The organism is Cytobacillus oceanisediminis, assembly GCF_004366035.1.
Classification (GTDB): Bacteria; Bacillota; Bacilli; order Bacillales; family Cytobacillaceae; genus Cytobacillus; species Cytobacillus oceanisediminis_C.
Map to the genome: position 1 here is coordinate 57672 of NZ_SOEE01000009.1, position 57126 is coordinate 114797.

At 39.0% G+C, this 57126-nt stretch carries 63 protein-coding genes, 3 pseudogenes, 1 riboswitch and 3 other annotated features (1 of these 70 cut by a window edge); of the genes and pseudogenes, 15 read left to right on the plus strand and 51 right to left on the minus strand.

What is annotated here, in order from left to right; all coding sequences use genetic code 11:
* Positions 1–109: 109 nt before the first annotated feature.
* A complete protein-coding gene (locus tag DFO72_RS21355; protein WP_113884305.1) occupies positions 110–493 on the minus strand; it encodes a VOC family protein in 384 nt (127 codons plus the stop codon).
* 111 nt (positions 494–604) lie between these two features.
* On the minus strand, positions 605–883 hold the full coding sequence (locus DFO72_RS21360; RefSeq protein WP_113884306.1) for an ArsR/SmtB family transcription factor: 279 nt from the start codon (positions 881–883) through the stop codon (positions 605–607).
* 186 nt (positions 884–1069) lie between these two features.
* Between DFO72_RS21360 and DFO72_RS21365 the strand changes: the two genes are divergently transcribed.
* The gene (locus DFO72_RS21365) at positions 1070–2074 is read left to right on the plus strand and encodes a DUF3231 family protein (protein ID WP_113884139.1); all 1005 of its coding nucleotides are present in this window, start codon (positions 1070–1072) and stop codon (positions 2072–2074) included.
* 97 nt (positions 2075–2171) lie between these two features.
* Here the strand turns inward: DFO72_RS21365 and DFO72_RS21370 are convergent, their stop codons facing one another.
* From DFO72_RS21370 to DFO72_RS21395, 6 genes are all read right to left on the minus strand, one after another.
* Positions 2172–3047, minus strand: a complete 876-nt coding sequence (locus DFO72_RS21370; RefSeq protein WP_113884140.1) for a hypothetical protein — start codon at positions 3045–3047, stop codon at positions 2172–2174.
* Positions 3048–3182: 135 nt separating this feature from the next.
* On the minus strand, positions 3183–3563 hold the full coding sequence (locus DFO72_RS21375) for an FAS1-like dehydratase domain-containing protein (protein WP_113884141.1): 381 nt from the start codon (positions 3561–3563) through the stop codon (positions 3183–3185).
* A 101-nt stretch (positions 3564–3664) separates the two neighbouring features.
* Positions 3665–4441 (minus strand): helix-turn-helix domain-containing protein, encoded by a 777-nt coding sequence (locus DFO72_RS21380; protein WP_113884142.1) that lies wholly within the window; start codon positions 4439–4441, stop codon positions 3665–3667.
* Between the two features lie 24 nt (positions 4442–4465).
* Positions 4466–5041 carry a LysE family translocator gene (locus DFO72_RS21385; protein ID WP_113884143.1) on the minus strand — a complete coding sequence of 192 codons (576 nt, stop codon included), beginning with the start codon at positions 5039–5041 and terminating at the stop codon, positions 4466–4468.
* Positions 5042–5170: 129 nt separating this feature from the next.
* The gene (locus DFO72_RS21390) at positions 5171–5752 is read right to left on the minus strand and encodes a sugar O-acetyltransferase (protein WP_113884144.1); all 582 of its coding nucleotides are present in this window, start codon (positions 5750–5752) and stop codon (positions 5171–5173) included.
* Between the two features lie 92 nt (positions 5753–5844).
* Positions 5845–6885, minus strand: a complete 1041-nt coding sequence (locus DFO72_RS21395) for an NAD(P)-dependent alcohol dehydrogenase (RefSeq protein ID WP_113884145.1) — start codon at positions 6883–6885, stop codon at positions 5845–5847.
* Between the two features lie 240 nt (positions 6886–7125).
* Between DFO72_RS21395 and DFO72_RS21400 the strand changes: the two genes are divergently transcribed.
* Positions 7126–7536: a MerR family transcriptional regulator gene (locus tag DFO72_RS21400; RefSeq protein WP_113884146.1), complete on the plus strand. Its 411-nt coding sequence runs from the start codon at positions 7126–7128 to the stop codon at positions 7534–7536.
* Positions 7537–7741: 205 nt separating this feature from the next.
* Here the strand turns inward: DFO72_RS21400 and DFO72_RS21405 are convergent, their stop codons facing one another.
* Together DFO72_RS21405 and DFO72_RS21410 are read right to left on the minus strand one after the other, a co-directional pair.
* The gene (locus DFO72_RS21405) at positions 7742–8275 is read right to left on the minus strand and encodes a GNAT family N-acetyltransferase (protein ID WP_113884147.1); all 534 of its coding nucleotides are present in this window, start codon (positions 8273–8275) and stop codon (positions 7742–7744) included.
* A gap of 32 nt (positions 8276–8307) precedes the next feature.
* A complete protein-coding gene (locus DFO72_RS21410; protein ID WP_113884148.1) occupies positions 8308–8967 on the minus strand; it encodes an RNA polymerase sigma factor in 660 nt (219 codons plus the stop codon).
* Between the two features lie 90 nt (positions 8968–9057).
* On the opposite strand from DFO72_RS21410, the gene DFO72_RS21415 reads away from it, so the two are divergent.
* On the plus strand, positions 9058–9468 hold the full coding sequence (locus DFO72_RS21415; protein WP_113884149.1) for a VOC family protein: 411 nt from the start codon (positions 9058–9060) through the stop codon (positions 9466–9468).
* A 76-nt stretch (positions 9469–9544) separates the two neighbouring features.
* Here DFO72_RS21415 and DFO72_RS21420 read toward each other — a convergent pair whose 3' ends face one another.
* Positions 9545–10075 carry an SF0329 family protein gene (locus DFO72_RS21420; RefSeq protein ID WP_113884150.1) on the minus strand — a complete coding sequence of 177 codons (531 nt, stop codon included), beginning with the start codon at positions 10073–10075 and terminating at the stop codon, positions 9545–9547.
* A 192-nt stretch (positions 10076–10267) separates the two neighbouring features.
* Between DFO72_RS21420 and DFO72_RS21425 the strand changes: the two genes are divergently transcribed.
* Together DFO72_RS21425 and DFO72_RS21430 are read left to right on the plus strand one after the other, a co-directional pair.
* Entirely contained in the window at positions 10268–11047 is a 780-nt protein-coding gene (locus tag DFO72_RS21425) for an ABC transporter ATP-binding protein (RefSeq protein ID WP_113884151.1), read from the plus strand.
* Positions 11048–11049: 2 nt separating this feature from the next.
* Positions 11050–12693, plus strand: coding sequence for a hypothetical protein (locus DFO72_RS21430; protein ID WP_113884152.1), 1644 nt, complete (start codon positions 11050–11052; stop codon positions 12691–12693).
* Between the two features lie 193 nt (positions 12694–12886).
* On the opposite strand, the pseudogene DFO72_RS30080 reads toward DFO72_RS21430, so the two are convergent.
* Positions 12887–13057: pseudogene (locus tag DFO72_RS30080) on the minus strand (molybdate ABC transporter permease subunit); the annotation flags it as partial.
* Between the two features lie 32 nt (positions 13058–13089).
* Positions 13090–13899, minus strand: coding sequence for a molybdate ABC transporter substrate-binding protein (modA, locus tag DFO72_RS21440; protein ID WP_113884153.1), 810 nt, complete (start codon positions 13897–13899; stop codon positions 13090–13092).
* 550 nt (positions 13900–14449) lie between these two features.
* Between modA and DFO72_RS21445 the strand changes: the two genes are divergently transcribed.
* On the plus strand, positions 14450–14872 hold the full coding sequence (locus DFO72_RS21445; protein ID WP_113884155.1) for a hypothetical protein: 423 nt from the start codon (positions 14450–14452) through the stop codon (positions 14870–14872).
* Positions 14873–15329: 457 nt separating this feature from the next.
* Here DFO72_RS21445 and DFO72_RS21455 read toward each other — a convergent pair whose 3' ends face one another.
* From DFO72_RS21455 to DFO72_RS21500, 9 genes are all read right to left on the minus strand, one after another.
* Entirely contained in the window at positions 15330–16094 is a 765-nt protein-coding gene (locus DFO72_RS21455) for an SDR family oxidoreductase (RefSeq protein ID WP_113884157.1), read from the minus strand.
* Positions 16095–16274: 180 nt separating this feature from the next.
* Positions 16275–16835 (minus strand): DUF4256 domain-containing protein, encoded by a 561-nt coding sequence (locus DFO72_RS21460; protein WP_113884307.1) that lies wholly within the window; start codon positions 16833–16835, stop codon positions 16275–16277.
* A gap of 235 nt (positions 16836–17070) precedes the next feature.
* Positions 17071–18330, minus strand: coding sequence for a cation:dicarboxylate symporter family transporter (locus DFO72_RS21465; RefSeq protein ID WP_113884308.1), 1260 nt, complete (start codon positions 18328–18330; stop codon positions 17071–17073).
* Between the two features lie 127 nt (positions 18331–18457).
* Positions 18458–18607, minus strand: a riboswitch (cyclic di-AMP (ydaO/yuaA leader).
* A gap of 121 nt (positions 18608–18728) precedes the next feature.
* A complete protein-coding gene (locus DFO72_RS29775; RefSeq protein WP_181782370.1) occupies positions 18729–19130 on the minus strand; it encodes a hypothetical protein in 402 nt (133 codons plus the stop codon).
* 231 nt (positions 19131–19361) lie between these two features.
* Positions 19362–19958 (minus strand): dienelactone hydrolase family protein, encoded by a 597-nt coding sequence (locus DFO72_RS21475; protein ID WP_395858197.1) that lies wholly within the window; start codon positions 19956–19958, stop codon positions 19362–19364.
* Positions 19958–20356: a hypothetical protein gene (locus DFO72_RS21480; RefSeq protein ID WP_113884159.1), complete on the minus strand. Its 399-nt coding sequence runs from the start codon at positions 20354–20356 to the stop codon at positions 19958–19960. Before DFO72_RS21480 ends, DFO72_RS21475 begins: the two co-directional genes overlap by 1 nt.
* Before the next feature lie 236 nt (positions 20357–20592).
* Complete coding sequence (locus DFO72_RS21485) at positions 20593–21564, minus strand: NAD(P)H-dependent flavin oxidoreductase (protein ID WP_181782371.1); 972 nt, start codon at positions 21562–21564, stop codon at positions 20593–20595.
* 172 nt (positions 21565–21736) lie between these two features.
* Positions 21737–21946, minus strand: a complete 210-nt coding sequence (locus DFO72_RS21490; RefSeq protein ID WP_113884160.1) for a hypothetical protein — start codon at positions 21944–21946, stop codon at positions 21737–21739.
* Positions 21947–22254: 308 nt separating this feature from the next.
* On the minus strand, positions 22255–22854 hold the full coding sequence (locus DFO72_RS21500; protein ID WP_113884162.1) for a hypothetical protein: 600 nt from the start codon (positions 22852–22854) through the stop codon (positions 22255–22257).
* 104 nt (positions 22855–22958) lie between these two features.
* On the opposite strand from DFO72_RS21500, the pseudogene DFO72_RS21505 reads away from it, so the two are divergent.
* Positions 22959–23489, plus strand: a pseudogene (locus tag DFO72_RS21505) (GNAT family N-acetyltransferase).
* A gap of 78 nt (positions 23490–23567) precedes the next feature.
* Here the strand turns inward: DFO72_RS21505 and DFO72_RS21510 are convergent.
* From DFO72_RS21510 to proS, 13 genes are all read right to left on the minus strand, one after another.
* Positions 23568–23990: a VOC family protein gene (locus DFO72_RS21510; RefSeq protein ID WP_113884163.1), complete on the minus strand. Its 423-nt coding sequence runs from the start codon at positions 23988–23990 to the stop codon at positions 23568–23570.
* 72 nt (positions 23991–24062) lie between these two features.
* Positions 24063–25085 (minus strand): hypothetical protein, encoded by a 1023-nt coding sequence (locus DFO72_RS21515; protein WP_113884164.1) that lies wholly within the window; start codon positions 25083–25085, stop codon positions 24063–24065.
* Entirely contained in the window at positions 25069–25623 is a 555-nt protein-coding gene (locus DFO72_RS21520) for a sigma-70 family RNA polymerase sigma factor (RefSeq protein ID WP_113884165.1), read from the minus strand. Before DFO72_RS21520 ends, DFO72_RS21515 begins: the two co-directional genes overlap by 17 nt.
* 220 nt (positions 25624–25843) lie before the next feature.
* A complete protein-coding gene (locus DFO72_RS21525; RefSeq protein WP_113884166.1) occupies positions 25844–26281 on the minus strand; it encodes an NUDIX hydrolase in 438 nt (145 codons plus the stop codon).
* 187 nt (positions 26282–26468) lie between these two features.
* Positions 26469–26702 carry a hypothetical protein gene (locus tag DFO72_RS21530; RefSeq protein WP_113884167.1) on the minus strand — a complete coding sequence of 78 codons (234 nt, stop codon included), beginning with the start codon at positions 26700–26702 and terminating at the stop codon, positions 26469–26471.
* A gap of 77 nt (positions 26703–26779) precedes the next feature.
* Positions 26780–26953 (minus strand): hypothetical protein, encoded by a 174-nt coding sequence (locus tag DFO72_RS29640; RefSeq protein WP_166672535.1) that lies wholly within the window; start codon positions 26951–26953, stop codon positions 26780–26782.
* A 46-nt stretch (positions 26954–26999) separates the two neighbouring features.
* Entirely contained in the window at positions 27000–27296 is a 297-nt protein-coding gene (locus tag DFO72_RS21535; RefSeq protein WP_113884168.1) for a DUF5316 family protein, read from the minus strand.
* A 326-nt stretch (positions 27297–27622) separates the two neighbouring features.
* A complete protein-coding gene (locus tag DFO72_RS21540) occupies positions 27623–27922 on the minus strand; it encodes a hypothetical protein (protein ID WP_243856233.1) in 300 nt (99 codons plus the stop codon).
* A 284-nt stretch (positions 27923–28206) separates the two neighbouring features.
* Positions 28207–28863, minus strand: a complete 657-nt coding sequence (locus DFO72_RS21545) for a lysozyme inhibitor LprI family protein (RefSeq protein ID WP_113884169.1) — start codon at positions 28861–28863, stop codon at positions 28207–28209.
* 227 nt (positions 28864–29090) lie between these two features.
* On the minus strand, positions 29091–29540 hold the full coding sequence (locus tag DFO72_RS21550) for an NUDIX hydrolase (RefSeq protein ID WP_113884170.1): 450 nt from the start codon (positions 29538–29540) through the stop codon (positions 29091–29093).
* A 393-nt stretch (positions 29541–29933) separates the two neighbouring features.
* Entirely contained in the window at positions 29934–30464 is a 531-nt protein-coding gene (locus DFO72_RS21555) for a GrpB family protein (RefSeq protein WP_113884171.1), read from the minus strand.
* 353 nt (positions 30465–30817) lie between these two features.
* The gene (locus DFO72_RS21560; protein ID WP_113884172.1) at positions 30818–31375 is read right to left on the minus strand and encodes a cysteine hydrolase family protein; all 558 of its coding nucleotides are present in this window, start codon (positions 31373–31375) and stop codon (positions 30818–30820) included.
* A 304-nt stretch (positions 31376–31679) separates the two neighbouring features.
* Positions 31680–33119 carry a proline--tRNA ligase gene (proS, locus tag DFO72_RS21565; RefSeq protein ID WP_113884173.1) on the minus strand — a complete coding sequence of 480 codons (1440 nt, stop codon included), beginning with the start codon at positions 33117–33119 and terminating at the stop codon, positions 31680–31682.
* Positions 33120–33180: 61 nt separating this feature from the next.
* Positions 33181–33394 (minus strand) — a binding site (T-box leader).
* Between the two features lie 216 nt (positions 33395–33610).
* Here proS and DFO72_RS21570 point away from each other — a divergent pair.
* On the plus strand, positions 33611–34027 hold the full coding sequence (locus DFO72_RS21570; RefSeq protein ID WP_113884174.1) for a DUF1284 domain-containing protein: 417 nt from the start codon (positions 33611–33613) through the stop codon (positions 34025–34027).
* A 146-nt stretch (positions 34028–34173) separates the two neighbouring features.
* A complete protein-coding gene (locus DFO72_RS21575; protein ID WP_113884175.1) occupies positions 34174–34641 on the plus strand; it encodes a DUF3291 domain-containing protein in 468 nt (155 codons plus the stop codon).
* Between the two features lie 42 nt (positions 34642–34683).
* Here DFO72_RS21575 and DFO72_RS21580 read toward each other — a convergent pair whose 3' ends face one another.
* Positions 34684–35238, minus strand: a complete 555-nt coding sequence (locus DFO72_RS21580) for a TetR/AcrR family transcriptional regulator (protein WP_113884176.1) — start codon at positions 35236–35238, stop codon at positions 34684–34686.
* A gap of 172 nt (positions 35239–35410) precedes the next feature.
* Here DFO72_RS21580 and DFO72_RS21585 point away from each other — a divergent pair, with 172 nt between their 5' ends.
* On the plus strand, positions 35411–36868 hold the full coding sequence (locus tag DFO72_RS21585) for a DHA2 family efflux MFS transporter permease subunit (RefSeq protein WP_113884177.1): 1458 nt from the start codon (positions 35411–35413) through the stop codon (positions 36866–36868).
* A gap of 86 nt (positions 36869–36954) precedes the next feature.
* On the opposite strand, the gene DFO72_RS21590 is transcribed toward DFO72_RS21585, so the two are convergent.
* The 7 genes from DFO72_RS21590 to DFO72_RS21620 all read right to left on the minus strand — a co-directional run bounded on the left by DFO72_RS21590 (position 36955) and on the right by DFO72_RS21620 (position 42879).
* The gene (locus DFO72_RS21590) at positions 36955–37437 is read right to left on the minus strand and encodes a DUF523 domain-containing protein (protein WP_113884178.1); all 483 of its coding nucleotides are present in this window, start codon (positions 37435–37437) and stop codon (positions 36955–36957) included.
* Between the two features lie 181 nt (positions 37438–37618).
* Positions 37619–37819, minus strand: a complete 201-nt coding sequence (locus DFO72_RS21595) for a hypothetical protein (protein WP_113884179.1) — start codon at positions 37817–37819, stop codon at positions 37619–37621.
* Positions 37820–38028: 209 nt separating this feature from the next.
* A complete protein-coding gene (locus DFO72_RS21600; protein WP_113884180.1) occupies positions 38029–38994 on the minus strand; it encodes a DUF4822 domain-containing protein in 966 nt (321 codons plus the stop codon).
* Positions 38995–39044: 50 nt separating this feature from the next.
* A complete protein-coding gene (locus DFO72_RS21605; RefSeq protein WP_113884311.1) occupies positions 39045–39752 on the minus strand; it encodes an ankyrin repeat domain-containing protein in 708 nt (235 codons plus the stop codon).
* Positions 39753–39943: 191 nt separating this feature from the next.
* Positions 39944–40630 carry a response regulator transcription factor gene (locus DFO72_RS21610; protein WP_113884181.1) on the minus strand — a complete coding sequence of 229 codons (687 nt, stop codon included), beginning with the start codon at positions 40628–40630 and terminating at the stop codon, positions 39944–39946.
* Positions 40627–42075, minus strand: a complete 1449-nt coding sequence (locus tag DFO72_RS21615; protein ID WP_113884182.1) for a sensor histidine kinase — start codon at positions 42073–42075, stop codon at positions 40627–40629. The genes DFO72_RS21610 and DFO72_RS21615 overlap by 4 nt, the downstream gene beginning before the upstream one ends.
* Before the next feature lie 189 nt (positions 42076–42264).
* Positions 42265–42879: a flavin reductase family protein gene (locus DFO72_RS21620; protein WP_113884183.1), complete on the minus strand. Its 615-nt coding sequence runs from the start codon at positions 42877–42879 to the stop codon at positions 42265–42267.
* A 93-nt stretch (positions 42880–42972) separates the two neighbouring features.
* On the opposite strand from DFO72_RS21620, the gene DFO72_RS21625 reads away from it, so the two are divergent.
* Complete coding sequence (locus DFO72_RS21625; RefSeq protein WP_113884184.1) at positions 42973–43692, plus strand: ArsR/SmtB family transcription factor; 720 nt, start codon at positions 42973–42975, stop codon at positions 43690–43692.
* A 314-nt stretch (positions 43693–44006) separates the two neighbouring features.
* Here DFO72_RS21625 and DFO72_RS21630 read toward each other — a convergent pair whose 3' ends face one another.
* Together DFO72_RS21630 and DFO72_RS21635 are read right to left on the minus strand one after the other, a co-directional pair.
* Positions 44007–44324: a hypothetical protein gene (locus tag DFO72_RS21630; RefSeq protein ID WP_181782373.1), complete on the minus strand. Its 318-nt coding sequence runs from the start codon at positions 44322–44324 to the stop codon at positions 44007–44009.
* A 97-nt stretch (positions 44325–44421) separates the two neighbouring features.
* A complete protein-coding gene (locus DFO72_RS21635) occupies positions 44422–44820 on the minus strand; it encodes a cytidine deaminase (RefSeq protein WP_113884185.1) in 399 nt (132 codons plus the stop codon).
* A 733-nt stretch (positions 44821–45553) separates the two neighbouring features.
* On the opposite strand from DFO72_RS21635, the gene DFO72_RS21640 reads away from it, so the two are divergent.
* The 4 genes and pseudogenes from DFO72_RS21640 (at position 45554) to DFO72_RS21655 (ending at position 50986) form a co-directional block, all read left to right on the plus strand.
* A complete protein-coding gene (locus DFO72_RS21640) occupies positions 45554–47713 on the plus strand; it encodes a YhgE/Pip domain-containing protein (RefSeq protein ID WP_113884186.1) in 2160 nt (719 codons plus the stop codon).
* A 67-nt stretch (positions 47714–47780) separates the two neighbouring features.
* Positions 47781–48013: a binding site (T-box leader), on the plus strand.
* A 311-nt stretch (positions 48014–48324) separates the two neighbouring features.
* Positions 48325–48556: a binding site (T-box leader), on the plus strand.
* Between the two features lie 51 nt (positions 48557–48607).
* Positions 48608–49808, plus strand: a pseudogene (thrS, locus tag DFO72_RS21645) (threonine--tRNA ligase).
* A 156-nt stretch (positions 49809–49964) separates the two neighbouring features.
* Positions 49965–50453, plus strand: coding sequence for an SRPBCC family protein (locus DFO72_RS21650; RefSeq protein ID WP_113884187.1), 489 nt, complete (start codon positions 49965–49967; stop codon positions 50451–50453).
* A 173-nt stretch (positions 50454–50626) separates the two neighbouring features.
* The gene (locus DFO72_RS21655; protein ID WP_113884188.1) at positions 50627–50986 is read left to right on the plus strand and encodes a cyclic-phosphate processing receiver domain-containing protein; all 360 of its coding nucleotides are present in this window, start codon (positions 50627–50629) and stop codon (positions 50984–50986) included.
* A gap of 187 nt (positions 50987–51173) precedes the next feature.
* Here DFO72_RS21655 and DFO72_RS21660 read toward each other — a convergent pair whose 3' ends face one another.
* The 6 genes from DFO72_RS21660 to bla all read right to left on the minus strand — a co-directional run.
* On the minus strand, positions 51174–52349 hold the full coding sequence (locus tag DFO72_RS21660) for a M20 family metallopeptidase (protein WP_113884189.1): 1176 nt from the start codon (positions 52347–52349) through the stop codon (positions 51174–51176).
* Positions 52339–53616: a Zn-dependent hydrolase gene (locus tag DFO72_RS21665; protein WP_113884190.1), complete on the minus strand. Its 1278-nt coding sequence runs from the start codon at positions 53614–53616 to the stop codon at positions 52339–52341. Before DFO72_RS21665 ends, DFO72_RS21660 begins: the two co-directional genes overlap by 11 nt.
* 18 nt (positions 53617–53634) lie before the next feature.
* Positions 53635–54837, minus strand: coding sequence for a hypothetical protein (locus DFO72_RS21670; RefSeq protein WP_113884191.1), 1203 nt, complete (start codon positions 54835–54837; stop codon positions 53635–53637).
* A 243-nt stretch (positions 54838–55080) separates the two neighbouring features.
* Complete coding sequence (locus DFO72_RS21675; RefSeq protein WP_113884312.1) at positions 55081–55602, minus strand: GNAT family N-acetyltransferase; 522 nt, start codon at positions 55600–55602, stop codon at positions 55081–55083.
* A gap of 119 nt (positions 55603–55721) precedes the next feature.
* On the minus strand, positions 55722–56552 hold the full coding sequence (locus tag DFO72_RS21680) for a glycerophosphodiester phosphodiesterase (protein ID WP_113884192.1): 831 nt from the start codon (positions 56550–56552) through the stop codon (positions 55722–55724).
* Positions 56553–56761: 209 nt separating this feature from the next.
* Positions 56762–57126 carry the 3' portion of a class A beta-lactamase gene (bla, locus tag DFO72_RS21685; protein WP_181782375.1) on the minus strand. The gene runs 532 nt beyond the window's last position, so 365 of the gene's 897 nt are visible here — the last part of the coding sequence; its start codon lies off the right edge, out of view; it ends in the stop codon at positions 56762–56764.

Consider the following 57126-nt stretch of genomic DNA (forward strand, 5'->3'; position numbering starts at 1 on the left):
TCGGCCCTGTATAATCCATTAATTTGAAATAATGGGTTCTATTTTGTCTGAGTATATATTACGCAGCACAATGAGAAAATAGGACCTCCATAAAGGCCCTTATTTCAGGCTAGTTCTGCACTATTTGAATAAGATTGCCGCATGTATCATTGAATACAGCCAGTGTGACATCACCCATTACGGTCGGCTCAATAGTAAATATCACTCCATGTTTTATTAATCGGTTATATTCTTCGTGTACATCAGCAACGCCAAACATGGTTGCCGGAATTCCTTCTGCAAATATCTTCTTTTGGTATTCTTTGGCGGCCGGATGTACGTTCGGTTCCAGCAATAGCTCCGTACCGTCTTGATCTTCGGGAGAAACAAGGGCGATCCACCTGTGTTCTCCGACTGGAATGTCATGCTTTTTTGCAAACCCCAGCGTTTCTGTATAAAATTTCAATGCCTTATCTTGATCCTGGACGAAGATACTGGTGACAATTACTTTCATCATGTTTTTGCCTCCTTTGATATATATAGCGCATGATTCTGTACTAACAATCTGGGTGCCAGCAAAACCAGCCCGCATATTTGTTAGAATTCCTATTCTGCTTTTAGTAAATTACTCTAGCCATCCTTTCAGCAAATTTTTAAGTGGCTGGTTATTGAAAATAATTACACGATATTTTCCCTTTCGTTCGGATTTTATGAGCTCTGCTTCTTCCAAAACAGAAAGGTGTTTAGCTATTGCCTGCCTCGAAATGGAAAGACCGTGCTTCATAATGAGACGAGCCGTTAATTCATATAGCGTCATCTCTTTACGTTCAGACAGTTCGTCCAATATAAGCCGCCGAGTCGAATCACCAAGTGCTTTGAATATAGCGTCTTTGTCCCAATTCATATTATGATTATAAGCAACCATATGGTTACTTGTCAACACAAGCAACTTAAAGGTTGCATATTTGCAGTGCCGTATCAATGTCGACGGTAAGTACCAGAAGCTGCACAATTAATCTTAAAGGTTTAAGGCCGATGGAATGCATACCTCATGCTGTATGAGTAAAAAATACAGAAGAGGTGAGAACAATTGGAAAATGATAATTTAAAGCTTACAGCTTCCGAAATAGGAACACTATGGGGGGAGTATGTAAACGGAACAATGACCGAGATCGTAAATAGGTATATGATTTCTATTATAGAAGACGAAGAAACAAAACAAGTCTTTGAAATCGCCATTAAGACAGGGGAAAAGCAAAAGAAGCAGCTTGTTTCCTTCATTGAGAGGGATGGATTTCCAGTGCCCATTGGGTTTACAGAGTCCGACCTCAATAAAAGTGCAGAGAGATTGTTTTCAGACACATTCTGCTTAAATTATTTACATATTATGACTATACATGGTTTGTTGGGTCATACTACCGCTTTAAGTGTTTCGGTCAGAAAGGATATAAGGGAGTTTTATAATTCATGTGTTGATGATGCAAAAAGCATGTACGATTTAACCATTGAGCTGCTGCTGAAAAAAGGAGTTTTTCAGAGAGATCCCTATTTTTACCCTGCCGAAAGCCCTGAACTTATTACTGCAAAAGATTTTACTGATGGATTTTTCGGAAAAGGGAGAGTTTTATCTTCTACAGAAATAATCAGTATATCTCTTAACATAAAAAAGGGGATTATGGCAAAAGCCCTTTCCATCGGATTCAGTCAAGTCACAGAATCGAAAGATATAAGGAAGTTTTTTGAGGAATTAGAAAAAGCCGCTGATGAAAACCTGCAAGCCCTTTCAAAAATTATGTATAAAGATAATTTGCCAGTCCCAATGTCGCTGGAATCGGAGATTACCACATCAAAAGACTCTCCTTTCTCAGATAAATTAATGTTGTACCATATGGGTTTTCTGGCTCAAACTGCTCAAGTATATTACGGGACAGGCCTAGCCGGATCCATGCGGACAGACCTGGCCGTTGCTTATGAAAAAGCCATTCTAAAAACATTAGGAATCACCAGGAAATGGTTCAGTATTATGGTGAAAAACAAGTGGTTTGAACAGCCGCCGCTTGCTCCCAATAGAAAAGAGCTTGCTCAAGATAAATAAGTTATCCCCCTCATTTGTGTGAGGGGTGTTCCCCCAATCAATGTTTACCGGCAGCTGAGCCGGTCTTAGCCTTTCGACCAGCTCGGCTCTCTTTTTATTAATCTCCGCCCCCGCCGCAGCTTGAACAGGAACTGCATGATGAGCAGGAACTGCAGGAACTGCAGGAGCTTGTACAGCTTGATGAAAGCTTGCTGCTGATTTTCATGTAACTGGAAAAATCATCATAATGATAATAGGAAACAGAGATGAAAGGAACGAGCATTGCGTTATAGTTTTGCTTATTTTTTCTCATCATTTCTTGTACAGTGCCTTTTTCGTAATTTTTTACTTTCTTTGCTGTTTTTTTCATGGCAGATATAAGTGAGAGCACAGTAGCCATATATTTGCTATCACTCTTAAAATAAAGCTCTACTAGTTCATTTTCCGGCAAACGTTTAAATTCATCAATTATATTTGGAGGTACAGGGAATCTGTAAAATCCCTTATAAAGATGGATATTTTCATTTCTTATGAAAAAGAGCTCACCATACACCCAATCAAAAAATCCGCGCAAATCAGGTTCAGGCGACTTTTTTAAATTCGGACTATGATGGAGAGTGCTTCCTAAGTATTCTTTTGAAAAATCATCATACTCACGGGTAAACATGAGCATCTGATGCCACAGATCATCTACTTTTCCACTGAACATCGGGGACTCTTTTAAAAGAGAAGTCAAAATAAAGTAGCTTTTTAAATCCAGCAGACGCCAGCTGTACTCATTTTCTTTTAGCTTAATTTCTTTCATTACCCTCTCTTCTACGTTTCCCATATAACTTTTACTAAGAGACCTCTCCAGGTGATCACTTAGCTTTTTTAATCCTTTAATCGGTTTTATGTCTAATGATTTTGGAGATAATCCAAATTTAAATGAGAGCTTTTTGCGCAAAAATAAAATAATCCAGCTAACCACTGCAAGCAGGAGTAACCAGATCATGTAAATCCCCCTTGTACCTTTCTTTATTACTATTACGGATTTCATTGCCGGAGGTTCCATATTTTTCGATTTTTATATTCTTTAGTCCAAAAAGAAAAAGCCGCCTTGCTGGCAGCTGCTTAATATAAGTACTATTTAAGATAATATTACACCCGCAAAATTCCCTCTTAGTACTTGTTTCTCATTCTGATTCGTACAAAGGAAAGTGGCCGCAATAGCCATTCTATTACGATCTTGCTCTTCATATTTATCGATGGTCACTTCACAGCTGATAGTATCTCCTGTAAAAACAGGTCTCAAAAACTCAAAATTCATCGTACGGGCCAACACGTTTGCGTCTCCGCCCACTTTGGTTGGAAGAGTGGCCGTTAATAACCCTTGAACCACAAGCCTCCCCTGTTCATCCGGGGTTATATGATGAATTCCTTCATCACCTGATATCTCTGTAAATAATTCAACATCCCTTTTTGTAAAAGTCCGTTCAAATGTAATTATGTCCCCTACTTTTAATGGCATACCAATCTCCCTCCCGAAGGTATCAATTAACAACTGAATATTACAATGGTTATGGATAGTATTCAACTAATATCCAAAGCTGCCCCTTACATTTCAGCCTCTCAGTTTAAATGTGACATATATTCAAATGCTGTAGTCCCATATACGCTTTTAAAATGCTTATTTAAGTGAGTTAAATCAACAAAACCACATTCACTAACAGCGGCATAGATGTCTTTATTTTTTTCTATTACTTGCTTGGCTCGTTCAATCTTGCAGTTGAGAAAATACTGATATGGTGAAATTCCGGTATGAGCTTTAAATAATCTGATAAACTGGTATTTTGATAGATTCAGCTCCTTACATATGTCGTCAAGTTTAAGCACATTCTCCAAGCTCCCATGAACCATATCCTTCGCTTTTCTAATTAGAGCATTATCTTTCTTATCGTATGATGAAAGTTTGGTTTGATTGAGATAATCTGTGAGGGATATTAGTAATTCACTGCAAAAGGCTTCATCTTTTTCGCTTAAAACGGCATGAGAAAGACTCAATATTTTTTGTTCAAGCCGTTCATCATACACCACGGGATTTGAAAAACGGACGATATCCTTTGTCCCGCTAACCTCTGAAATCAACTGGGGGTCAATATATAACATTACATAGTCAAGGCCAGTCTCATCATGCGCCATTCCGTCATGTGCCTGTTCCGGATTAAAGAGCATAACGCCATTTGGATAGGATAATTGGAGACCGCCATCCAGGGTATAGTGCTGAATGCCGCGCAGGGTCACACCTATTGCATATTCCGCGTGAGCATGCCTTTTATACGCAAATTCAGAAATACTTGCTGACAACGCAGTAATGCCTGCCGATTTTTTATAGATAAATTTGTCCATTGGATTCACCCCTTAACAGCATACCTACATCCAGATCATCACACCGGAATAAGCTAAAAATATGGCCATTACTATATTTACAATCTTATCATGCTTCAGTAAAAACGCCTTGAAAATGGTACCGCAAAGAACCCATGTAATGAATGCTAAAAATCCAATAAACGTAATGACGAGAACACTCATTGCCACAGCAGGCACTTCCGTATAATACGGCATGATGAAGCTGGGAATGACAGTCATTGTAAATAAAACAACCTTTGGATTTAAAAACTGCATCAGGAAGCCTGACATAAAGGTCCCATTTTGGTTTTCAGCTGGCTTTGAAGTATCCGCTTTGAATATTTGATAAGCCAGATAGAATATATAAAAGCTTCCGATTAACTGCATAACCATTAAAATCATTGGTATGACCTCCATAAGGATCGTATTCAGCATAGCTGAAATCATAAGCAGCAGACCAAATGCAATGGTAGCACCGTAGGTATATTCCATCGCCTTCTTTGTCCCAATACTATGGACAGTGGATAATATGACGATATTCGTTGGACCTGGCGTAAACGTAACGATAAAACAATATAATAAAAAAGATGTAATATTCATGAATGAAACTCCTTTCAGGGTATTCTCACATAAATATACATCTTAGGATTAAGCGGCTTATAGTATATTATTGCAGAGGAAGCAGAACAAGAGCTGTATCTATGGGAGAAAGTTTTAATAACACTATAATCACTCTAAACCAGCATTAATCCTCTTCACAACTTTCGCAGGAACTCCTGCAGCAACAGTATTTTCAGGAACATCCTTAGTGACAACGGCTCCTGCCGCAACCACCGAGTTTTCACCAATCGTCACACCAGGCAGGATGGTTGCGTTTGAACCAATCCAGACGTTTTTGCCAATGATAACTGGTGACGGGTATGTTGTGTTTCTTGTTTCTAAGGATAACCCATGATTCAGTGTAGCAATCGTGACATTCATACCGATCATGGCTCCGTCTCCGATCCGAATTCCGCCCCTGTCCTGGAAGGAACATCCTGTGTTAAAAAACACGTTCTTGCCAATCGTGATATTCTTGCCGAAGTCTGTATAAAATGGCGGAAAACACATAAAGGAAGAATCAACTTGGCTTCCTGTCAGTTCACTGAATATCTCTGCTATTTCCTCTTTTGAATGAAACGAGGTATTCAATTCCATAGTGATCCTTTGAGCTTCATAACTGCATTGAATTAGTAGCCCATGCAATTCTTTGTCCTCACCTGAAATGGGATTTCCCTTTCGGCAGAAATCTATAAAATCTTCCATGTTCATTTTTTTAACCACCTTTCTTTGTATGCCCATAAAAAATCTAAGTTAAAAATAGAATGTCCCAAAAGCCAGGCTTTCAGGACATTTTTGACCATTTACATAGTGCTGATATCAATCACAAATCGATACTTCACATCTGATGCTAATACTCGTTCGTAAGCATCATCTATTTGATCAGCTGTAATGACTTCAATCTTTGGAACGATATTATGTTTTGCACAGAAATCCAGCATTTCCTGAGTCTCACGTATGCCTCCAATCATTGAACCCGCAAAGGAACGGCGATGGCCGATGAGTGAGAACACATTGACAGACAATGGCTCTGCAGGAGCACCAACGTTAACCAATGTTCCATCAAGCGTGAGCAGTGAGAAGTAAGCATCTATGTCGATTTTCGCACTTACCGTGTTAATAATTAAGTCAAACGTTCCGGCAAGTTTTTTGAAAGTTTCCGGGTCGCTTGTGGCAAAGTAATGGTCTGCTCCGAATCGCAGGCCATCTTCTTTTTTATTCAATGTTTGCGAAAGGACTGTCACTTCTGCACCCATGGCATGTGCAATTTTGACAGCCATATGGCCAAGGCCGCCCATACCGACAACCGCTACTTTCTTGCCCGGCCCAGCTTCCCAATGATTTAGCGGCGAATAAGTGGTAATTCCCGCACAAAGCAGCGGGGCTGCCGCGTCAAGCTCAATGCTATCAGGGATTCTGAGTACGAACTCTTCCTGTACTACAATGTGCGTAGAATAGCCGCCTTGAGTAGGCTCGCCGTATTTGTCTACACCCGCATAGGTTTGGATATTTCCTTTGAGGCAGTATTGTTCTTCTCCTTTACGGCAGTTTTCACACTCACCGCAGGAGTCAACCATACATCCGACTCCTACCCGGTCTCCAGCCTTGTACTTTGTCACCTCAGCTCCTACTTCCGAAACAATTCCTGCAATCTCATGCCCGGGTACGAGCGGATAGTTCACAGGCCCCCACTCCCCATGAGCAGTATGAATGTCAGAATGGCAAATGCCGGCATATTTAATTTCAATCAGAACATCATGCAAATCCAGATCTCGCCGTTTAATTTCAGCCGCTCTAAACGGCTTGTCCGGACCGTCAACGGCCCTCGCTTTAGCAGTTATCATGAATAAAACCTCCTGAATTTTTTTAAGAGAATGATAGATTTTAAAAGAACTCATTTAAATTTTCATCATTTTCTCTTTTCACAACCATGTTAAGGCTTATAGTTAACTCTAGGTCAAGTGATAAATTCAATTTTTTTCATGCTCAATAAAGTGACTTTGACATTTACAAAATACCATGGTAATCTCACGTCATACCTTATAGTTAACTCTAGGTCTATACCTAAGATTAGGAGATAAATAATGAAGACATACACGATCAGTGAAGTTGCAAAGGAATTGAATCTGACAGTGTACACCCTCCGCTACTACGATAAGGAAGGTCTGATGCCTTTTGTAGAACGGACTCCCAGCGGAAACCGCTTATTTAAAGAATCCGACCTTAGCGCTCTAAAAGTAATAGAATGCCTGAAAGCCACCGGGATGCCTATTAAGGAAATTAAAAATTTCATAGACTGGTGTTCTGAAGGGGATGCCACACTGCAGCAAAGATATGACATGTTTCTGGAGCGAAAAGCAAATGTAGAAGCACAAATGGAAGAACTAAGAAAAACAATGGAAGTCATCGAGCATAAATGCTTATACTACAAGACTGCACTGGAAGCCGGAACGGAAGATATTCATAAAGAAGATAAAATAGAGATTAATAGCTGACAGAAAGCCGCCTGTATTTAATACAGATGGCTTTCTTCTTAACTAAAAAGGTCTAATAAAAATCACAGTACACAATCCAGTCGTGTTTATCTTGATTGTAGAAAAAATAGAAACTGCCGCTATCTACAATGTTGAAATGGGCTTTACCCATAAAAAGCCGCCTGCAGGCAGCAAATCTTACACTTTAAATTCTCCTGGATACACCCTATCTTTTACCTTTAAGAATTGAATATACATAGGTATCGTATGCTTCTCCATTTTGCTGCATATACTCTCTTAGAATACCCTCTTTTTGAAACCCGGCTTTAGTTAGCAATTTATTAGATGCCTCATTAACCATAAATACAACTGCCCCAATACGAGTAAGATCCAATTCTTCAAATCCATATTGAATAACTTTCGACACAGCTTCGAAAGTATACCCTTTTCTCCAATGTCCAGGATGTATTTCATATCCTATTTCTGCACGCTTATGTTTATGAGACAATGCATTGAAGCCAACAGTCCCGATTATTCCACTCTTTCCTTTTAATTCAATTCCCCAGCGCATTCCTTTTTTCTCCCTGTAGCTATTTGCAAAAAAGTCAACAAATGCTTCAGCTTGTTCCATCTTTTCTATTTTTTCCTGCCCATAGTAACGTGTCACATTGTCATTAGAAAAACAAGCGTATATACTCTCAGCATCTTCTTTTAAGATTTCTCTCAGCTTCAATCTTTTAGTCTCTAATTTCGGTATCACTTTTCTCTCCCCTTACCTTCTATAGCTATACACTATCTTGAAAATATCTGAAGAATATTCCCATCAGGATCTGTTATAAAAATGGCATGGAAACCCTTCTTCCTATTGGTCATCACCTTGAAATTTTCTGTTTGCAGCAGTCGATAATAATAAAATATCTTTAAAGGCTGCTGGTTTTTAACTGCTGATGAAAATTCATTTATTAAATTGTCATTGCATGGCTGTTTATTAGTATCTGGAGAATTATTTTTCTTTAATGAAGTTCTTGCTCGGTGAAGGGCTGTTTTAATGGATTCATTACTGACTCTCAGCATTGCGGCGATTTCTTCAGAAGTATATTGGAACACATCTTTTAACGTTATTAGCATAGCCTGACGGAGTGGAAGTGTACTATTTAAGATTTCTAATAAACTGTCCCACTCCGTAAAATCCCAACTTTTCTCAAATAACTTATGAGGATCCATCAGCATTTCACTTTTCTTGCGCTTTCCATCAATAAAAATATTTTTGGCAATGGTGTACAAAAAGGGTATGTTAATCACCCGGTCTGGCTCTTTTTCTTTTATTTTGATAAATTTAATCAGTGTCTCCTGGGTTAAATCCTCGGCCAGCCATTCTGAGGATGTTAAGGATAAACAATATTTATATAGTCTCAAAGAAATCTCCTCAATCGTTAAAGATTCTGTAATCATTATACCCTCCAGAAAATTTTCATTATTTTGTAACTTTTGTTTCATTATAATCGTTTGTATAGGAACAAAAAATAAGGAGTGTGATTTTGCATGTTTAAGGTAGGCAGTATTTTTATCCCGGTTACGGATTTGGAAAGATCTAAAAAATGGTATGAAGAGAACCTTGGTCTAACAAAGGTAGATGAGTGGCAGGAAAATGGGGCTGATCATGGTGTGGGTTATGTTTTTAAGAATGACACCACAGGTCTTGCTTTAATAAAAACAGAAAAACCCCAGCCAACAGAATTTACTGTCAAAGGAAAAAATAAAAACGTCTATTATAATTTCGAAGTAGATGACATCCAGCAAGCTTACGATCGGTTGAAGCAAAATGGAGTGGAAACAACAGACATTCATGATTATGGGATCATGAAAGGGTTTGATTTCTTTGACCCTGAGGGGAATGCCTTCAGTGCAGTAAGCGAAGAAATGAATTCGCCCTATCATAAAGATAATTTGTAAGCTTAATTAGTGGAAGCAGCAAACGATGTGCTTCCACTAACCTGACTATTAGCTTACCAGGCTGCCTCCTGCTCCATTAACCATGAATTCTTATCCCTTCAGCTTTACATCGCAATTGATAAAAGAACTGGACAATTTCTTTCTCGCAAAGAATAGATTGTTTCATTTTTTCTAAAGTCCTTTTCCCCGCCCGCCTATCTATCAAGGCAAATATTTTAATCAGCATGTTGTTGGATTCTAATGATTCTTCAATAGAATTCTGAAAATATTCCTCTACTGCATCAAAAAAGTCGTACTGGGCAAAAACCCCTTCGTCTAATACCCATTCATGTGCTTCATTCCAAACTACTGATTCCTGGCTCCAATCGGTATAAGGAATTTGTTTCTTTCTTTTTATTTCATATGTTCTTTTGTTTAGAGCGGCCTCAGAAGTAATGGTACACATATTGAGGACTTCCTTTTTATCAACAGTAATAAAAGCTCTCCCCAATTGATCGTGAGCCCTTCTGTAATTGGTTACTGTAAACTGTACTCTTTCTTTCAGAGACTCACATGTAAAACTATCTAACCTTTTCTTTACCTTGCTCCATTGCTGATTCTGCAACATTTAATCCCCCTAAATATTTCCCATTACCAAAGTCCCTTCAGATTAATTATCTTTAAAGGTCATTCACTTAACAACCTTTCTATTCCTTATCCACTAAGCAGGAAAAAAAGAATTCGCAAATCCCCTTTAGTCATCAACAAATCTAATGTTACACTAGAATTAATGGAATAATTTTGAAATGGGGTCTAGGTGATGGAGGAAGTTATATTAGAGATTAGTAATTTGAGAAAGAACTATGGTCCGAAGTCCGTGCTGAATGGTGTATCCTTTCAGGTGAAAAGCGGGGAAATCATCGGGTATATCGGCCCGAACGGCGCTGGGAAAAGCACTACTGTTAAAATCATGCTTGGCATTGAAGATGACTATTCAGGACAAGTCAAAATCTTTGGCCAGGATATTTCAGATGGAAATAATGAATATAAAAGGAAAATCGGATATGTGCCGGAAATTGCTGAAGTATATGATAATTTGACCGGCCAGGAATACTTAACCTTTGTTGGCGAATTGTATGGCCTCGATTCGGAACTCGCCAGTGATAAGGCAAAAAGCCTGATGGAACTATTCGGCATAGGAGAAGTCTACCATTCCAGGATAGCTTCTTATTCAAAAGGAATGCGTCAAAAGCTCCTCATTATCTCGAGCTTACTGCATAATCCGGAACTTCTGTTTTTTGATGAACCCATCAATGGTCTGGATGCAAATAGTGTCATGATATTCAAAGAAATCATGGCGCAGCTTGCCGAACAGGGAAAAACGATCTTCTATTCTTCTCATATTATGGATGTGGTTGAAAAAATAAGCAGCCGCATTATTCTTCTCCATGATGGCAGAATTGCTGCAGATGGCACCTTTGAAGAGTTAAGGCAGCAAAATACGGAAGGTTCACTCGAACAGATTTTCAACCAGCTTACGGGATTCAGTGAACATAAGGAACTGGGTGCCAGATTTGTTTCAGTAGTAAAGGAGATGTAGGGATGCAGGACTATCGCACTCTTAAACTATTGGATCGTTTTGAGCGGATTTTCAGAAGCTTTGGCGTAGATTACAAGATAATGAGAAGACTCCTGCAAGTAAAGCTAACGATGGATGGACGGCGTGTACCCACCATTTTCTCGCAGAATGCAAAAAAAGAAAACAAAGAAAAGAACAATCAGTACATAAAATCTTTATGGATTTACGTATTGTTTGGGCTGTTTTTGATTCCATTTGTGCTTATGGGGGACAATTACCTTTTCCAGATGAGCCTCTTTTATGGGATTTTCACCTTTTTCGTTATGACCTCCATGATTTCCGATTTCTCTTCGGTGTTACTGGATATTCGTGATCGTAACATCCTGTTCCCAAAGCCAGTCGACCGAAAAACGATCAGCACGGCAAAAATGGTGCATGTTACGATTTATCTTTCTTTCCTTACCATTGCGCTTGCGGGAATCCCCTTGATAGTAGGACTTATCAAAAATGGGCTCTTATTTTTCCTTATTGCTGCCGTAAACATCACCCTGATTGACCTATTGGTTGTTGGTTTAACCGCACTGATCTATTTATCGATTTTGCGATTTTTTGATGGGGAAAAATTAAAAGATATCATCAACTATGTCCAAATTGGGCTGTCCCTTATGATCATGGTTGGCTATCAATTGCTTATTCGCTCTTTTGAGTTAATTGACTTAACGGTCTCGCTTCAGCCAAAGTGGTGGCAGGTGTTCATCATTCCAATGTGGTTTGGGGCAAATATCGAAATGTTAATGAAGGGCACCTTCCAGCCGTTTTATCTCATCTTTTCAGCATTAGGACTCATTGTTCCGATCCTATCCATCTGGATTTATATGAAATTTACCAGCACCTTCGAGCAAAACCTGCAAAAGCTTGCTAATCATGGAAAAGCCAAAGAAACGAAACAGAGTAAAGTGGGACAATTCCTTCTCAGTATCATTTGCCGCTCACCTGAAGAAAGAGCAGTTTTCAGATTTGCCGGCAGCATGATGAGAAATGAACGGGATTTTAAGCTGAAAGCCTATCCGTCTCTGGGTTTTTCCATCGTGATTCCGTTTATTTTTATCATGAATACTCTTCATGAAGATTTTGCACAGCTATCTGACAGCAAGTCCTATTTAACGATTTACTTTAGCTTGATCATCATTCCGACCATCATGATTCTTCTAAAGTACTCAGGGAAATATAAGGGTGCCTTTATTTACCGGGTTGCCCCCCTCAAACAGCTAAAGCCAGTGTTCAGCGGTACCATCAAGGCATTTATCTTTAAGTTATATTTGCCAGTTTTCTTGCTTCTAAGTGCACTATTTCTTTTCCTGTTCGGGGCAAAAATCCTGCCTGATCTTGTCGCAGTATTTATCAGTGCCTGTCTATATGCGGTCATTTGTTTTATGGTTCTTAAAAAAGCCCTGCCCTTTTCGGAGTCTTTTGATGAGTACAATCAAAACGGCAATAGTGCCATTATATTCGGATTGATGCTGATTGTAGCCTTATTTGCCGGCCTTCATTTCGCCAGCACATTATTGCCATATGGAATCTATCTGTATTTGGGGATTGCGATTATTTGCTTGAGTATTTTTTGGAAGCTGGCTTTCAATATTACTTGGGAACAGATTGTTGAGTAACCCGATGGGTGTTTATCAAAGGAGAGTCATTTGATATCGGGATAACCACGATTTTAATGTGCTTATGTTTTAAACTTTAGCTGCCAATATAGGCAGTTCTTTTTTTGCCTCTTTTTGTACAGTACCTGATGTTTTATGCAAATCCCAGCCTTTGCAATAAAAATAGACATCCCGCAAAAGGATGCCTGCTAATTTAAAAGAATTTTAAGATTTTATTCTCTCGACAAACTAACTTAATAAACGATATCCCAATGATGCTCGCCTCCCATAACCAGGCCATCTCCATATTGACTGAGTCAATAGCTGCATAAATAGCTGTTGGAATCTTTAGGGTTTTTCCTGGGATATTTCCGGCAAACACTAAAACTGGTGAACAACAATCAGCAGCCATTTCATTTATTTAAGGCCTTTAAACCCATACTCTTCAAAAATACTCATTGATTTTTCATTTTGAAGATAATCATAGAATAACTTGGCTTCCTTTGGATGACTTGTATCCTTAACCACTCCTAAAGGATAAATAATGGCATCGTGAGTGTTTTCATCTGCCGTGTCCACAATATTAACTTTTTCAGATATTAACGCATCTGTTTTATAAACAATTCCAGCATCCACATTATTCGTCTCTACATATGTAAGCACTTGCCGAACATCTTTGGCATACACCACTTTTTCTTCTATGTTTTTCCAAATACCTATATTTTCTAAAGACGCCTTCGCATATTTCCCTGCAGGAACAGACTCAGGGGTTCCGATTGACAATTTATCAGCTTCAGCAAGATCATTAAATGATTTAATTCCCAGTGCCGAATCTTTCGGCACCACTAGTACAAGTTCATTCCCAACTAAATCGATCCCATTCTTTTCCTCGATAAGCCCGTCCTGTACTAATTCATCAAATTTATCCTCTGCTGCTGAAAAGAAAAGATCAGCAGGTGCTCCCTGTGAAATTTGCTGCTGAAGTGAGCCTGATGCTCCAAAGTTAAAGTTTACTAGCACTTTCGGATGTTCCTTTTCGAAGCTTGCTTCAATATCAGTTAAGGCATCCCGCAGGCTTGCTGCTGCCGAAATAGTCAATTCCACTCTCTCTTCGGTTACTTCTTTCATCTCCTCTCCTGGATTTTTAGTTTGGTCATTATTTGAACATCCAGCCAATGAGAAAAAAAGGACCATTACCGAAAAAAATAACAGGCATTGCTTTTTCATTATGAATCTCCCTTCCCAATTTGTTATATCTGATTATAACTAATTATACCTGCTAACGCCCTGATTATCGCGGTCAGGACATTGTGTCAGATACTTTGGACAAACGCGCATTGGATTGGATAAATTCAGCCTGCAAAGCGTTAATATCTTTTACTGAGAGCTTGAACAGCATCATTCTAAAAACAGCTGAAACAAAGCAGTTAATATCCATTATGAAAGAAATTCTACCTTCTGCAGTTTCAGTCAGAAGTAAAGTCATTAGGGGATTATGGTACATCCCAGACAGGAAAAGTAATGTATGAAACATACTAAAAAGGAAGGATCAAATGCCTTCCTTTTAATATGTTTGAACCAGCAGTGCTTGCTTAAATAAAACTGTCCCCTGCAGCTCCTATCGCCTCAGATATTTCCTTTAATGAATGATATTTATAGAATCGGAATCCAATCCCCTTTAGCTGAATAAGGAAAAGCTGCCTCTTTCAACCAAGGTTTATTAAGTTCATACATAACTTAATAATTGATGGTGATAATAACAACCGAGGTGAAAATTGTGATTCATAAAATATTGCTTTCATTCATTCACATTTTTTTGCTAATGAATCTATTCATAGTAAATGCACAAAGCAGTTCGAATGTTGAACTTCTTGATATTGAAAAAAATGAGATAACAAAAACAGTCACAACCAATCCTAAGATACAATTAGAAGCTGAAATAATAATTAAAGAAATTGATAATGTTGTTAAAAAGTTAAAACCAATTCCAGACAAAGGCTATATGATTAAAATACCCTTAGAGCCGTCTCATCGAGTAGAAAACAAATGGATTTATGCTTTGATTGATGAAGTAATTATAATCATTCCCAAAAATGAAAAGCCATATTTACTCTTATTCGATGATGAAAATAAATCTTATTTTTTCACCTTCGATTCAAAAATTGACCCGTTACTTAACACTTTAGATTTTTCTCTTTAAAAAACCTCTTAAAAGAGAAAGCAGCCATATTGGCAGCTGATTTCTAGAAGAACAACTGCTCAAGAAACCCTACACATAGGACTGATATAATAAAAATAGGTATTGAAATGAATATTTTATTTTGCAATCTAATAACCTCGAATCGTCTATATATCTTACTTACAGCGATAAAAAGAATGATTAGGATAGGCACACTTATACATATGGCGATTAAATCAACACGAGTAAATGGTTTACTGATATATTTATCAAGGTTGATGTTAATAAAAAAGAATATGGAAAATAAAAAGAATTGATAAAAACAAAATCTAAAATAAATCATAGGTGATTACCTCTATTATGCAATTTTCAAACTGGATTCCTTATCTAGTTCCACAAAAATAGCGTTAAATCCCTTCCTGGATCAACGCCTCAATCAGTATGGATGCACCCCTGCACTTTTTTTTGCAACCTGATCCTAACAATCAATCTTTTTACTTAGATATTCCCCGAATGTGATTTCCCCCATTTTTCGAGCAGGATTGGTATTTTTCCCATCAGAAAAGGATTTATATAGTTTTCCAGTTAGAGATAAGCTTAAAACTTTATTTGGCTCATTATTTAGTTTGATTTTCAGTTCAGCCATTTCACTTAATGTCATAACATCTGGTCCGCCAAAATCCTCTGCTCTTCCTTGTGGTTCTTTATCCACTAAACCTATTAGATGATCAGCAAATTCACCCGCATCTACACTTTGACACTTAAATTTTCCCGGGACAATATATCTTTTAAGAAAGGGTTTGGATAGAAATAAATTATCTATAAAATGGTGGAACTGAGTGGCGCGTACGATTGTATGAGGGATAGAGCTCTTTTTCAGCAATTCTTCTGCTTCTAATTTTAGCTTATAATAGTTAAATGGTATTTCATCAATCCCAACAATTGACGGATAAATAAAATGTTTCACGTGCTGCGCTTTTTTTAATAACTCCTTAAAGCCTGAAACCTCTACACTTTTAGAATTTTTAATTGGGCTTGTTGCTGCATGAAGGATTACATCTGCATCTTTTACTGCTTCTTCTACTCCTTCACTTGACGATAAATCGCTATAAATCCACTCGAAATGTCCTATTCCATCAGGTTTTCTCCTAGAAGTTAATTTAACTTTATAGCCAGAATCCTTTAGTTGATTAAGCAAAGCTGAACCTAGTTGGCCTGTGGAACCAGTGACCAATATTTTCAAGTACGACACTCCCATTCTTATGGGTTTCCTTTATATTGTATTATTCAGATATTTGGTGCTATATTCGACTATACTGCCCGTTTTTACAAAAAGAGCCGCCGTAATGGCAGCGAAATACAGAATATGTTCGTTAAAGTGCAGTCTTCAGGAAGTCATCTCCCTAAAATTGCTGCAATGAATCTAAACCCTCAGCGAGCCGCGGAAACCCCTTGCCCCATAATAGGAATCGGCTCCATTGTGATATATAAAAACAGTGTCGTAGCGGCGGTCACAAAAGATAGCCCCTCCAAGTTTTCTGATATTCTCAGGTGTTTGTACCCAGCTCGAGGTTTTCTTATCGACATGTTCAAGCTCCTGAAGCTCCCGGTATTCCTCTTCTGTTAAAAGTTCAATGCCCATGGCCGCTGCCATATCCATAGCGCTGTTTTCCGGCTTGTGTTTTTTCCGTGCCTCCAGCGCTGCACGGTCGTAACAAACACTTCTCCTGCCTTTAGGACTTTCAGCTGAAAAATCATAAAATATGTATTCGTCCGTCTCTTTATCATGGCGGACAACATCCGGTTCACCTTCAGTTGCTTCCATTTCACTGAGCGACCACAGTTTTTCAGGATTAGCCTCGAGCTTCGCTTGTACATCAGCCCACTCCACACCTTCATGGCGGTGCATGTTTTTCTCAAAACGTACTTTCAGAGATTCCAGCAGTTCCTCACGCTGTTCTTGTGACAGCTCCATATTTCCCATTGCCAAGTTAACTCCTCCTAGTTTTTACTCCATTATAATATAATTATGACCTTAAGGGCTATTTGATAAAAGTGGAGCATCATTAACTATTCATAAGCCACCTTTGGACTCTCTCACGTTGGTTTCCCGCTATTCTGTCCGAACCTGCTCCATCTTCCTCTCTTTTTGGAATGGCACAAAGAAACAAAAAAAACACTAACAAATACGTTTCCATTTGTTAGTGTTTTCCAATATATTATGAAGCTTGTTCAAATCTTTCTTCTGCTGGAGGGTTAAATTGACCTTCCCACTTAGCAATAACAATAGCCGCAAGTGAGTTCCCCACCACGTTAACGGCTGTTCGGCCCATATCAAGGATACGGTCGATGCCGGCAATAAAGGCAAGGCCTTCTGCAGGCAATCCAATTGTGCTGAATGTAGCCAGCAGCACGACAAAGGATACGCCGGGCACGCCCGCCATTCCTTTCGATGTAACCATCAGAACTAACATTAATGTAACTTGCTGTCCTATGCTTAATTCTATCCCAAACATCTGTGCAATAAATAAAGAGGCAATGGCCTGATATAAAACGGATCCGTCCAGGTTAAAAGAATAGCCTGTTGGAATAACGAAGGACGAAATATGTTTCGGGCTTCCCGCTTTCTCCATTTTGTCCATGATTCTCGGAAGCACCGTTTCAGAACTTGCAGTTGAAAATGCCAAAATCAATTCTTCTTTAATCATCTTCAATAATTTAAAGATGCTGAACCCGACAACTTTGGCCATTATCCCTAACACAACAAGAACAAAGAAGATCATGGCTCCATATACAGTAAGTGCAAGCTTGCCCAAAGGAATTAATGAGGCAAAACCATACTTGGAAATCGTTACACCTATTAAGGCAAATACTCCAATTGGTGCATACTTCATAAATAGGTTTGTCACATAGAACATGGCCTTTGCCGTGCCTTCGAAAAATCTCAGTACCGGTTTTCCTTTATCCCCAATTGCTGCAATTCCAAGGCCAAATACAACGGCAAAGAAGATAATTGCCAGCATATCGCCTTCAACCATGGCTTGTACAGGATTAGTAGGTACGATATGCAAAAATGTATCTGCTATCGACTTGCCTTCCTGCTCTTTATTGGTTTCGACATAGCTTGAAATGTCACTTTGCTGCAGGCTGTCCATATTCAAGCCGGCACCAGGCTGAATAACATTACCTGCAATGAGGCCAACCACAATAGCAACCAAAGTCATGCCAATAAAGTAAGTCAATGATTTACCGCCAAGCTTCCCGACAGATTTCAAATCACCAACACCAGCAATAGCAACAATAATTGTTGATAGTACTATGGGAACAACAATCATTTTAATTAAGCGGATAAAAAGATCGCCAAATGGCTGCAGGACACTTTGCGCCGTTTCACTTCCATAGAAAATACCGCCAACAGCGATCCCTAAAATAAGACCGATGAAAATTTGAGTGGCTAAACTTAGTTTAATTTTTTTCATCAATTACCCTACCTTCTTGTTAGTTTGATACGTGCTGCGCAGGCAAGGGAAACAAAGATGAGATCCTGATAAAAAAGAAAATCGACAAAAATGAGGGTTTTGTCAATTCACACTATTTCATATTCTCTTATGTTTCCTTAAACGCTGACGAGGTTAGCTTTCGGGTTAGGACTGCGGAAACAGTAAGCCCTTCCATAGTAGGATTCACCCCAAGCGGAAACTCCGCTGTAAATATTGGGTCCCCCGTTCTTAAAATAAGATTAAGCATAGATCACTAGATCATTATATTATTTCGAGATAATTTTTGTAAATAGTTAAGTTTTCCCGGCAAAATTAAATGGCCTCTTTAACACGCCAAAAAGAGCTGGAATTCAATGTTTTTTCTGCTCTTGCACTTGTTATTGGAAATCAATATTAATAGCAATGATAAATATAAGCACGATCACGGATAATGCTGTATTTACTGACCACCACCTTATTTCTGCCTTTGTCAGTACACGGTCAATGATGAAAAAAGAGACAGCAGAAACAAGACTAAGTTCTTTTAACACTGAACCAAATAGACAATGGAATAAAAAAGAGGCAATTTCACGATTTGTGCTAGCATTGAAAATCTTCTTGCTCAACCAGTCACTGAATATCGAAGTAATTACTCCATAGGTAACGACAAACAAAAAATTCAAATAATATAAATTAAGAAAAGCATTCATATCAAAGCCTGTTAGCACTGAAAAAATCAGTGCAAATAACACACTGCTAAGAATGGATGTTAAAATTTTTCTCTTTAAAATATTAGACATTTCCCACTTCATCCTTTATGGAGGCTGCATAATAAAAAGTAAATTTTATAAGTTGAAAATAAGCAAAACAAAAAAGGCATATGGCTCCGCCTGCGCCAAATACAATGATAGCCACACATGCTATCCCCGCTAAATCTAAATTAGCATTTTTGCATGAAGAATATTGAACGTGCTTGTAAACTTTTATTAAAATTCCCTGGTGATAACACTCAAGGTTAGCTTCATAATTCCTCAATCAATATACAATAAAAAATCCATCGCTTTGCTAAATGCTTCTTGTTCTGATTTTGCATCATATCTGGAAGAATACGGATCACTGAATCCATGTTTACCTGTGAATTTATGTACTTTAATATTCTTTTTTTCTAAATCTAATAGTAACTCATCAACATTAAAAGACTGCTCTTCTTGCGGAAAGAATAGCATTATAGGACACTGGGGCGTTAACTCTAAATAATCCCTAATCCTTGAACCGTAGTATCCAACTATTCCATCAACACAATCTTCCTCACTGCACAGCCAGGCAACAGTTGCCCCTATACTAAAACCAATGATATATATTTTTTCGTATTCATCTTTAACTTCTAATAATAAATCTTTAATTTTTTGGGCAGCTCTGTCGAAACCTGTTTGTTCCATAAAATGGCGATAAGCAGCTTCCTCCTGAAAGTATTCAAAAGGTTTCTCCCGCTCTAATAAATGGGGGCAGGTCACATCAAAACCCTGCTTTGATAATAATTCGCAAAAACTCTTTATATGTTGATTAATTCCATAGATTTCGTGGATTACGAGGATTAAAGAATTAGAATTACTCTGTCTTTCCATGATTATGACCCTTCTTCTCCATATTTCTTCTCCCATTCATCGATCCATTTTTCAAGATCATTATCTTGCACTTCTTCTGCTGTTTTGCCATTTAATGAATAACCCCATCCGCCCATAGTATCATCTGCTGGATATGAAATGCCGCCAATTACCTGCCCATCAAAAATGAAAACCCTAAGCTCAGCCTCTATTCCGTAAATTTTGCTTAATGGGTGATTTTTTACAATAAAAATTTCCTGAATAATATCTTCCTCAATGTATGGATCTGGTTGAACAGTCTGCCTGGCCCATATAGAAACGTGAGGCATATCAGTAAGTTCCTGCCTTGAAAATGAATATATCTGGCTTCCTTCATAAGATTTTATTGAGTAACCTTTATCCAAAAGATACTGCTTTGCCAATTCACCATTCGACCCTTCTGCAAAATTAGGTTCACATCCAACCAGAATGAGTAAAATAATGCTAACGAAGATTTTATTAATGTAAATTCCCCCGTATTTAGTTTAAAAATTACACTTTTTTCCTTCAAAAAGGTATTCTATATTTAATGTTTTATTCCTTCAATATCTAAACACACCTATAAATCAGAAAAGCTGCCTATACGGCAGCTTGACTAAAAAAATGCACCATTATGAAATTAATCAAATGCTTCATATTCTGCTTTAAGGTTATTGATGATTGTCTGAACAGGCAGGATTTCTTTAATTTCATGGACTCTTGCCCCCGCAAATACGAGACCATTCTCGCAGTCCCCATCCATGGAAGTTATCAGGGAATCCATTGTACAAAAGCGGTAAGAGCAGTTTTTCAGGCAATCGATACAGTTCTTTATTTTCACCTTTTTATTGTCTGATATCTGCTCTGTAAAGTGGTTCTTAATGGCACGGCCTTCCAGCCCTACGGTGGTTTTCACCATAACGATATCTTCCTGTTTGGCATGGACATACTTATCTTTAAAGGATAATGGTGCATCACATTCGTGGCTGGCTACAAATCTTGTTCCCATCTGAACACCCGAAGCACCGATGCGAATGGCATGAGCGATATCTCTTCCTGTCATGATTCCTCCAGCAGCAATGACTGGAATCTTAACTGCTTCCACGACTTCCTGTAAAATATCGAATAGCGGTCTTTCGGTCCCTAAATGTCCTCCCGCTTCATTGCCCTCTACAACCACGGCAGAAGCACCAAGCCGTTCTGACATTTTGGCCAGCCTGGCAGATGACACAATCGAGATGACCGGTATTCCAGATTCTTTACCCCAGCTGTACATATCTCTTGATATTCCAGCACCTGAAATAATAAAATCAACCTTTTCCTCAATGGCTGCTTTCATTTTTTCAGCAAAATCATTCATGGCAAAAAGAACATTCACCCCAATATAGCCCTCACCCTTGATAGATGCTTTAGCCTTTCTTATATGAAACCTTAAATCTTCGATGTTAATCCCTGTTCCAGAAATAGTCCCAATCCCCCCGGCATTCGCAACAGCTGACGACAGACCACTTAAAGAAATACCTACGCCCATACCACCTTGCATGATTGGAAATCTAGGCTTCATATGCCCAATTCTTAATTGCGGAAATCTCAAAAGAATACCCCATTTCATCGTCGAATTAATTCTTCTCCATTATTATTCGAATGGGGTTAATTGAATAGTGATAAATATAATACCTGATACTAAAATCAGGTGGTAATTTAGCGATCGTCACACAATGTTCAAGAAAAAATCAAAGATGAAGGCCTAATTCTTTTTATCGTGTCCGATATACCGGAATTCGTCACTGCTCATCCTTTTCTTTTGCAGTTACTATACTATAAGAAATATTGAGTTTATCCCAAATCCAAGCATGGAAGATTTCGTCTAATTCTTTTTCTAAGGCCTTATCATCCATATTCTCGTCAATGTCTAATTTTTCAAAAGTAAATGTCTCTGTCGCCTCAGCATCATACTTGGCACTGCTAAATGAGAAAGTAACTGTTCTGCCCATCGTTTTTCCCCCTATATTAAATCAGCAAGTATTCGTCTTATCAGGACTTACTCGCAGGAAAAGCTCTTAGCTGCCTTTTTGAAGATGCAATAGGTAAGCTAATACAAAAAAAGTAATGATGAAAAATACTTTATTTATAGAAATTTGCTCTACTAGATGGGTGTGCGTTGAACGATCCGATGAAAAGATAGACCACCAACTTGGTTCGGGAAATAGAAAAGATACTATAACCCAGGTGCAAAAGAAAAATAAGACTAGAAACCAATGGAATTTCATAAGTTCTCCCTCTTACACAGTTAATCCAAAAACTAATTCAAAATCCTTACACCATTAGGATCCACTAATGGTTTTGATGAGAAATCCTTTATAACAGCTTCCCTGATTGTAACTGTCTCACCAATTACTGATTTAATTGAGCTAACGGGCATTCCAAACAAAATGGAAAGGTCATCTTCTAACCCGTTTTTCTTTGATTCTAATTTTAATTCTTCTATTTTTATATTATCAGTCATCGAATCTACTATATCTTTGTTTGTTTGAAGTTCTATCCTAAAAGAATAAGGGGTTGTAATAAACGTTCTTCGTTCCCCCCTATCAACATTCCAATTCATATTAACGGCATTTTGACATATAAGCTTTTGTTCTTTTTCATTTACCAAAAAGCCTATATGGTCAAATATACTCTTTTTTCCATATCCAAAAGTGACATTTATGCTCCCTTTTCTTGCTTCAATTATCCGAAAAAGGATATCTTTTTCCCTAAAGTCATCCCATACTAAGGGAGGATCAAAGCTTTGGAAATCCCCCTGGTATTTACCGATACGCTGAAAAACACGAAAGCCGTTATTTACGTAAAACCTTTCTGTTTCTTCCACATGCGGGGTCCAAAAATGATAATGAAAAAGCACAGACAACACCCTCTTTAATAAGCTCATTAAATACATATTCAATACAAAAGTAATTTCCCCTTTATAGGCAATTCCTGACTTTTTATGAGGTGCTGATACTATAAATGGATATTTTAATTCGGAAAGAACTCCCTGCAGACTACCATTCCTCGGAAGAAATGATCAAAAAAGCTTTTTTAAATGAGGAATACAGCGGCAAGACAGAACATTTCCTTGTTAAAAGAATCAGTAATTCAGACTCATTTATTCCGGAGCTTTCTTTAGTAGCGTTAACTCAGGCAAAGGGGGTTGCGGGTGTTATACTTCTATCTAAAATTACCATAGGCGATGGTGGGAAAGATGCAGATTCTCTGGCACTTGCCCCCGTTTCTGTTGCTCCCGGTTATCAAGGAAAAGGCATCTGCAGACAATTGATTCGTACTACACTTAACAAGGCAAAAATGGCCGGATTTCAATCCGTAATCGTTCTGGGCCAAACAGTTTACTATCCAAAGTTCGGCATTAAGCCAGCCTTTGGAATATCCAGGCCCCGTTTGAAGTGCCTGACGAAGTGTTCATGGCTCTGGAATTAACGGAGAATGCTCTTAAAAAATGCTGCCTGTGCTTTCCATTATTCAAAAGCTTTTCCAGAATAAGAGCTGGATAAAAAAAGAGCTGCCGATCAGCATGCTTGATCTTCAGCTCTTTTACCTATTTGTTTACAAATTATGGACTTATTCTGTAAGTTCCCAAGCAGGATTCCAAACCACTTCCCACAGGTGCCCATCTGGATCTTGGAAGTATCCAGAATACCCACCCCAAAAGGTTTCGTGAGCTTGAACCGTAATAACTGCACCTGCACTCTCTGCCTGTTTCATTATCATATCTACCTCTGCTTTACTCCCAACATTATGCCCAATCGTAAATTCCGTTGGACTTTTTCCTGTCTGCTTCATGCTTGTGTCATGAGCGATATCTTTGCGATTCCAAAGTGCCAGTTTTAATCCTGATTGCAGATCAAAGAACGCAACAGCACCATGCTCGAATTCTCTTCCTATTATGCCCTGTGTCGGGAGCCCAAGACCATTCTGATAAAAATGCAAGGACCTTACCAAATCATCTACACCTAATGTGATAACTGAAATTCGCGGTTTCATATAAGACCTCCCAATAAACTCGTATAAATAAAACTTTCAAACCTTTGCGAAGAAGACCATAATAAAGCATAATCATTCATTTATATCATAAATCAATTGGTCGAATAACTCCCCATCCACATAAAGCAAAATAGCCCATTCTCCCTTTTTAGGAATTTTAACAGATGATGGTGTATGCGCATCTGCCCCGTTGTTTGGACCATAAGCACGAATGGTCCATCCCATTCCATTCGTTAAAATTTGATGGACAGTTTGCGATTCTTTATGAAATCCAACAATCGTCAGATCTGCATCTTCAACTCCCCAAAGATGCCACATCCACTTTTGGCCGTTTAGACTCGGCATGCCAGCGCCTATCACACCGGACTTGTTTTCATTTCCGATAATGCCCCTGTCACCGAACTCCACAGCTTTTCTCTCCCAATCAATAGTGTCAAAATCACTCTCCTGAACAAAATCTGGTATGTCCTCTGGCAAAGTAATAGGGGCGTCTTTTGCTTTTTCAGCCACACTGACAACTACATCCCCATAGGCTTTGCCATCCAGATACACCTCATACTTCCACAGGCCTTCGTAAGGAACTGTGAATGTGGTTGTAAAACGCTGCAAACTTGGATATCCGGATGATGGTTCTGTTATTTCTTGATGAGGCAAAACTTGTATTCTTTCACCAGTTTCTTTATGAAGGGCAGAAATAGAAAGTTCTTTTCCTTTATAAGTGTCAAAAGGCTCTGCGAAACTAAAAATATAGCCATAAGGCGTTCCTGCTTTCAGATAAGGATCAGGTAATATGCTAAATTTTATATTTTGATTCACCTTATATTCATGCCGTATTTCCCATTCATTATTCAAGCTGCCATTTATCTTTTCGGGATCGTGACTGACAAAAATCTCAGTTGAAACGAAGAAGGCCAAGAGACAGTAGGCAAAAGTGGAAATAGCGAATATAACGAATTTATTGGGTTTGTTTGGCTTCACCCTTCTATCTGTATGGACAGCTTTTCTAATATTCATTTTTTGAAATTCCGTAAAGTGGTCACCTTTGTGAGTGGTCGAGTCCATCACCCTTCGCAGCTGCTTAAGCTTGCTCTCCATTATATCCCCGCCTCTCCATCATTTTTTTCAGCTTCATCCTGCCTCTGCTCAATCTCGTTTTAATCGTATTGTGGTTCACGCCTAATATTCCTTGGATCTCCTCAATTGAGCATTCTTCATAGTAATAAAGCGTAATGACTTCCCGGTATTTCACAGGCAAAGACAATACACAAAAGGAAAGAAATTCTTCCTCGCTGCGCTTCAGCAGATCCTTTTCCGGTGACATTTCCTTAGATGAAAAAAGAGCAAACATCCTTGAATTCATCACCACTTTTCGAAACGCATAACTCTTCAAGACATCCTTTGATTTATTAATAGCCAATCGATAAATCCATGATTTAAAGGAGATCACTTCATCGATTTTGTCATAATTTTTGTAGCACGCGATGAATACATCCTGAACAATATCTTCCGCCAGCTTCCAGTCCTTTACATAGTTATAAGCCATCTTTGTGAGCCGTTCACCATACTCATCCATAATAAACTCCAGCCAAGCATCGCGATTTGCTAATGGGCTTTCATCCCTGACCTTTCTCACACACTTCCCACCCCATTTTCACTTTAATGCTAAGACGAATGAGTTAGACATAGGTTTCATTTTTCAATGTCTTTTTAGAAAAAAGACACTTACCCTTTTTCGGATAAGTGCCGGTTCCGTCCCTGATTATAAAAACAGCTTGCCATCAGAAAAGACCTCTGCCAAAACTGCATCTTCCACAAACCTGCCACCCTTGGCACAAATCTATAGAGCCAATTCTCTATCCATTTGAAAGTAAATTGCATAAATTCTCAGGAACTAATCTTAATTTACCATCGGCAAAATCGCTAATGGGTTTCCATATCAATTTGAATGCCGCCCCACTATCCTCCAGTCCAAGAAAGGAAGGTTTTTCATAAAAGACCTGATCTACAAACTCAGCATCAAATACAAAAACGATTTCGTGTCCCAGGTCACCGTTGTATGTAAAAATGTTTTCAAATGTTTCTAAGTATTTTATGTTCGTTATGCTCGCCCCTATTTCTTCAAGTACCTCTCTCTCCACGGCCTCGAAACTTTTTTCCCCATATTCAATTCCGCCGCCGATTGGACGATAAAAGTAATCCTGTTTCACCTCATCATAGCCTTCACAGACAAGGATTAAATCTTCTTTCCGAAATACGCAAATAGCAATTGCCCGAATTTGTCCCGTCCTCATCTAATACCTTCCTTTCATTCTTCAACTAACATCTCATTAAAAAGTAGCCGGTTTTTTCAATCCACCATGTTTGCCCAAGCTAATTTAAATTCTTAAATACAAGAAAAGTTCGTCATAAGATTATCAGTTCCTCCTTTAGCAGTTTTGTTCAAAAAGAAAAAGCCACCTGGATTGGCAGCTGCGCTTGTTATTCATTTTTCTTCATTGAAAACAAATAAGCAATTGCAATGAGAACTGCAATGATTGAAGTGATTACAGAATATCGGAATATAGTAAAAAAGAACTCAGGAAAAGGTGTTATAACACTTGAAGTCATACCATCGACGTCAGTTGTGCTTTCTATCCGCTTCATAAAGGCCACTAATAAGAAAAAGGGAACAATAAATGAATATATCCCTGTTTTCACTATTATTTTCTCCATTAAATCCCTCCTAATTTTCCATGACTTACTTTTCCAATTACAATTACCTGGAAGCAAGGAATCACTAGTTCATGAAATTATTGAAATCCTCCTGAGTCTTTATTTTCTCCCATCAAAAAATTTGAGCTTTCTCCTGGTTTTGCATTAGGATTGGTTGGGATATGAGGATTATTATTGTTTTTCTTGCGTTTCCAATCAATAAATAAAGCAAATATTATAATTCCAGCAATAAAAATCACTAACCACCACATAGGTTCAATCCCCCTGGTTAGAAAGGCAGCCTTTATTGATAAACTCTTATTTAGTTAAGAACAGATAAAGAAGCAGCGCAGTCATACTATTTGGCAGACCAATTAAAACGGAGCCGATGCTTGTTCTTTTTCGTTTCTGTCTTTCGTCAGGAGAATCAGGTGCTTTTAAGCCTGCCCTCATCCCGTGGGGGCCAAGTATTGAACCTGACATAAGAATAGACCTGGCTATAAATAATACACCAATTGCTCCTGTCACTAAGTAAGCCTTACTTAATTCCCCAAAACCAAATGATAATAAAACACCAGTTATTGACAAAACTATTCCGATAATTAGATGCTTCAACACCAAACCTCCTTTTTACTAACTATACGATTGAAGCGTTAAATTGTTTCAATTTTAATTTTATTCAGTTTTTTAAACTTATGACTTCATATACAGTTGCGAAATGATAAAACCTATGTAACAAACCAGCTTCGACTCCCTCTGAAAAAAAACTTGATCCATAATTGATCAAGTTTATGTCAAAACTCACACCTGCACGATGATGGCTCAACATTTTATTGGCTTTTTCCAGCATACTACGCGACAGTCATCTTTGCATGGTATTTTATCCTTGTGCCACACAATTTTGCGTCCATCGTTACAGCATTTTTCTTCCTTACGCCAAACTATTCGGTAGCCATTTTTACAGTGTTCATTATGCTTATGCTGGCAAATGGTTTTGCAGTGCTTCTCGAAACATTCTTTCTTTTTGCAGCGGCAATCATGATGGCAAGTATGATGTTTACACTTGTCATATCTGCATCTACAATCATGATGGCAAGCGTGATGATTGCATCTGTCCTGTTTATTTCTGCAATCATAATGGCAATCGTGGGGTTTGCACTTTTCCTGTCTACATCGATCATACTGGTAACTATGATGATTGTACTGGTCCTGCATATATCCATCATGATGATAGTAGTCATTTTGATTATATCTATAACCACTATGATAAATTGTTCTTCCTTCAGAATGCCAGGATGAACTCAACGTAATCCACTCCTTTCTTGATAGATTACTATATCTTTATTCAAATTTTTTTTTGTTGCTTGTGTAATTATCTTTTAAACAATTTATTATTTTCACCATCTATACAAATCTGCCCCGTCTGCCGAGGAAGAAAAAAGAGCTGCCATCCCTACTGATCTGCAACTCTTTCACAATTAAGTACAGAGGAGATTGGAAGCAACCTGCTCGTTAGTGCCAAAAGTTACTTCATATACTTTGCAACTAATAAATAACACCTTTCTCTTGTAAGACTTGCTTGTGTAGCCACATATTCCAATGGCTCCATCGAACCGCCTTTGTATCTTAGTGAAGATTTTTTCGCAGCTTCATCTCTTTGTTGGATCCAGCTCCGCTGTTCTTCTCTTAATTGGTCCATCTGCCCTTTATCAAGCTGCTCTTCCAGCAGACCATAAATTTTGTTTAACTCCTCATCCCAGGTTCTATATCTTTCCGCCTCTTGCTCCACCAATTCTGCCGTGGTTGTCTTAGCTTCTGCGTATCTGTCCGCTTCTTCCATTTTATTTAGTTTCTTGAGAAATTCATCCTTATTACTTTCATGACTTACATTTTGATCATTAGTGGACTCAACTGACTCTCCTTCATTTGAGGCTGCAGATGAATTGTCTGTATCTTCTTGTTCATTGAGCTGTGTGTTGTCACTGCTGCCAGAAGAGTTTTCTGCCTCATTTCCCTCTGAATCTGTAGAATTCCTATCAGTTTGGCCGCCATCTTCATTTTGAGCCGAGTTGTCACTAGCTGGCTGGCTGCTCGATTCTTCAGATGAGTTTTCACAAGCAGCCAGTACACCTGATAATGCTACTGTTAGCAGTACCGCCAAAAACTTCTTGTTTTTTTCCATTTTCACACTTCCTTTTTATATTTATTAACGAAATTTACACTTTTCACTTTTTGAACAAATCCTTCAGTATCGAGTATTAATAGATGATCTGTGTCTTCGAAAATAAATATTTTTGTGCTCATTCCTTCCAAACTTATCTTACCATTTTCCATATAGAAAATTATCCCAATTCCAAACTTTCCTGTTTTTCTGCGAAGAAAAAAAGAGCTCCTCTTGGGAACTCCTTTTTAAATAGAATTAATATATTCCTTAAGCACTTTACGATCTGGAGGACTTATATTCGAGGGAATTTCATGAACATGAAAAAAGCGTAAATCATTAACTTCTTCGTTATCGACTGTAAGTTCTCCATCATAGTCGGTGCAGATATAGGCGGTAATGACATTAAATACTTCATCACCGTGAGGATATTTATAGTAAAATTCATCTCCTGAATAAATATTAAACAACCGCAGATCATTTGCTGCTAACCCAGTTTCTTCAAGCAGCTCTCTCTTAGCCACCTCTTCCAATGTTTCTCCGGGCTCCAGAGAACCTCCCGCCAATCCCCAGCAATTATTATCCTTCCTTAATTGTAATAACAGCCTACTATTCTTATCCAAAACGATAACACTCGCTCCAGTAATAACAAGAGGACGGCTTCCAACTATTTTTCTTAGATCCATTACATAACTCATAGTAATCTCCTAAATATAAGACTTTCCTAATTTTTATTCGGTATTTTGGAGATAAATCCTTCCAAAGGAATTTATCGAATTCTATGTTTTCTTTACAAATATGGTATTAGGCTAAGAGGATTTTTAATCACAGCCATTGTGCTTAACAAAATTTTGGTATGCTTTTGCAGTAATTATTGAAATCAAATAAATGCTTATGAATGAAGCAACAGATACGAAGAGTATATATATTGCGTATAAGGTTTAGAACTATCCATATTGAAAAAGGCAAATATAGTTATTAACAATGAAAGTCCTATTGCTTTTGCGGTGTGTTTATTTTGGGTGCTCATAAAATCCTCCTTTCGATTAATCTTAATAAATGCCTGTTAGTTAAATATCATATATTTATATCTATTCCTCTACATTTAATTTCCCTCCTTTCACAAACCAGGCAAGTGCCTTCTGCTCCATTTCCTTCACAAATGTCTTTTTTGCTTGGCTATACTCACTTGTGTCATCAAACCTTTTTGCTAATTCTTCCTTGTATTTAGTGTACCTTGTTGCTTCAGCAGGATGGGACCGAAGAAAATCCCTAAATATAAGGTGCCGTTCTATTTGGGGGTTATCAAATTGATAGAAATGCAAATGATGAGATCTGTTTTCTCCGCCTTTCCGAAATAACCTTCTTCCTGTAATCCCCCATTCACCAGCAGCCTCATATCCCAGATTTCTCATCTCTTCTTTAAATTTGTCTATCTTTTCGATATCCTTCACAAGACACATCATATCGATTACAGGCTTTGCCTTCATCCCCCGGACCGCAGTACTGCCAAAATGTTCACATTTTATAATGTCATCTTTAAAGATTGTTTTGAGAATTTGTGTCTCTTGTCTATACATGAGAGCCCAATTATTGCTAAATTCCGTAAGCCGAATCTTCATTGGAGACCTCCATTTTAAAACTTACATTGATTACTTTAATGTATTTTGGTTACCTGAAATTATTAATATTTTCGTGCTCCCCCTTAAAGGTGTACTTAATCAATATGTTGGAGTAAAGTTTGAAAAAAACCCACAAGAAGCAGGATACTTTGAATTACATACAAAAGATGGCCGAGCAGCAAAGTTTTAGTTAATTCTGTAAAATGAACAGTCTTATATAGATACTTTTATAGCTAAGACTGAGCTGCCTCTATCATGAATGCCTATCTTTCACAAATTAAATATCCCAATTTCTCAGTAAGAAATTGGGATTCTATTGTTAATGCGGAATATAACTATACTACTATTTCAATTCACCTATATGAATCATGTATCGGCTGAAACAAGTCTTCCGCTGCATTTCTGACAACTGAAAAATGTTCCACATTGTAATGGCTGTGAAGAGTATCATTATGATGCTTGATAATTTGTTCTGCACTTAAGGCATCGCTGTCCGTTGTTGAATGTCCATCACCTACTAATGTGACATCCAATCCACTAATAGTTGCGGTTCTAACTGCACTGTCTATACAGTGCTGGGTTTTACACCCCATTATAACAACATGCTTGACCTTTTGGGATTTAAGTTGATCCAGCAATCCTGTTCCATGAAAGGAATTTGTTGCAGCTTTATCAAAGAACTTTGTTTCCGCAGGCACATTAATTTCTTCGTGAACCTGAAATCCTTTGCCTTTCCCTTCAGCAACATCTAAATCCCTGACAAAGACAACTGGAACATTGGATTGCTCTGCCTTTTCAATCACTAAATTGATATTCCCAATAAGCTGCTCTTTATTAAAAACTTTACTTTCTTTTATATTCCCATCAATTAACTCTTGTTGGGCATCAATAATTAATAAGGTTTGATTCAAATGATTTTCCCCTTTCAATACCTCTAAAGTTAGTTTAGATCAGTTCCCCTTAGTATTTTCACGCCAATATAATTGATTGTCATAATATCAGCCTCCTAAATTAAAAACGTTATCCAAATTTTTAGACATTTTAGATTTTAACATACTAATCAGTTTAATAAAATATATAAAGCTCCTTATTTAAATGCTTTACTGTGAAACCTGGACGTTCATTAAATCATCTTTAAGAAAAAAGTCCGCCTGAGTGAGGCGGACCTAAAAATAAATGACCCTGAAAGATCACGTAATATTTCACATTCACAGTTTAATAAGCTCGCGCAAACCAAACCGTATGTTTCGCTTCTTTACCACAATGGATGCATGTGTGCTTAGTTGCCGGCGGATTGAACGGAATGTTCCTTGTTGTGAATTTTGTTTTTTCTTTTACACTTTCTTCACAGGCGTCTTCTCCGCACCAGCCAGCTAATATCCAGCCAGGAATCGTTTCATTTAATTCGGATTCTGCTATGTGCTGTTCTAACTGGTCCATTGTATCAATATGTGTGTGCGAATTCTCCGAGCGGAACGCTTTTGCTTTATCGAATAAACGAGTCTGCATGGTTTCAAGCTCTTTTTTAATGCTGTCAATAATGGATTCAAGCGGTACCGCAACCTTGTCCCCAAGATCACGGGCCTTCATTAAGCATTGATTTTGATCTAAATCACGTGGACCAAGTTCTATGCGGACAGGTACGCCTTTCAATTCCCACTCATTAAATTTAAAGCCTGGTGATTGATCGGAATCATCTAGACGGACGCGGATTCCTTCAGCCTTTAATGCGGCAAAGATTTCATCTAACTTCTCCATAATGGCCGGGTTCTTTTTCCATGGCCCGACTGGAATCAGTACAACTTGAGCCGGTGCTATTTTTGGAGGCAGCACAAGGCCTTGCTCATCTCCATGAACCATGATGACGGAGCCAATAAGCCGTGTAGACGTACCCCAGGATGTTGTATGGACAAAGGTGTGCTTATTTTCTTTATTCAAATATTTGATATCGAAAGCTTCCGCAAATTTTGTACCTAAGTAGTGTGAGGTTCCTGCCTGCACAGCCTTTCCATCTTTCATCATCGCTTCAATGGAGAATGTATCTACAGCGCCGGCAAAACGTTCTGATGGTGTCTTTTGGCCATCATAAACCGGAATCGCAAGTAATCCTTCTACAACTTCTTTATAAATGGCCAGCATTTGCATGGTTTCCTTACGCGCATCTTCCTCATCCACATGAGCCGTGTGGCCTTCCTGCCATAAAAATTCAGAAGTGCGGATGAATGGAAGAGTTTTCTTCTCCCAGCGGAATACATTTGCCCATTGATTTATTAATACAGGCAGATCCCGATAACTTTTAATCCAATCTGAATACAAATGTCCAATCATTGTTTCAGAAGTGGGGCGCAGTGCCAGACGTTCTTCCAATTTCTCTCCTGCCGCTTCCGTTATCCATGGAAGCTCTGGCGAGAATCCTTCAATATGATCCTTTTCCTTCTGAAAGAAGGATTCCGGAATTAACATCGGGAAATATGCATTGCGGTGACCGGTTTCTTTAAAACGCTTATCCATCTCTTCCTGAATATGTTCCCATATTTCATAGCCATCCGGCTTAAAGGCAATACAGCCGCGAACAGGTGTGTAATCAAATAAATCGGCTTTTTGGATCGTATCAAGATACCATTTTGAAAAGTTGTTTGGTTTTTGTTGAGACATCTTCTTTTCCTCCTTGGAAAATGAAATTTCTTTAAAAAATAAAAAAGCATAAAGAGTCCATCAAAAGGACGTCTTTACGCTAATAGACGTGGTACCACCTTAGTTCAACTTTAATCAAAATTAAAGTCCTCTAAACGTTTGTAACGAAACGACCCGGTTAGCTTTACTAACATCTCCGTGGCAGGGTTCAATAAGGAGGGGTGATATAGCTTTCAGCCCAGGCTATATTTTCTGTTTCACAATCCTTATCTACTTGATCACATCATTGATTCCATATATATAAGTTAATATATCAACTTGTCACAGGCAATTCAATATTTACAAAATTTTATTTTCCATTTTTAACAGCCTTACCAGAAAGGCTGTAAAGCAGTTTAGTCAAAAAACCTCAGCTGATCAATTTTAAATGTTATAATAAACAAGTATGTTAACTATATATTTTTAAGGTTAACATTTTAACGTAATCGAACAAGTTAAATTGGGGTGATCTTATGTATAAGCTGCGCGGCCATCATCTTTTTTGCCTTCTGGGATATCGGGGAATGGGCTATTCCCAGGAATACGTGGAAAATATGACACGTTTGCATCAAGCCTTAAGAGACAACCCCAGGACATGGATACAGCTTGTAAAAGGGCCGGATCAACTGTGTGAAAAGTATCCCAACTCAGGTGAATACCACTGTGAACACCACGATATTTATGAAAGAGATGCTATTATTTTAGAAAAAATAGGACTTAAAATCGGGCAAATCCTGTATTGGAAGGACATTGAAGCGAACATCCAAAAGTACGCTCTTCCCTCAGATATACATACTGTTTGCGAAACGTGTTCCTGGCGTTCATATGGCGTTTGTGAGGAAGGTATTCAAGATATTCTTGCAGGGAAGGGCCTAAAGGAAGTAAAGTAACCCTCCCCTGTTAAATGCCCATTCTTAAACATGCTTGGGAACTGTTTTATATCTGGCAACAACCTGAATTATTATCCCGTTCATACAGGTATTAGTCCAGTCCTTTCAGAATATATGTAGGTAAAACAGGTAATGGAGGAACTAACATGGCATTTGCGGCTATTTTGACTGTTGGACGGCTGAAGCACTCAGAGGAACATCCTGCCTCCCGGGAGTTTTTTGAAGCGGGAAATGAAGTCATGCGAGAGGCTGCTAAAACAGGGCACCTCATAAAAGAATTCTCACCAAATAGAGCGAAGTTCCCTGAAGAAACGATCAAAGGAGAGGGTACCCCCATTCTCACCTTAACAGTATGGAAAAACCTTCAATCTTTATATCAGTTTACCTATTCCGGCCTGCATAGGCAGGCATTGCAGGACAGGAATAAGTGGTTTGGGCCTCTTCCAGAGAGACAGCCAAATTATGTGGTGTGGTGGACGGATATGTTATCGGATGTATCCTGGAAGGAAGCTTTTAAAAGATATGATTTTTATATCCAGCATGGGCCTGATTCTTTTGCATTTGACTTTAGACATGCATTTGATCAATTTGGGGATCCGATCCTGCTTAAATAGCTGGGGTTAATTCTCCTGCACTGCGTTTTTCCTATCAGCACGTTACTGCGGCCTCACCTTATACATTAAATGAATTTCATTAGCCATATAATCGGAACTAAAATGAAGTCCCTTCTTTAGCCACCACATGATGATGCCTACCAATGAGGCTGTTTTAATATCAATAGAAACATATTCGTCCGGCAATTCCTTCTGTGTATTCTTTCTTCTTATTTCTACTAACTGTTTTAATAATACGAATAGTTTTTCCTCGAATTGATTCATCTTGAATAAGATCAGCAAATACTTTCTATGGATATATAAATAATCAAGCAATTGGGTCAGCTGCTGCTTTTCTGATAGATCTTCCGATTGTATCAATGCTGCAATTTTATCTGATAGCCCGCTTAAAATTTCATTGATAATTTGCGTTAGAAAATCTTGAATATCCTGATAGTGCAAGTAAAATGTTGTCCGATTTAATCCTGCTTTGGCCGCAACTTTCTGAACGGTCAGTTTAGAAATATCGGATTCCTCTGATAGCAGAGAAAATGCTGCTGTTTTGAACATTTCCTTTGAACGGATTGCACGGGGATCTTTCTTTTTCGGCGCAGACATTCTAACCCTCCTTTATAGATTTTCATGGACTTTCTCAACAGTCCCTATTCGTCCTGTCGATTAGTGAACACACACAAGAAAACTGTTCATGGTCAAGAATAGATGCTTTTGTTACTATGAATTTTATCGACAACATGTTGAGAATACAAGTTCAGAACGAAGGAGTTTATGAATGAACAAGGAAATAACAGAAAGCAATAAAAAAATATTATTATTGGTCCTGATTTCGGGCTGTTTCTTATCAACCTTAAATCAGACTTTATTAAATGTGGCATTGAGCAGTTTCATGGAGGAATTCAACGTAAAAGCAGCAACGGTCCAATGGTTATCAACCGGATTTATGCTTGTAAATGGGGTATTAGTCCCCATCACAGCATTTCTGATGCAGCGGTTTACAACAAGGCAGCTGTTTATTAGTTCTATGTTCTTTTTGCTGATTGGGTCTGTCATCAGCGCCTTTGCGATGAACTTTGGCACACTGCTGACGGGAAGAATGATTCAGGCAATTGGCGCCGGAATCATCATGCCTTTGATGATGACCGTCATTTTATATTTATATCCCGCTGAACAGCGCGGAAGTGTGATGGGGAAAATTGGCTTTGCAGTGATCTTTGCACCCGCCATCGCTCCAACCCTGTCCGGTTTTATTATTGAATTTGTTTCTTGGAGATGGCTGTTTATTGGGTTACTCCCCTTTTTACTCATCGTCATCGCTCTAGCCTTCAAATATTTAACGAATGTCTCAGAAACAAAGAAAGCGAGATTGGAACTCCCAAGTGTTATTTTGTCCACGATTGGCTTTGGATGCATTTTATTCGGATTTAGTACCGCGGGAAGCAAAGGGTGGCAAAATCCTATAGTCCTTACAACGATCATTGCAGGAGTATTCTTTACAGCTCTATTCTGCTTGCGGCAGATGAAATCAAAGGAGCCATTACTAAATTTATCTGTATTTAAGTATAAAATCTTCACTCTCACATCGCTTATCAATGTCCTGATTACGATGATTATGTATGCAGATTTAATCCTTTTGCCCATTTACCTACAGGATGGCCGCGGGTTCACGGCTTTTGAAGCAGGATTGCTTTTATTGCCCGGAGCTATCATCAACGCTTTCTTATCGCCGGTTACTGGCAGAATGTATGATAAATACGGTGCTAAACCACTCTTTATTACAGGTTTAGTATTTGTCAGTATTTCCATGTGGGGAGTAATCGATTTGAACGAATCAACTACTTATATGTATTTAATGGTCCGCACCATTATTTTGAGAATAGGACTAAGCTTTATTACTATGCCTTTAAATACAGCAGGATTGAATGCTTTGCCAAGAGAGCTGGGATCACACGGCTCAGCGGTTAACAACACCATTCGCCAATTGGCAGGAGCGATTGGAACTGCAGTTGTCATCACTTTATATACGATTCAGGCAACTTCCTATGCTTCGGAACTCTCAGAAAGCATGACAGCGGACAAACTGGCAAGCTTAGCTTCTATTTTTGGTTCAAGTTCTGCCTATGTCTTTATGTTAGTCCTATCCCTTGCAACACTGATTTTAGTTTTCTTTGCGCCTAAAAAATCACCAAAAAACACCCATGATAAAGGATTGGCCCAACAAAGCCAGAGTTAATAACGCGAGCATGCCTGAGATTTCTTGGGTATGCTTTGCTATTTCCCCCTTTGAAAAAAGGGTGCTTAAACGCAGCCCCTTGAAGTTCAGTCTGTATAATTGGACCCTTCTTCCAAAAGTAAATCTGCCAGCCCCTCTTCTGATACTACGTTAATGCCATTCCTTTTAAGCAAAGCCGACGTAACTCCATCTCCAGGAATTTTGTTTCCCTTGAACTCGCCGTTATAAATCATGGAACTTCCACAGGATGGACTATATTCTTTTAGCACTACTGCAGTAACTTGCAGCTCTTGGGCTTTTCTTAATGTGATATAAGCTCCTTCTATGTACAAATCTGTAACATCTCTCCCTGATTTTTCAATTACTTTAGCTTTGCCATCAAGAACAGCTGCTCCGTCACCATCTATTATCTCAGCAGGTTCTCTTGGTGTTGAAAAACCTCCGAGCAACTCAGGGCAAACAGTAATTGCCTGCTGCTGGTCCAGCATTTGACGGATCTTTTGGTTTAAGCAATGAGTGCCGTTATATCTTACTTCCAACCCTGCTAAACAAGAACTGACTAATATCATTCGTGACACCTCAATCTAAAAGTTATTCTTCCAATAAAGAAGAGTCCTTGATTATCTAACTGTTTGGACTTTATTGCATTGATTGTCTTATTAAATATTCACACATCGCAAATTGCCTCCGCATATTCCCCCAAAAATGATGCTTTTTTCAATATATTTGTACAGTCATAAAGACAGGGAATTACCGGTTCTTCTTAACCAAATCTATTAAATAGTAAAGCTGTGAAATTAAAAACGATAGCAGTAATATAATTATTGTTCCAAATGTATAAATTGCTTCTTCTGCCGGATTGCCTCCACCCATGAATATGGAACCAAATATAAAAAAGAGTAAGACACTTACGATGGCAAATAAGAAAAACATACTAATATACTTTGACATACCATCCCCCATTACATCTATTTATATCTTTCTTTAATTTCATTCGTTTTTTCTTTAATTTTTCCTTCTTTCATTGCTTTGTTATGCTTTTTATTTGTTCTTAAACAAATTTTTGATTTTCAATAAGAAAAGTTTAAGTTAAAGAAAACAGAAAAGGAACGGAAAAATCCATTCCTTCATGATTAGTTGCTGCTCTTATTTAATGGTTTTTATTTAGTGAATTTCGGTTTAAAATCACCCTTATAAGGTTCATGTTCAACAAACACAGTTATATCTTTGCCATCCTTGTCTTTACCCGTTCTTTTATACGCAAATTTATTCTTATTAAGTTCAGTAAGCTCAAGCGCTGCACCATACTTATTAGCTCCAATTGAAACATGGGCTCTTATTTTATTTTCGTTCATAATATCGAAGTAGCCAAAATCACCGCGGCTTTTTCCTGTTTCAAGATTGAAAAATTCATATCTATTCGTCTTGCCATCAAATTTTGCAAGACTTATAAACATCGTATTATACTTTGTTACATCATTTCCGTCTTCATCTAATACCTTTGTTCCATTCCAGAGGGTATTGCCTAAAATTTTATCTCCATCGATGTCTTTAACAATATCACCCGTAACAGTGTCCAGCTGCTTGTTGGGATCAGTAAAAGAAAGCTCATTTTCTTTATATGGAATATGTTCAACAAATACCTCTACGTCGTTGCCTTTAGCATCTTTTCCCATTCTTTTATAAGTAAAAATATCTTTATTTATTTTTGTCATTTCGACGACAGCTTGATAATTCATTGATTCTGAAATTAATATTCTTTTCTTCCCATCATTGGTAATAAAGAAAGTTCCCTTATCGCCGCGGCTTTCGCCTGTCTTCGCATCGAAAAATTCATATCTTCCTGATTTCCCTTCATATTTTGCAAGACCAATGAAATTTGCATTCTCTTTTGTTAAGTCGTTCTTATTTTTGTCATACACTCTTGTACCTTGCCAATTTGTGCTGCTGAGAATGTTACCCATTTCCTGTCCTTTGGTTAATTGATCCTTTTTAGTCTCTTTAACCGCTTGTTCTTGCTTCTGCTTACTATGATTTTCCTGGGCGTTTGCACCAGCGCTGCACCCCGTTGCTACTAATGTAAATCCAATAAGTATGGATGTTATTGCCTTTGCTTTTTTGTTCATTTTTATCGTCTCCTCATTCTCATTTTGGGTGGATCTTAATAATTACAAGCCTATTTTGCTCCTGCTGTTAACAAAATCTGTTCAATCTCTTTAAATCCTTTCTCACGGGCATGCTGCAATGGAGTAACATTATTTCTATCCGCAATATTTACATCTGCCCCGTAATCGATTAGCAATTGCACAGTTTGCTGCTGAATTACATTTCCATCATTCAAAATAATTGCTTCTAATAATGCTGTCCAGCCGAGGTCATTCACATAATTTACATCAATATCAGTCTTGGTGAGAAGTTCCTTGATGGCATCTATATGACCATGTTCTGCAGCAGGGATCAATGCAGTGCCGCCATAACGGTTAACTATCGCCGGATCTGCACCTGCTTCGATGGTAAGCTTAAGAATTTCAATGTATCCTTCTGCACCTGCATATAGGAAAGGGTTGTTGTTCATGTTATCCTGAATGTTGACATCAGCCCCCGCTTTAATCAGGATTTTGGCGGTTTCGACATCATTATTGTAAGCTGCAATCATAGCAGCAGTTTGCCCGTCTGAGCCCTTTTTATTTAGATCAGCACCGTCCTCAATCAATCTCTTTATTGTTTTTGTATCACTGCGCTCTGCAGCTTGAAGCAATGATTCACTCATATCCATATCTTCCCTTACCTCATTTGCCCGTGTTTTTGTCTCTGCATTATTATCCGGGACACAGCCTTGAAGGAGGATCACGCCTCCAATCACTAGTGTTAGCCACCCCCGCATCTGCTTCACCTGCCTATCCTCTTTAAATAAAATGACTCAGACTAGTTACTGCATCTATAATGTTAGTGCCAAAATATGAACTCCCTCTAAAAAAACTCTTAAAGAAAGATAAACTTAATCTTAAAATTTCTTCATATATATAAAAAAATAACCGTCACCTTTGTGACGGATATAATGAAACATAAATTAATTTAAACATTGAATCGATAACCTGCTCCCCAAACGGTTTCCAGGAATTTCGGCTGTGCAGGGTCTCCTTCAATTTTCCCTCGTATTTTTCTGATATGAACGGTGACTGTTGAAACATCTGCAGCTGACTCCAGCCCCCAAATCTTTTCATAAAGCTGTTCTTTGCTCAATACTTGATTTGGATGCATGACAAGAAATACTAATAAATCAAATTCCTTTGTCGTAAACGGTGTTTCTTCTTGGTCAATATAAACTTTACGTGCTGACTTATCAATTGTTATTCCATGTACGAAAATCGTATTTGTTTGAGTCTGTTTTCCTGCTAAACGTTCATATCGCTCTATATGTGCTTTTACCCTGGCTACCAGTTCACCCGGACTAAAAGGCTTGGTAATATAATCGTCTGCCCCTAAACCGAGACCACGAATTTTATCGATATCCTCCTTTTTGGCTGACACAAACAAGATAGGAATGTTTTTAACTGCGCGTATTTGTTTACATATCTCAAACCCATTTACTCCTGGAAGCATGATGTCCAAAATAATTAAATCATAGTGCCCTTGAAGAGCCTGCTGGAGTCCTTCATCACCGGAATGTTGAATATCGACCCGAAACTTATTTATTTCTAAATAATCTCTTTGCAATTCTGCAATACTAATGTCATCTTCAATAAGCAATATTTTTTTCATATTGTTTCACCTTTCTTTAGGGAAAAGAATACACTTGTACCTTTACCTAACTCGCTTGAAGCCCAGATTTCCCCTCTATGCTCCAAAATTATTTGTTTCGCGATCGCAAGTCCTAAGCCGCTTCCGCCTGTCGCGGAACTTCTCGATTGTTCTGCACGGTAAAAACGTTCAAAAATATTTGGCAAGGCAGCAGGCTCTATCCCTTGCCCATTGTCTTCTACTTTAACAATTACATCGCCTAATCGTTCATGAAGTGAAATAGAAATCTTCTTCTTGTCTTTGTTCATATATTTAACACAATTGCTTATTAAATTGGACAGTACTCGTTTCAATTTCTCTCTATCGACTTTCACGCAGATCGGTTTATTCATAAGATGAAGCTCCATATGGATTCCTTGCTGAAGTAAGTCCAAATAAAGTTCTTCTGCATAGTCTTTCATATATTCATCCAGGTCGACCGTTTCAAAATGGAACGGTTCTTTTTTCAAATCCAGCTTGGAAAATAAGAAAAGCTCATCAATTAATGAATCCATGTCTTTTGCTTTAAAATAAACAGTCGATAAATACTTTTCCATTTTCTGAGGGGTATTGGCTACACCATCTTTAATCCCCTCAATATATCCAATAATCGAAGTGATAGGTGTCTTCAAATCATGGGAAATATTGGACAGAAGCTCTTTCCGATTTTCTTCATACCTGAGCTGGAGATTTATCGATTCTTTTAGTTTTATTCTCATTTCCTCAAACGCTCTATTTAATTGTCCGATTTCATCATTTGAAATGGCCCCGATTTCAAAATTTAAATCTCCTGATTTTATTCTTTCAGCACCTTCTTTAAGAACTGAGATAGGTTTAATAATGCTTCGCGATACTAAGTAATTTAATATACCGATAATCATAATAAACAGAAACAGTAAGAGACCTGATAAAATAGGAAACAATTCTCTGATGAGCTCAGCATAGGAGCTGGCCTTTCTTAATACGAAAACACTTCCTTCACTTTTATCCGGAAAATAAAAATCAAACTTTACATAGGTAAAAAAATAGTCGTTGAGTTTAATTGTATCTCGAGTATTGATGTTTGTTTCTTCAAAACCTGGAAGGGATTTAACCAATGCCTGTTTGTTAAGAGCATGGGAAGCGTACTCAATTTTTGTGCCCTTTCTAACAACAATATCGATATCCTCTTTCTCAATCTTTTTAAGCTCCTTTTGATTTAGGAGCTGTTTCGGATTATTTTTAGCAAAAAGCTTTAAATCGAGAAATACACTTTCTTCAACTGTTGTCAAAGGTTTTTGTATATACGTTTTTTTGTAAAGATGCTCTATAGATCTTACATCACCTGTTATGGCAAAAATTATTAAAAAACCTGCTGCCAATAATAAAGTGATCGAAAAAAGAATCACTCCAATATAAGACAGCAGAAACCTCATTTTAATGGACATCTGTTTCACTCACTCTGTTATAAAATTTTCATCAGATCATACCTTATTCTTAGCATTCAAGTTAATTTTATAAACCTATTATCCAGATTAAGAAATTAAAAGAACTATATCACATAAATCTTAAAACTTTCTAAAATATGTATGAAATATTTCTAAACAGCTTAGCAAAAGTGATTAATCTCCAAAGAACTATGCCCGAAATGTTTTTCCCAGATGTTCGCCTAGTCCATAGTAGTGTCTGAAATTATATATGAGGGGACTCCATTCATGAGGATTCACATGATGATCATCCTTAAGAATGGATGTATGCGCATGGACCTTTAATGCCGTCACTTCCACGATGGCAAAGTGAGGGTCATGTTCCGGGACTCGAATGTGCTCCACCCTGCTCTCGATCTGAAGTGGACATTCCAGGATTCTAAAGGGCTTTACAATTTCTGCTTCCTGCTTCGTAAGGGAGGCAGCTGAGAATTTATCTTTTTCAAAACGGAATGAATTAATCCGTTTATATTCAGGTAATGGATTCTTGCCTGTCAGTGGCGCTAATGCTTCTACATTCTCCCAAAGGCCAGGGCCAGGAACGTTTACTACACATTCGGGATGATTGCGAAGATTTTCCAAAGCCTTTCCTCCTTCCCCGATTCCCAGGACAATGCATTCCCCTAATGCCCATGACGAGGATAAGGGGCTGATGTTGGATGTTCCATCTTCATTAAGTGTTGTTAACAAAATCACTGGCGTTCCATAGTATAAGATTTTAGGCTGGATTGATTTGGTGATTATTTGGTTTTCTTCCTTTTTCATTGCAGTTTCCTCCTGAACTTTTTTACAAATATCATTGTAAGGGGTAAATATTTCAATTATCATCGAAATATGGATTACATGGAGGAATAAAATATGAATATGAATTCAAATGTAGCAAAAGTCGCTTCTCTGGTCAGTGAACCAAGTCGGGCAGCCATACTGACCGCCTTATTGGATGGCCGGTATCACACTGTAAATGAATTGGCCCATATGGCTCGGATTAAACCGCAAACGGCCAGCTTTCATCTCAAAAAAATGCTGGATGCTCAAGTGGTGTCAGCAGAAAAACAGGGAAGGCACCGATATTATGGCATCATGAATCAAGAAGTTGCCCAGGTGATGGAATCCTTTCTGTCCATTGCACCTGCTGCAGAAATTAAATCTTTTAAACATGCCTCTGAAGATAAAGCGATCCGCCTTGCCAGGACGTGCTATGATCATCTCGCTGGAAATTTAGGAGTGCAAATAACTGAATCGCTAAAAAGAAAAGGATTTATTGCTGAAGAAAATGACACATACAGTGTTACGGAAGAAGGAATAGCATTCTTTCACTCTATACAAATCGACCTGACCTCTTTGAAAAAGAAGCGTCGTTCTTTTTCCCATAAATGTCTCGACTGGAGCGAAAGACGCCATCATCTTGCAGGTGCATTGGGGAATGCCATCCTGGAAAAATTCCTGGAGCGAAATTGGATACAGCGCATTCCCAAAACACGTGCCATCCAAATAACCCCTCAGGGAATGAAGGGCTTCAAGGAAATCTTTGCTATTGATATGGATAGGATAAATAAGAATGGTTCCCACACGTTCTAGGTGTGGAACCATTCGCAGTCCTATTATCATACTCATAATTTACAGCAGCTGCGTTTCTTTTTAGCCGGACAATGATTTAACAGCCAAGCCACTTAAGATTGTAAGCAACAATTCTTAAGATTGCCCCCACACCTACACTAAATGCTGACCAAAATATTTCCATATTTCCTTTGTATTCACTTGATTTTTATTCTTTTCACCCAAGATCAGCACCTCCAAATAAGGGCAGTAAAAAAATTATAAGCCAAGCTCCTCTTTAACAAGAAGACCTTGTTTTTAAATGGCTCTGGCTTTCATAACAAAATGATGCTGCTTCACATCAAAAAAGCCTTTAAAGAGAAGTGTTTTATGTATTTCATACAAACTCTCTTTATACTTTTCATATTAAACCCTGTTTCAACTTGCCAAGGTATCGCGTTTAGATAATATACTAATGCACCAATATCGTAAAATTGCTGAATGCGCAATTCTTCAGTGCTATTCAATACTTCAAATTGGTTCCTCCCAAGTTTCTGTACGGCTCCCGTCAGATTCCCTTTTCCAAATTCATGATTCACTGCTGGTCCAATAAATTCATCTAAATCCCCTGCCAAAAATTGTCTGAACATCATTTCAATATTCTTTTTATCCAATTGGTACATCATTCTTTTTTAAATAAGCATACTTCAGCAGGAAAAATAAAGAGGGCAAGCTTTGATTAATTCTCTCAAAACTCGCCCTCTATTTATGCTACATCTCTAAATCCGTAAATGCATACGGCAATAAATCCATTAATGTCAGTTCTAATATTTCTTTTTTCTCATTTGTTAAATAAACCGGCATTCCCGGCAGACAGAACTCCGCTAAAACTTGTCTGCAGATGCTGCAAGGCGGAAGAAAATCTGCCGTATCTCCTGCTATAGCTATAGCTTGGAAATCACCTTTTTTGTAACCATTCGCAATTGCAGTGAAAATAGCTGTTCTCTCGGCACAATTCGTCGCACCAAACGATACATTTTCCACATTCACTCCATTAATGACAGTGCCGTCTTTCAGTAATAAAGCGGCTCCAACCGGAAATTTGGAATACGGAGCATAAGCTCTTTCCCTCATACTGCGTGCACTTTCCATCAATTGCTCTTTATTCATAGTTACCCATCCTTTTCAAAGAAGAATGAACTTTTCACAGTCCCCTTAGGCCAATGTAAAATTGGCAGGATTTTTATCATATATTTTTTTGAAATGTTTGTCAATATCGGCAAAGCCTTGAAGGTATTGGAGTTTTCACTAAGTAACTAGACCATAATGAATCATGTAACTTACTCAATTCCAATTTTACTATTATATATATCTTCTATTATGCCAAATTCGAGGACAGGCACTGTTATTCACTCCCTGACTTTCGACTGCACCTTAGAATAAAAGCTGTCCGAAGCTGCCCTAGTTCAAACACCTTTGCTCGCTTTTCCTCCTCCTTTGTCCGAAGTTGCACCTAGTTCAGACTCTTCTGCTCACTTTTTCCATTCCTCTGTCCAAAGTTGCATCAAGTTCAGACTCTTCTGCTCGCTTTTCTTCCTCCTCTGTCCGAAGTTGCATCAAGTTCAGACTCTTCTGCTCGCTTTTCTTCCTCCTCTGTCCGAAGTTGCATCAAGTTCAAACTCTTCTGCTCGCTTTTCCTCTTCCTTTGTCCCAAGTTGCAGCTAATTCAAACACCTTTCCCATACAACCTTCTCCTCCTTTAGCCCCAAAAGTAATTGCCCACGCCCTTTGGGTTTTACACAATTTTTTTATAGGGGTAGAATTGTTGTGCACTGAGATTCTGAATATATTTAACCGATTATTCACAAAATCTTAGGAAGACGAGCAGATTGGACTGAAAAGCATGTGGAAAATTTACAAAATGGATATTAGAAGTATTTTTACTAATTGGGTTGCAGCAGTATTAATCGGAGGCTTGACGTTACTGCCTTCTTTATATGCCTGGTTTAACATCGAGGCTTCTTGGGATCCCTATAGCCAAACAGATCAGCTTCCCGTTGGGATCGTAAATGAAGATGCTGGGGCTGTGGTCCGGGATAAGGACATACATATTGGTGATGACATCGTCAAGGAATTGAAGAAGAACGATGATATGGACTGGCACTTTGATGACCGAAAAGATGCTATGGATAAGGTGGAATACGGCGACTATTTTGCCGTCATTGTGATTCCGGAAAATTTCTCTCAGAAGCTGGGAACCGTCATTGAAGATCAGCCCGAAAAAGCGAAAATTGAGTATTATGTGAATGAAAAAATTAATGCCATTGCACCTAAAATCACAGAAAAAGGTGCAGGCGGGATTGTCGATACGATTACGAGCAATTTCATCTCAACCGTGAACGGCACTATTTTTGAGAAGTTTAATGAATTGGGTCTGGAGATTGAGAAAGACCTTCCAGATATAAAGCGGTTCGAAGAGTATGTTTTTCAAATGGAGGAAAAGCTTCCTGAAATCCATTCCTTATTAAGCAGCTCCCTGTCAGATGCAGAAAATGCCCAAAAAATGATTGATAAGGCACAAGCACTCGTTCCTGATGCCAAACGCGCAACAGGCAACGGTCTGCAGACCATTAATGAAACGATGAAATTTATAAATGAGGCTGAGAATCGCCTGAATGCAATGGAGCCCCAGATTCAGGAGAATCTGGAGAAGGTCCAGAATATGGCGGTAAAGGTGAACGATTTTATCACTTCGGTTCAATCCTCTGATTTGAACCTGGACCAGGGAAAGGAAATTAGTAATCAAATCAATGGGCAGATAGCGGATTCGCTTCAGAATATCGAAACAATCGAAACAGCACTAAAGCAACTGCAGGAATCCAATAAGGAACAAGGCACAAGCCAGAATCAGGAACAAATCAATCAGGCTCTGGAACAATTATCTTTATTAAAACAGGAGCTGCAGGCAATCCAGGAAAACGGACAAAAGGTCAATGCCTTTCTTTCAGACAAGCAGCAGGAAGCGGATGATTTAATCACCCGGCTTCAGGAAAATTCAGCTGCAACTGCAGGCAGGATTGACGCATTCGTTAAAGAATATAATGAAAACATCCGGCCAGCCATCAACCAGGAAGTGGCCAGCGCCAAGGAAACATTGAGCAATGCCAGGAATATCCTGACTGAAATACAATCTGCCATGCCTGAAATCGAAAAAATCCTTGCTAATACAGAGGGGAACTTAGGTGAAGGAGAAAAAACGCTTAAGCACATTATTGGAGAGTTTCCATATGTAAGCGAAAAGATTAATCAATTAGCCGATCGGATTCGGGACATTCAGGGCGAGACAGACATCAGCGAGATCATTGAGCTGCTGCAAAATGACCCCGAAGCAGAGAAGGGTTTCTTCGAGGAACCTGTTCAGCTCAATAAAAACAGCCTATTCCCAATCCAAAATTACGGAACAGGCATGACTCCTTTTTATACCGTACTTGCGATATGGGTAGGTGCCCTTCTATTAATTTCCCTTTTAGCTACAGATGTCCATCATCCTGAAGACTTTACGGGAAAACAAATTTATTACGGCAAACTGCTCACCTTCCTAAGCATTGGATTTGCTCAAACCCTTGTAGTGACAATAGGGGATATCATCATTCTGGGAGTGGATGTGGCGGCACCTATGTGGTTTATCCTGTTTGGACTGATAAGCAGTTTAGTGTTTATATTAATTGTTTATACATTAGTATCTGTATTTGGCGATGTCGGAAAGGCCATGGCGATTGTCTTGCTGGTGCTTCAGATAGCGGGTGCAGGCGGAACCTATCCGACCGCCTTGCTTCCGGAATTTTTCCAAACCATCCACCCCTTCCTGCCCTTCTCTTATGCCATTGATCTAATGAGAGAAGCTGTTGGAGGCATTGTTTGGGAGAGAGTATACAGAGACCTCCTGGTCCTGACGCTATTCAGTATCATTGCACTATTAATTGGAACCTTCCTAAAAGAGCCATTAAGCAGAAAAACAAAAGCGCTGATGAAAAAATCGAAGGAATCGGGATTGTTTCATTAGAGTCTAAAAGTTTTATTAACTCTCTTGACCTTTTCCAAATTGTGTATTAAAATCAGTAAAAATATCAATATGAGCTATGAAAAGGACACGAATCTTTCTTTGTTTTCTTTCCAGAGATCAGGGCCTCCGGCTGTAAGCCCTGAAGAATTGGGATTGGTTTACCGCCTTGGAGCTATTATGGGGAAATGATCTAATCAGAGTATCTATAATCGGGAAATCCGTTATCTTTTTGAGCATAAAGCAGTCTTTCGGCATGCTTTATGGAATTAGGGTGGCACCACGACCGCACTCGTCCCTTTTGCTGGGATGGGTGCGTTTTTTATTTATTTAAAACTATATAGTTAGCGTTGATAAGGACATGAATCTTTCTTTATTTTCTTTTCAGAGATCAGGGTCACCGGCTGCAAGCCCTGAAGAAATGGAATGATTTACCGCCTTGGAGCTATTATGGGGAAATGATCTCGATCAGAGTATCCATAATCGGAGAATCTGTTATCTTTTTGAGCATAAAGCAGTCTTTCCAAATGCTTTATGGAATTAGGGTGGAACCACGGCCGCACTCGTCCCTTTTACTGGGATGAGTGCGGCTATTTATTTTTATTAAAACTATATAGTTAGCGTTGATAAGGACATGAATCTTTCTTTATTTTCTTTCCAGAGATCAGGGTCACCGGCTGCAAGCCCTGAAGAAATGGGAATGATTTACCGCCTTGGAGCTATTATGGGGAATGATTTAGATCAGAGTATCCATAATCGGGGAATCCGTTATCTTTTTGAGCATAAAACAGTCTTTCGATTGCTTTGTGAAATTAGGGTGGCACCACGACCACACTCGTCCCTATGTTTGGGAGGAGTGTGGTCTTTTTTTATAACTAATAATCAGGAGGAATTGAAATGGAAGCAGAAAAAATAAATCATAGAAAGTTAGGTCAAGAGCTGGAACTTTTCACATCCATGGAGGAAGCCCCGGGAATGCCTTTTTTCCTGCCAAATGGAATGGTGATGCGAAATGAACTTGAAAGTTACTGGAGAAGAAAACACCACCGTGCAGGCTATCAGGAAATTAAGACACCGATTATGATGAAACAGGAACTTTGGGAACAATCCGGCCATTGGGATCATTATCATGAAAATATGTATTTCTCAAATGTGGATGAACAAAATTATGCGATAAAGCCCATGAACTGCCCGGGTGCGATATTGGTTTTCAACAGCAAACGGAGAAGCTACCGGGAATTGCCTCTCCGCTATGCGGAACTGGGATTAGTCCCATAGACACGAACTCTCAGGTTCTTTAAATGGATTGTTAAGAGTTCGGTCGTTCACTCAAGATGATGCCCATTTATTTGTGAGGTCTGATCAGATTGAAGCCGAGATTGATAAAATACTTGTCCTAATTGATGAGTTCTACTCCCATTTTGGTTTTGACTATAAAGTTGAACTTTCAACACGCCCAGAGGAATACATGGGATCACAGGAAATGTGGGAACGTGCTGAAGGGGCCTTGGAATCTGTTTTGAAAAACCAAGGAGTTAACTACCAGATTAATCCTGGTGATGGGGCGTTTTACGGGCCGAAAATTGATTTTCATATATTGGATTCTCTCGGCAGAAGCTGGCAATGCGGTACTGTCCAGCTGGATTTTCAAATGCCGCAAAAGTTTAATTGTGCTTATGTTGGTGAAGATAACAAACTTCATCTTCCCATTATGATTCATAGGGCCATCTTTGGTTCCGTTGAACGATTCATGGCCATTCTAATTGAGCATTTCGCAGGGGATTTTCCACTGTGGCTGTCACCGGTTCAAGCAAAAATCATTCCCATCTCAGATGCCCATGCAGAATATGCAGAATATGTGAAATCACAATTGGAAGAAGCAGGAATCCGTGCTGAAGCCAACTTCAGAACAGAGAAAATGGGACTCAAGATCAGGGAAGCCGAAAAACAGAGAGTTCCCTGCATGCTGGTGATTGGTGATAAAGAAATGGAGCAGCAATCCCTGTCACTGAGAAAACGTAAAGTGGGAAATATCGGTGTGATGAGCATTGAGGAAGTAATTGAGCATTTTATTAATGAAATAAACGGCGGCAGGTAAATCTTTCAAGCTCAGAAGAAATCTATTCCTTTTGGGCTTTCTTATTCTTTTACAAAAAATCTATCTCTCCGAATTTTCTCCAATTAATTATATCCTAATTTTCAAAATAATTTTACTATTTAAATGTAATAATTTTACACTTGGGAGAGGATTTTTTTGAAAACCACGGCAAATGAGAAAGCCATTATTAATGAGACAACAATCAATTCACCACTGAATCTGGTATGGCTCGCTTGGACAATCTCAGATAGGGTATCTGAATGGTTTGCACCTGAAGCGAAAATAGAAGCTAAGGAAGGCGGAGCTTATGAGCTTTATTTTATTCCCGGCAATAGTACGGGCATGAGCACGAAGGGATGCAAAATCAATAAGCTTATTACTGAAAATGGGCTTGAGTTCACCTGGAAAGGCCCAGACCAATTTGAGGATTTAATGAATAACGAGGATGAATTAACAACTGTACATGTAAGTTTCCAGGCAATCAATGAAGATTCAGCAAAAGTGGTCGTTGAACATAGGGGATTTAAGGATCATGATGATTGGATTGAAGCGATTAACTGGCATCAAATGGCTTGGTCAGGTGTACTGGACAGTTTAAAATCAGCTCTTGAAAAGGGCGAAGGAAATCTCTGCTGCCATCCTTAAAAGCAATTACCTGCTGACACTATCTTTTAAAACAGATAGGTGATGTTCGGTTTCTTCCAAATAATCCCTCTTTGGTATCTTTGCTTACATATATATGTTACAATGAAACATGAACCAAATCCTTAGGGTCAACTTGACTATTCTTAGTCACCCCTTCGAAAGGGGGATAAAAATTGGAGAAAATAAGCGTATTCCTGGATGATTATCGGAAAGCGCCTGATGGTCATGTATTAGTTGAGACCATCGATGAGTGTATCCATTTGCTTCAGACCTTTGAAATTGACCACTTGTCTTTAGACCATGATTTAGTTAGCAAATCGAGAAATGGTCTTATGCTTGTTCATATAATGGTTCAAAAACAGTTATTTGCGAATCGCATAACTGTTCACTCTGCCAATTCAACAGGCGGGAAAGCTATGTATCATTATTTAAAACAAGCACAGCAGGATTTTGAAATGCCCACTGACATAAAAGTCATCTTAAGACCACTGCCCCTAAACTTCATTCCGCCAAATCAACTGCAAAAGCAGTAGAATTCATTGACCATTACCTATTCCCCTTGATCACAGGAAATTTAAATATCACCAGTGTATGGGGAGCAGAGCTTTTTAACTGCTTCCTTTTTTCATGTCCTTAAAAATTATATGAAGAATTGGAACTAGGCAAAAATAACTCCGCTCCTCCATATAGAGGAGCGGAGTTAGCTTTAAAATCTTACTTCTATTCGTTCAAATATGCCCAGGCATATTGTGCATATAGCTCTGCGCCTGTCGATAAGGCGTCTTCGTCAATATTGAATTTGCCGTGGTGATGAGCCCATTCGGTGTCTTTCTCTGGATTGCCGCTGCCGACGAGGGCGAAGCTGCCAGGCGCTTTGTCCAGGTAAAAACTGAAATCCTCCGCACCCATTGTTGGTTTTTCATTGTATAGGAGATCTTCCCCGAAAGCTTCAGAAGCAACTTTTTGTACAAGGTTTGCACTATATTCCTCATTAATTACCGCTTGGGAACCCCGGATGTATTCCACTTTTGCACTAGCACCATAGATCGATGCCGTCTTCTCAGCATAATTCTCAAGCTGTTTTTCAATATGATCCCTAGTTTCTGGATCGAAGCAGCGGACTGTTCCCTCGATGACTGCATTTTCAGCGATAATGTTGAACCTTGTGCCCACCGTCATTTTTCCAATGGTGAGTACGGCAGGAAGCTGGGCATCAATGGTTCTGGACACAACACTCTGCACATTCATCACAAAGGAAGATGCCACTATAGCGGCATCAATGCAATCATGCGGCATCGCCCCATGCCCGCCTTTCCCTTTGAATGTCACCTTGAATATATCAGCTGATGCGAAGGATGGGCCGGGTGTACAGGACACTTTATGTGTCGGCATTTGCGACCAGATGTGAATGCCAAAGACATTGTCCACACCTTCCATCGCTCCCTGTTCCACCATCATCTTCGCACCTTCCGCTACTTCTTCCGCTGGCTGGAACAGAAGACGGACATTCCCCGGCAATTCTTCTTTTATCTCATTTAATGCCTTGGAGGCAATCAGCAGCATTGCGGTATGGGCATCATGTCCGCATGCATGCATTTTGCCATTTTCCAGAGATGCATAAGGCAGATCCTTATTCAATTCCTCCACCTGCAGCGCATCCATGTCTCCCCTTAAAGCTACGGTCTTTCCAGGCTTCCCGCCTGCTATTTCAGCAATGACACCAGTTGGTTCCGTTCTTTTATAGGGGATGCCCAGACCATCGAGATACTCACAGATATATTGGGTGGTTTTAAATTCCTCCCATGACACCTCTGGTTCACGGTGCAATCTTCTGCGCAGTTCTGTTAATTCATTACTATATGCCCCAATCAATTCCTTTAGTTGGTTATGAATCATCTCTTACTCCCGCCTCCGTTAGCTCTATTGCTGCCTCAAACAGGATTTGGACAGCTTCGGCAATATGCCGGGAATCAGACCATTCTTCCGGACAATGGCTCAGACCGTTTTTACTTGGAATAAACAGCATTCCAGTACGTGTGTAATCAGCGAAAACCATTGCATCGTGTCCGGCGCCGCTATTCATGGGGCATGAAGCGGAACCCAGTTCACTGCTTTTCTCCTTTAACAGACTGACAATCTCTTTATTCATCTCTTTTGGCTGAATATATAAAAGCTGTTCAACGGTTATTTCTACTCCGCTATCACGATATGAATCTGCTAATTCTTTCACTTTTTTAATAATATTCTGGACATGTTCTTCCTTGCCGGAGCGAATATCTACAGAAAAGACCGTTTGGTCCGGAATTACATTGGCTCCATTTGGATATACCTGCAATTGCCCGGTTGTCACTACCGTCCCTTCTCCTTCAGCCGCAGCCAGCCCGGGAAATTGGGCTATCATCCTGGCGGCCGCAACCAGCGCGTCAGAGCGCCTGTCCATTGGAGTGGTCCCGGCATGCCCGGCCTGTCCTTTTACGGTTACCTCCAATTGCGTTAAGCCGACAATCGCTTCGACTACCCCAATTGGGATATTCTTTTCTTCTAAAATAGGTCCCTGTTCAATGTGCAATTCCAGATAAGCCTTTACTGACTGCTGGTCTCTTTCTCTCGGAAGAGATGGATCGAGCCCGATTTTCTCCATGGCTTCAACAGTCGTAATGCCATCTTTATCCCTCAATGATTTAAATTCTTCCTCAGCCAGCAAACCGACCATACCGCGTGAACCCATTAAGCCGCCGCCAAATCTGGAGCCTTCCTCTTCGATAAGGGCGATAACTTCCAAAGGATATTTTGGTGTTAATCCGTTCTCAGTGAAAAGTGCAGCGACTTCAAGTCCTGCTACAACTCCGGCAGGCCCATCATAGGATCCCCCATTCGGGACGGAATCAAAGTGAGAGCCGATCAGAACACTCGGTGCATCTTTTAGGGACCCTTCAAGCTTTCCAAAGATATTGCCCAATCCATCTTCATGGACAGTCAAGCCCGCTTCCTTCATTTTCCCCTTAATATACTGCCGTGCAAGCAGATCCTCCTGACTATACGTCAGCCTGGTTGTTCCTTTGCCTGGAGTCGCTGTATAAGTGCTTAAGGTGTCAATATGGTTTTCAATTCGTACCTGTACTTTTTCCAGATTCACATTTTTCCCTGTTTGAACTTCACTCATTTCGATGCAATTCCTTCCTTATAAAAGTCCGACAAAAGTTCCGGCCAATACGACCGACACAATGGTCACGGTAATGAACCCCCCGACAAGCATAGGCGGAAGCATGTTGCTGGTCAGCATTTCCCTCTCTTTTTCATCTTCTGTTAATGACTTAATGACTTCATTTGTAATAATGTAGTCAGCCGGGAACCCATATAGTGCCGTCAGCGAAACTGCGAAGGCCATTTCCTTGCTCACTTTTAAAATTTTCCCTGCGACAAATGAGAAGATATACATTCCCATTACGCCTAGAATAATGCTTCCTGCAAGCGGATAAATAATCTCAAGCATCATCCCAGGTGTAGCCTGCTTTAAGCCGTCAAAAATAAAGAGCATCAGGGCCATGATCGCAAAGCCAAAACCGTTTGCTTTCTGCAGTACCTGCTTTTCAAGAAAACCAAGACTTGTGGCAATAACCCCGAACAAGAGGCAAAGTACAAATGGACTGACACTCGCAACTGGAGCCAGCAGTGTCGATGTCAGATAAGCAAGGTAGGATACTGCTGCCAATCTTAAAAATTTAAAGAAATCTGTATTATATTTCTCCGGCATATTTCTAAAAAGCTTAAGCTCAGGTTTTGGAGCTGCTGCTGCTGCCGTCTCTTCAGCTGCCTGTCCCTGTGCCTTATAAGCAAGCTGTCCGCTTCGGTACTGCTTTAAAAGCCGCTTTCCTTCTTTTTTCAGGACAATCGATGTGAGCGGATATCCCGCAAACCCCTGCATAACATAAATCACGATTGCAAAGACAGATAAAGAAGCCAGACCCGTTTCTTTTGCTCCTTCCGACATGATCAGGGCAGATACTACCCCTCCAACCAATGGAGGAATGGCGACAACTACCGTTTTGAATCCAAAGATAAAGGTACCGATTCCAAGTAATATCGCGATAATTCCCAAAATCCCTGACAAAGCAATCACAATCGTCTTCCACTGATTTTTCAATTCCTGGATTGATAGCAATGTTCCCATATTGGTAATCAATAAGTACATCATCATCGTAGCCACAACCGGCGGAACTCCTGCCAATGCTACGATGTCCTGCGGAAAAAATGTCCAATAGCCGGCAAGGAACAGTACGGCACAGACGAAAATGGACGGCACCCATGCCTTTGTGCGAACCGCAACCAAATCTCCAATGAATAAAATAAGCAAAAGAATTACTAACGCTAACAGCTGTGACATAAACCCTTCCCCCTCTAGTTGAATACCTATTCATTCGTGTTGCGAAGAACATATATTGTTAGAATAATAATACAATTATACTTTTCAGTCAATTTAAATTATTAAAAATTTTATGTAAGCGATGTCATTCCAGTTTTTGTTTGGAGCTTGTCTCTTTATTTAGTTTGGTAATATAATATTATTATTTTAAAAGTCTATTAGAGCTGGAGAAAAAAAACTCGTCAGTTTGACGAGTTTCCTGGATTAGTATTTAATTAATACATCCCTAATGTTACTCCATTCATATATAAGAAGATTCAATTCAGCACCTGCAATAGTAATCTTTTCAGTTTTATATAAGACTGCACCATAATACTCATAGAAATGACGGGTTTTATTATCTTCCAGTACCTCAACAAAAATTCTATTGAAGCCAAGTTCTTCAAATTGCAGAAAAACCTTCCTTAATAGGCTCTTGCCAACTCCCTTACCTTGATATTCCTCCAGGAGGTAAATGGCAGTTAAGTCACCAGATTCCGGAACATGATTACTGCCTCTCTTGCCGCAATCAGCAAATCCGATGATTTCTCCATCGCTATTTTCCGCGACAAACACATAATTTCCCTCTTTTGTAATATTCCCATTCCATAAATCCGTACGCCTTTCATAAGATAAGTTACTTAAAAATGAATCAGGAATAATATTTTTATAGGTTGTTCTCCAGCTATCAACATGTACTTTCGCAATACCCTTTGAATCAGCTAAAACCGCTTTTCTAATGTTCATGAGCTTCACCTCTGAAAAAGGATAACGTTTATATTCCATAGAAACACTAATAATCCCCTTCCTGATTCAGGAAAAAATTCCAAACAAAAAAAGGAGCAGCAGCTGCTCCTTTCCAGATATTAGTTTCTAGGATCAACATAATCCGGATAATCGGTAATGATGGCGTCAACTTCCATTTCGAACAGGAAGTCGGCGGCTTCCTGGCTGCGCACTGTCCATGATCCAATTTGCATGCCAAGAGAGTGAACCTGATTCACTAATTCTTCGGTGACAATTCCATAGCTTGGATTAAACCAATCTGCATAAGCTGAAAATTCCTGTAAAGCTTCCGCTGTAGTATCCGCACGATTAGATGTCAGAACACCAATCGGAACTTTAGGCAGAAGCTGATCCATTGTTTTCATGGATTCAAAGTTAAAAGATTGGATAATGATTTTTTCATTTTGCGGTTTATCAAGATTTCGTTCTTTTAATTTATCCGCCACTTGTTCTTCAATGCCAGGGTAAAGCTCTGGAGCCTTCAATTCTATTAATATTCCAACCTTACCATGGTAGCGATCCAGAATCTCTTCAAATGTCGGAATTGGTTCCCCCGCAAATTGTTCCCCTTTCCAGCTGCCGGCATCGAGACTTCTTAAATAGTCAAACGTTAAATCCCCTACTTTTCCGGTTCCATCTGTTGTACGATCCACAGATGTATCGTGGATTACCACTAATTCGCCATCTTTGCTCCTTTGAACATCAATTTCGATATAATCAGCTTTCATGTCTACAGCCAGATCAAAGCCGGCTATCGTATTCTCCGGTGCATACCCTGTTGCACCTCGATGCGCTATATTATCCACTTGTTTCCTTTCTCCTATTGTCGGTTCTTCTGCGAACGCCTGGCTGATTGGGCTAAACAGCAGTGACAAAGCCACCCCTGTACCAATTAATAGTTTTTTGTTCATTCTCTCCATCTCCTATCTAAATATGTATTCAAACATATTTTAGATAAGGAATATTGAAATGGTGTGTGATTATTCTTATGGGTAAATAAAGATCATGTTAACAAAAATCGGCCATTTTCCTTACGATTTTTTACAAAACGGTTATTTGAAAATGAATAAAATTACCCTTTCACACCTTTCAGCGGGAAAAATTCCCGCTGGTAAATGCTTTAATCCAAAGCCTTTATTGTCATCTCCGCGGTCTTTGCAATCAGGGCATTATCGTATTCGGCATCCTTTGAATCCCGGCTGGAAAGAATCGTCACGATAATCGGCTCCCTGTTTGGAGGCCAGACAATTGCAATGTCATTACGGGTGCCAAAACCTGCAGCACCGCTCTTATCAGCCACCTCCCAGCCGCTTGGCACACCAGCACGAATTAATGGATCCCCAGTAACGTTCCCCCGCATCCAATCGGTTAAAAGGTTCCGCTTTTCTTCAGGCAAAAAATCGCCAATCAAAACTTTTTGAAGACTTGCTGCAAGTGCTTTAGGTGTACTTGTATCCCGGATGTCCCCTGGCTCTGCCTCATTTA

Excerpts from the sequence above, each read along its gene's own strand:
- DFO72_RS21360 (WP_113884306.1), bottom strand. The coding sequence starts at position 883 with ATGAATTGGGACAAAGACGCTATATTCAAAGCACTTGGTGATTCGACT.
- DFO72_RS21375 (WP_113884141.1), bottom strand. The coding sequence starts at position 3,563 with ATGCCATTAAAAGTAGGGGACATAATTACATTTGAACGGACTTTTACA.
- DFO72_RS21595 (WP_113884179.1), bottom strand. The coding sequence starts at position 37,819 with ATGTCAAAGTATATTAGTATGTTTTTCTTATTTGCCATCGTAAGTGTC.
- DFO72_RS21530 (WP_113884167.1), bottom strand. The coding sequence starts at position 26,702 with ATGGAGAAAATAATAGTGAAAACAGGGATATATTCATTTATTGTTCCC.
- DFO72_RS21485 (WP_181782371.1), bottom strand. The coding sequence starts at position 21,564 with ATGAAATGGGGTATTCTTTTGAGATTTCCGCAATTAAGAATTGGGCAT.
- DFO72_RS21625 (WP_113884184.1), top strand. The coding sequence starts at position 42,973 with ATGAATATGAATTCAAATGTAGCAAAAGTCGCTTCTCTGGTCAGTGAA.
- DFO72_RS21600 (WP_113884180.1), bottom strand. The coding sequence starts at position 38,994 with ATGAACAAAAAAGCAAAGGCAATAACATCCATACTTATTGGATTTACA.
- DFO72_RS21675 (WP_113884312.1), bottom strand. The coding sequence starts at position 55,602 with ATGAACATTAGAAAAGCGGTTTTAGCTGATTCAAAGGGTATTGCGAAA.
- DFO72_RS29775 (WP_181782370.1), bottom strand. The coding sequence starts at position 19,130 with ATGTCTAATATTTTAAAGAGAAAAATTTTAACATCCATTCTTAGCAGT.
- DFO72_RS21430 (WP_113884152.1), top strand. The coding sequence starts at position 11,050 with ATGCAGGACTATCGCACTCTTAAACTATTGGATCGTTTTGAGCGGATT.
- DFO72_RS21660 (WP_113884189.1), bottom strand. The coding sequence starts at position 52,349 with ATGATTCATAACCAACTAAAGGAATTGATTGGGGCATATAGTAATGAA.
- DFO72_RS21680 (WP_113884192.1), bottom strand. The coding sequence starts at position 56,552 with ATGAACAAAAAACTATTAATTGGTACAGGGGTGGCTTTGTCACTGCTG.
- DFO72_RS21555 (WP_113884171.1), bottom strand. The coding sequence starts at position 30,464 with ATGAAGATTCGGCTTACGGAATTTAGCAATAATTGGGCTCTCATGTAT.
- DFO72_RS21580 (WP_113884176.1), bottom strand. The coding sequence starts at position 35,238 with ATGTCTGCGCCGAAAAAGAAAGATCCCCGTGCAATCCGTTCAAAGGAA.
- DFO72_RS21420 (WP_113884150.1), bottom strand. The coding sequence starts at position 10,075 with ATGTTGCAGAATCAGCAATGGAGCAAGGTAAAGAAAAGGTTAGATAGT.
- DFO72_RS21390 (WP_113884144.1), bottom strand. The coding sequence starts at position 5,752 with ATGAACATGGAAGATTTTATAGATTTCTGCCGAAAGGGAAATCCCATT.
- modA (WP_113884153.1), bottom strand. The coding sequence starts at position 13,899 with ATGAAAAAGCAATGCCTGTTATTTTTTTCGGTAATGGTCCTTTTTTTC.
- DFO72_RS21640 (WP_113884186.1), top strand. The coding sequence starts at position 45,554 with ATGTGGAAAATTTACAAAATGGATATTAGAAGTATTTTTACTAATTGG.
- proS (WP_113884173.1), bottom strand. The coding sequence starts at position 33,119 with ATGTCTCAACAAAAACCAAACAACTTTTCAAAATGGTATCTTGATACG.
- DFO72_RS21355 (WP_113884305.1), bottom strand. The coding sequence starts at position 493 with ATGAAAGTAATTGTCACCAGTATCTTCGTCCAGGATCAAGATAAGGCA.
- DFO72_RS21545 (WP_113884169.1), bottom strand. The coding sequence starts at position 28,863 with ATGGAAAAAAACAAGAAGTTTTTGGCGGTACTGCTAACAGTAGCATTA.
- DFO72_RS21670 (WP_113884191.1), bottom strand. The coding sequence starts at position 54,837 with ATGTCACAGCTGTTAGCGTTAGTAATTCTTTTGCTTATTTTATTCATT.
- DFO72_RS29640 (WP_166672535.1), bottom strand. The coding sequence starts at position 26,953 with ATGTGGTGGTTAGTGATTTTTATTGCTGGAATTATAATATTTGCTTTA.
- DFO72_RS21610 (WP_113884181.1), bottom strand. The coding sequence starts at position 40,630 with ATGAAAAAAATATTGCTTATTGAAGATGACATTAGTATTGCAGAATTG.
- DFO72_RS21550 (WP_113884170.1), bottom strand. The coding sequence starts at position 29,540 with ATGAGTTATGTAATGGATCTAAGAAAAATAGTTGGAAGCCGTCCTCTT.
- DFO72_RS21380 (WP_113884142.1), bottom strand. The coding sequence starts at position 4,441 with ATGGACAAATTTATCTATAAAAAATCGGCAGGCATTACTGCGTTGTCA.
- DFO72_RS21410 (WP_113884148.1), bottom strand. The coding sequence starts at position 8,967 with ATGATTACAGAATCTTTAACGATTGAGGAGATTTCTTTGAGACTATAT.
- DFO72_RS21615 (WP_113884182.1), bottom strand. The coding sequence starts at position 42,075 with ATGTCCATTAAAATGAGGTTTCTGCTGTCTTATATTGGAGTGATTCTT.
- DFO72_RS21590 (WP_113884178.1), bottom strand. The coding sequence starts at position 37,437 with ATGATATTAGTCAGTTCTTGTTTAGCAGGGTTGGAAGTAAGATATAAC.
- DFO72_RS21395 (WP_113884145.1), bottom strand. The coding sequence starts at position 6,885 with ATGATAACTGCTAAAGCGAGGGCCGTTGACGGTCCGGACAAGCCGTTT.
- DFO72_RS21385 (WP_113884143.1), bottom strand. The coding sequence starts at position 5,041 with ATGAATATTACATCTTTTTTATTATATTGTTTTATCGTTACGTTTACG.
- DFO72_RS21490 (WP_113884160.1), bottom strand. The coding sequence starts at position 21,946 with ATGGGCAGAACAGTTACTTTCTCATTTAGCAGTGCCAAGTATGATGCT.
- DFO72_RS21515 (WP_113884164.1), bottom strand. The coding sequence starts at position 25,085 with ATGGAGAGCAAGCTTAAGCAGCTGCGAAGGGTGATGGACTCGACCACT.
- DFO72_RS21465 (WP_113884308.1), bottom strand. The coding sequence starts at position 18,330 with ATGAAAAAAATTAAACTAAGTTTAGCCACTCAAATTTTCATCGGTCTT.
- DFO72_RS21425 (WP_113884151.1), top strand. The coding sequence starts at position 10,268 with ATGGAGGAAGTTATATTAGAGATTAGTAATTTGAGAAAGAACTATGGT.
- DFO72_RS21415 (WP_113884149.1), top strand. The coding sequence starts at position 9,058 with ATGTTTAAGGTAGGCAGTATTTTTATCCCGGTTACGGATTTGGAAAGA.
- DFO72_RS21370 (WP_113884140.1), bottom strand. The coding sequence starts at position 3,047 with ATGATCTGGTTACTCCTGCTTGCAGTGGTTAGCTGGATTATTTTATTT.
- DFO72_RS21510 (WP_113884163.1), bottom strand. The coding sequence starts at position 23,990 with ATGAAACCGCGAATTTCAGTTATCACATTAGGTGTAGATGATTTGGTA.
- DFO72_RS21585 (WP_113884177.1), top strand. The coding sequence starts at position 35,411 with ATGAACAAGGAAATAACAGAAAGCAATAAAAAAATATTATTATTGGTC.
- DFO72_RS21605 (WP_113884311.1), bottom strand. The coding sequence starts at position 39,752 with ATGCGGGGGTGGCTAACACTAGTGATTGGAGGCGTGATCCTCCTTCAA.
- DFO72_RS21570 (WP_113884174.1), top strand. The coding sequence starts at position 33,611 with ATGTATAAGCTGCGCGGCCATCATCTTTTTTGCCTTCTGGGATATCGG.
- DFO72_RS21460 (WP_113884307.1), bottom strand. The coding sequence starts at position 16,835 with ATGGGAAATATGGAGCTGTCACAAGAACAGCGTGAGGAACTGCTGGAA.
- DFO72_RS21400 (WP_113884146.1), top strand. The coding sequence starts at position 7,126 with ATGAAGACATACACGATCAGTGAAGTTGCAAAGGAATTGAATCTGACA.
- DFO72_RS21540 (WP_243856233.1), bottom strand. The coding sequence starts at position 27,922 with ATGACTACTATCATCATGATGGATATATGCAGGACCAGTACAATCATC.
- DFO72_RS21575 (WP_113884175.1), top strand. The coding sequence starts at position 34,174 with ATGGCATTTGCGGCTATTTTGACTGTTGGACGGCTGAAGCACTCAGAG.
- DFO72_RS21525 (WP_113884166.1), bottom strand. The coding sequence starts at position 26,281 with ATGAGGACGGGACAAATTCGGGCAATTGCTATTTGCGTATTTCGGAAA.
- DFO72_RS21620 (WP_113884183.1), bottom strand. The coding sequence starts at position 42,879 with ATGAAAAAGGAAGAAAACCAAATAATCACCAAATCAATCCAGCCTAAA.
- DFO72_RS21665 (WP_113884190.1), bottom strand. The coding sequence starts at position 53,616 with ATGAGTGAAGTTCAAACAGGGAAAAATGTGAATCTGGAAAAAGTACAG.
- DFO72_RS21635 (WP_113884185.1), bottom strand. The coding sequence starts at position 44,820 with ATGAATAAAGAGCAATTGATGGAAAGTGCACGCAGTATGAGGGAAAGA.